Raw genomic sequence first — 45,693 nt, 5'->3', positions numbered from 1 at the left:
CTGGTCTCAGGTCAGGAACAGCCGTTGGAGAGCGTCAGCTCAGGGCCTGACTTCCTGGGCTGGTTCGACCCCACCGCGACAGGTAAGACCCCGGCAGCGGTGTAGAGCATGTCTGTGGAGACGTTTGTGCGGTCGGCTGGGGGGGTGATGGGTGGTGTGCGCGATGGGTTCGGCGCATCCGGTGGTTCTGCGTTACTGCCGCTTCCGGCCAGCCCGCCGCCGGCACCGCCGGCCCAAGCGCCAGGCAGCGGTCAGGGTGCGGAGGGGCAGGAGAACAGTGGGTGGCAGATCAGCAATAAGGTTGCCGCCCTTGCTGACCAGGACAACACCGCGCAGTCCGAGTTGCGGTCCACCCTGGGATGCTCCGATGAGCATCAGGGGGAGATGACCGCGATCATCGATCAGGCTGTTGCTGATGTGCAGTCGATGGGTTTGGCGACCAACACTCCCGAAGGGAAGCGGGCGTTGATCACTGCGATCATGCAACGACTGGAGGAGACCCGCGGCACCGCTGATGCCGGCACTGCGCACGCGAGTACTCATGCGGCCTCGACGGCGGCGAATGTGGCTGGCTACAACGATATCGGTGGTGTTCCTCGCGGCCCGTCACCGCTGGCGGGGTTCGGCGGCGCTATGCCGGGTATGGGTGGCGGAATGCCCGGCGGTGGCGGTATGGGTGGCGGGATGCCGGGCATGGGTGGACTGTCTGCGCTGGGGCAACCCTTGAGCGCCTTGGGCGGACTGGCTTCCCCGGCTACACAGACCATCTCTAAAGCATCGGCATCAGGCCGTGATTCCGGTGGCGGATCTGGGCGAAATGTGTCGTCGGCCGGGCGCATTCCTGTCAAGGATGTCCGGTTTGACCGTGAGAAGTTCGCCGTCGGCCGGGAGGCCTACAAACGTTATGTGGCCGAGGCGCTCGACGTCATGGGTATCACCGATCCTCAGGCGCGCCAACGGTGGGCTCAGGGCCTGATGACGGCGGCGGCGCGGGAGTCAAGCTTCAATCCGCTGGCCATCAATCTGACTGATTCCAATGCCCACGGCGCTGCTGCGGCCGATGGCTATTTTGGGAACTCGTCACGGGGCGGGTTGCAAACGATTCCGACAACGTTCGCTGCATACCATCAGCCAGGCACCTCGACCAACATTTATGACCCGGTGGCCAACATCAGCGCCGCCATGAACTACGTGATGGGCCGATACAACGTTTCCCGTGACGGCAGCGACCTGGCGAAGGTAGCTCAGTTCAATCCGGGCTCTTCTGGAGGTGGTTACTGATGTCTGTGGAGACGTTTGTGCGGTCGGCTGGGGGGGTGATGGGTGGTGTGCGCGATGGGTTCGGCGCATCCGGTGGTTCTGCGTTACTGCCGCTTCCGGCCAGCCCGCCGCCGGCACCGCCGGCCCAAGCGCCAGGCAGCGGTCAGGGTGCGGAGGGGCAGGAGAACAGTGGGTGGCAGATCAGCAATAAGGTTGCCGCCCTTGCTGATCAGGACAACACCGCGCAGTCCGAGTTGCGGTCCACCCTGGGATGCTCCGATGAGCATCAGGGGGAGATGACCGCGATCATCGATCAGGCGGTGGTCGATGTGCAGTCGATGGGTTTGGCGACCAACACTCCCGAAGGTAAGCGGGCGTTGATCACTGCGATCATGCAACGACTGGAGGAGACCCGCGGCACCGCCGAGGCTGGGACCGCCGATGCCGGCACCCATGCCGCCTCGACGGCGGCGAATGTGGCTGGCTACAACGATATCGGTGGTGTTCCTCGCGGTCCATCACCGCTGGCGGGGTTCGGCGGCGCTATGCCGGGTATGGGCGGTGGAATGCCCGGCGGTGGCGGTATGGGTGGCGGGATGCCGGGCATGGGTGGACTGTCTGCGCTGGGGCAACCCTTGAGCGCCTTGGGCGGACTGGCTTCCCCGGCTACACAGACCATCTCTAAAGCCGCGTCCACCAAGCCTAGTGGCGGTGCTGATCGGGGGCTGGATACGAGCGGGCCCGGCCGCGCCAATGAGCGTGGGCTGCAGAAATACACGAAGCTGATGAACCGGGCTATCAGTGCGGCGTTCCCTGAGATCAAGGAGATCGGTGGGGTTCGCCAAGATTCGCTGCACTGGCATCCCGACGGGCTGGCGCTGGACGTCATGATTCCGAACTGGGATACCCCAGAAGGGCGGCAGTTGGGAAATGAGGTCGTCAACTTTCTGGTTCGTAATCGGACCGAGCTGGGGTTGGATCACATGATCTGGCGGCAGCAGATGATTCAGCCCGATGGGAGCGCCTCGATGATGGGCGGTCGCGGTAGTGCGACGCAGAACCATATGGATCACGTGCACGTGGTGTCGATCGGCGGGGGAAGGTAGCGCAGGTGGCGGGCTCGAACGAATCTGAGAAGCCGCGTCGGCGTGGCACCGGGCTTACCTATGCCTCGCTGGAGCAGGTCGCCGCATGGCGGTTTCTGTGGCACCGCATGGCGGTCGCGGTGGCTCGGCACTCGGTGCGCCTGGTGCACGACCCGTCGAAGAACTACGGGGCCTCGACCCTGGTGGGTGTGGTGATTGCGGTACTGGCGCTCGGGGTGTGCTTTGTGTTGGCGTGGCTGCGGCCCGCAGGCCAGATCGGGGACTCCAAGCTGGTGGCCGATCGGGCCAGTGGGGCACTGTATGTGAATATCGACGCAACGATGCACCCGGTACTGAATCTGGCGTCGGCACGTCTGATCCTGGGTCAGGATGTGTCTCCCAAGCTGGTCCCGATGGCTCAGATCGAGGATCGTCCGATGGGCCCGATGGTCGGCATCGTCGGCGCCCCCAATGATTTGGCGCCGCGTACTCCGCAGACGACCGGTTGGGGGCTGTGCGACAGGCTTGGCTCTGGTGGGCCGCAGAGCAAGCCCTCGGTGACGGTGCTCGGCGGCGACTTGGAGTTGGGCGATTGGTCACACGAGATGCATTCCCCTCAGGCAGTGTTGATGAATTATGGCGGTTCGGTGTATCTGGTGACCGATGGCCACCGCTCGCTCATCGACCTCGCTGATCGGCCGGTGACCCTGGCGCTGGGCATTCAGGCCGGAAGCGTGCGGCCGGCACCGATGTCCAAAGCGCTCTTTGAAGCGCTGATTCCGACTGCACCCCTACGGGTTCCGGCGGTGCCGAACGCTGGGGGGCCTGTCGGCTACGCCGAGGCGCAGCTGCCGGTCGTGTCGGGGTCGGTAGTTCGGTCCGTGTCCGCCGACGGGCAGCAGCAGTTCTTTGTGGCCTTGCCTGCTGGCATGCAATTGATACCCGAGACGGTGGCGTTGATGTTGAGCAACGCGGACCCATCCGGGCAGGGACGTGTGCTTGACGCCGCACCGCACGTTGTGGCTGATGCCCCGCAGGCGGTGGGCTTCGACGTCTCGAAGTACCCCAGGGGTCCTCTGACATTGCTGGACAAGGCTGTAGAGCCTGTCACCTGCGTGGTGTGGAGCAAGGACGCCAACGAAGCGCAGGCCAGCGTGAGAACAGTGTCGGGGCGTCGCATACCGATCCCAGTCAGTGAGGAGCCCAAGGTGATGCGCATGGTCTCCGGGCAGGCCAACGACGCAGCCGATGAAGTCTATCTCGGCGCGGGTAGCGCGAATTTTGTGCAGGTTACCGGTGTAGAACCGGACTCGCCGCGGCGGGAGTCCTTGTGGTGGATCGGCGACACCGGGGTGCGGTTCGGAATTGATGTGGCAGGCCAGGGCAGTACAACTCAGCAAGCCCTGGGGTTGAAAGACACGACACCGACGCGGGCTCCGTGGACGGTTATCCGATGGCTGCCGGCGGGACCGCTTCTCTCGGAACAGGCGGCCCGCGTGGAACGGGACACGGTGATCAACATTCCGGGGCAGCGGCTACAGAGCGGGGGGAACTGATCGCGATGACCAAGCAGGGATTCGACAAGGAAAAGGCGCGTGCGCCCGAGCTTGGCGAGCGCAGTCTGACATTGCCCGAGCTGGCTGAATTGGTGCGCCCGCCACAATCTCGGCCGCCCATGTGGGTGTGGATCTTGGTTTTCGTCAGCGCCGTGGTGGTTCTGCTGGTGATCATGATCCGTAGCGGTGCTCGCACCATGGGCATGGGTGGTCTGTTCATTCTGCCGATCATGCTGATGTCGGTGTTCATGATGATGCGCAACCGCGGCGGTGGGCAGAATGAGAAGGCGCGGCCGGCGGCATTGGCGGCCAGCCGGGTTGATTATGCGCGCACTCTCGATGAGCTGCGTGAAGATGTCCACGACGGTGCCCGGGCGCAGGCCCGCGAAATCGCTTACCACCATCCCAACCCCTCTGAGGGGGCGCTGTTAACGCTGGTCGGCACAGCCCGGATGTGGGAGCGATCCCCGAACGACCGGAACTTTGGGCATGTGCGCATCGGCGTCGGGGTGACGCGTCTCAGGACGAAAATCCTTCCTCCCCAGAAGGTTCCGCCACCGGAGTTTCGTGAGACGGCGACGGCGATCGCGGCTCGTGACTTTCTGCTGACGCAGAATGTGGTCCACGATGTTGCCCGGCCGTTGCATTTGTTCGACCAGATGGGGTGGGCGTTGTTTACTGCCGACGATGATCAACGCCCGATCGTTCAGGGGTTGCTTCGGGCGATGGTCTGCCAGTTATGCGCCTTTCACGGCCCTGATGTGGTCCGGATGGCGATCATCACCGATGATGAGGCGGCGTGGCAGGGCGCTAAATGGCTTCCGCACGTTGGCGATCCGGTTCTGGTTGATGCCTCTGGGCCGGTTCGGATGATCTATTCCGATGTTGGTGAGTTTATGGATCGGCACGGAACGGCGCTGCAATCCAAGGGTCCGTGGTCGGCTCGTATGGAGGGGATGCCGCCACCGGATGATCACATGGTCGTGGTGGTGGACTTGCCGGGTGCGAATTGCGCTCCGCTGCTCGGGGTGCTCAAGAGCGGTGACCTCGGCGAGCCGGTGGATGCGATGGGGTTCGCCGGGCTGTGTGTGCTGGAGGCGACCGGAGACACGTTCTCGGCATTGGCGACGTCGGCAACGGCTTTCGTGCTCGATGACCAGGGCCACTTGCTGCGCGCTGAGGAGGTGCTGTGATGACCGAGGTATCGAGTCGGTACGCCAAAGGGCTGAAATTCGCCGCAAAACCGGACGTGATGTCGCAGGTGGAGTTCGAGGTTTTTGCTCGAGCGATGTCGCGGTTCGAGCGTGAAGATGCCGCGACCCGCCTGCTTGCTGAGCGGGCCGCTGATGCTCGCGCGGGTCAGGATTTCTTGGACTTCTTCGACATTGCGGATGCCCGGCAGTGGGATCCGCACACGTTATGGTCGAAAATGACCGTGCAGAGCCGGTTGCGGGCTGCATTAGGCAAGAACCCGACCTCGGGTAAGCCGGTGTGGCTGGACTTGAAGGAGTCCGACGAGAGCGGTATGGGGCCGCACGGGATGCTGACCGGACAGATCGGTTCCGGTAAGTCCGAGACGTTGGTGGCGTTCATCCTGGCGTTGGCTATGACGCATAACCCCGAGGTGTTACAGCTGATCCTGGGCGACTTCAAGGGTGAGACCGCGATGATGGCGCTGGCTGACCTGCCTCAGGTTCAGGGTGTCATTTCAAACCTCGAAGAGTCAGCCTCGCGGCTGGATCGCTTAGAGGACATGCTCAACGGCGAGGTGGTGCGTCGAGAGACCATCTTGAAAGCCGCTGGGTATAAGGATGTCCGCAATTACGAACGGGCGCGGGCGACGACACGTCCCGAGCTGGAGCCGCTGGGCGCTCTCGTGATCGTGCTGGACGAGTTCTCCGAGCTGCTCAAGATCCGGCCTTCACTCACCGGAACGTTCGACACGGTGGCCCGTAAAGGCCGCGGTTTGTGGATGCATATTCTCAATGCTTCGCAGCGGGTTGAGTCAGGCCGGATGGCCGGGATGATCAGCCAGCAGACCTACTCGATCGGGTTGAAACTCAAGGACGCCGGGCAGTCGCGCCAGGCGATTGGGTCGCCGAAGGCGTATACCGATCTGATCGGCGCCCCGGTGGGCACCGGGTTTCTGGTGCACGACGACGAACACCAGTTGTTCCGGTCGTTTTACGTGTCAGCGCCGTTCATTGCGCCGGTGGTAGGCAAGGCGCAGCGGCGTCGTCAGGAGGGGCAGTTCATCGACGCGCACCGCTTCGAAACGGGTGTGCATTCCTTGCCGATCGACATTGAGTTGCTCGATGACGAGGATGATCGCGCTGCGCAGGAGCAGGCCGAGGAGCAGGCACTCGCTCAGACAGACGTCGATTCCCCGACGGTGGTCTCGACGCTGGTCGGACGGCTCGCCGGCGCGGGGCGTACGTGCAGGCCGATGCACCGGATGTATCTGCCTCCGCTGGAAGATATTGCAACGATTCCGTTGGACGAGATGGCCCAGGAGTTCTGGGGGCGAGACTGGCTGGATGTGACCGAGGACGCGGGTCTTCGGGTGCCCTACGGCCGCGCGGATGACCCGTTTGGCCATACCCAGAACTTGGTTGTTGCAGACCTGTCCAGGGCTCAGGGCAACGTGATGGCGGTCGGAGCCCCGCAGAGCGGAAAGTCGACGGCGCTGCAGACCATCGTCACGTCGTTGGCGATATCGCATAGTCCTCAACGGGTGCAGTTCTACGGTATCGACTTCGGCGGCGGCCGACTCGATGCGTTAGCAGGATTGCCGCATGTGGCCGGGATCGCGGGCCAAGGTAACGCGGAAAAGGTGGCCCGCGTGGTCAGCGAGGTCGAACGGATTCTCAAGGATCGGGTGCGTAGCTGGGAGATCGCGGGTTGCGACCTGGAGGAGTTTCGTGCGCGCAAGTTCGCCGGCAAGCCCGGCAAGATCCCAGAGGATGGGCATGGCGATGTGTTCCTGCTCGTGGACAACCTTCCTGGGCTCAAACAGGAGGACATGGATCTGCACGGCCGGATCGTGGCGCTGGGCACGGGCTCGGCACTGAACTACGGCGTTCATTTGCTGGTGACCAATGACCAGTGGGCCACCGCGAACCTCACTCTCAAGGAAAAGTGCGGCACGCGTGTCGAGATGCGTGTGCAGGAGCCCACCCAGAGCGAGGCCGGCGATCGTGAGATGGCCGGCAAGGTTCCTGATCAGCCAGGCCGGGGTCTGATCAAGGACAAGGGCAAGGTGTTGCATTTCCTGGCGGGGGTGCCAGTGGCCTCAGCCGTGCTCCCTGCGGTGGAGTCTGCTGATTACGGCCAGGATGCCGTTCAGCAGACGTGCGCGCTGATCGCGCAGCGGTGGAGTGCTCTGGGTATTGCCCCTGCGCCGACGTTGCCGACGTTGCCCGCTGAGGTGAGTTACGCCGAGCTCGACGATGTGCCGCGGGGGATGTTGAAGCTCGGGATCGGGGACGTCGCGCTGGCCACGGTGGGGGTGAACTTGGCTGAGTGCCCGCACTTTTACGCCGTGGGAAGTGCTAAATCGGGTCGCACCACGGTGCTCAGAACGCTCATCGCGTCGATCCAGCAGAGTTTCACCCCCGAGGCCGCGAAGATTATTGCCTTTGACGTCGGTCTGGAGCTGGGGGCGTTCATCGATCCTGCCTACTTGACGTTCTATAGCTCGGACTCGCAGCAGATCGGTGAGGCGTCTAAGAAGCTGGCGGCCAAGTTCGCCGAGCGCACCGCGCCGGCAGATGCCAGTCCCGAGGAGAGAGCTCGGTGGCGTTTTAGTGGACCGCGCTATTTCATTGTGATTGACGACTTCACGCTGCTCAATGTTCCGGGGTACAGCTCGATGTCGCTGGTGGCTCCTTTGGAGTCTGCTGTGTCGCGGGGTAGACAGATTGGGGTCCACTTCCTGGTCGCCTCGGCGGTCAAGAATTGGATGTCCACTACGGGTGGCAACAAGATCATCTCTGGGATGAGCGCGGCTGGGTCGGGTGTGCTCATCCTTGATGGTTCCCGCGATGATGGACCGATTGTTACCGGCATCCGGGCTACTCCCCGGGCGCCGGGGCGCGGAGAGTTGATCTACCCGAAGGGGGGACGCCAGGTGATTCAGGTGGCTACCCCACCGTTGCCCGAAGGCTACAGCCCGATCTCTGGTGGCGATGAATGGTGAGCGGTGGAAACTCGCGCATGACAACGTCGTCAATTCGTGGTGGTATCAAAGAGAGGCAGGCTAGTCGCGTGTATGGCTGGCAAACAAGTGGGCGGCCACGAAGGCTGTTCACTTTATGTGTACGGGGTGACTATTCCTGTGTTATCGTGCAGGAGTCCTGATTAGTTAGGGGGCGTCCATGACGTCAGTAGTTGTCAATCCGGTGGGTCTTGCCGCTGCTGCGGCGGCGACCGCAGGGCTTTCGGCTCAAGCTGCGGGGCACACGGCGCAGGCGGCCGCGGCCGCGGCTGTGGTGCCGCCGGGGTTGGAAGAAATTTCGGCGACCAACGCGGCGAAGATCGCCGCGTACAGCGCGGAAGTGTCTGCGGTGCTGTCCGGGGCATCTGCAATGCAGGCGCTGTACGGCGTGGCGAACTCGGTGGCCGGCACGGTGACGTCGCTCGAAGATGCCGCCAATGCGGTGCTGATGAACGCGGTCCTGTAGGACCCAGGCAGGGGAGACGGGGAGCACCGCTATGCCACCGGGGGCCTATCAAGCCGAACCGCCGGAAACCACGTCGGCGGGCTTTTGGCTGGGACCGTCAGCTGCCTCGTTTTTCGCCTCAGCCGCGCAGCTCGAAGCGCTAGCCGGTGCGATCATCGGCATGCTGGGCGGCCATGCGGCTGTGGAGGCTGCTATGTCGATCAGCTGGCCGTCGGTCACGGGCGAGGTGGCTAGGCTGGCCCATGTCCCGCACCTGGTGTGGCTGGGGACCGTGGCGACCATGCTCAACCACGCTTCGGCCAGCATTATGGCCACCGGGGACGCATTCGAAACGCTGCGGGCTGCAACCCCTAATCCTGGTGAAGTTGTCGGCAATCAGAGCGAACACATGGCGCTGGTCGGGGCGAACTTTCTGGGGATGCTGACTCCGCTCATCGTCGCCAATCGTGGTCAGTACACCGAGATGTGGATGCGGGGAGCGGCCAACAAGTCGGCCTATGAAGCGGCTTCCATGGCTGGTGTGCAGGCGATACCGCCAATCCCTCCACCTCCGCCTAGCACTGTCGGCGCGGCGGGTGGTGGATCCCAGCCCAGCGCCCAGTCTGCCGATCCCAGTCAGATGATGGAGACCGCGACTGGGCTGTTCCCGCAACTCCTCAGCATGCCGACGCAGGCGCTGTCAGCGTTCAGCGGTGGCGGTCCATTCAAGAGCATCTCGGAGCTACCGCAGCAAGCGTTTGGTCAGCTCAGCTCACTGGCGTCGTCGCTGAATGTGTCACCGGACGATCTGGGGGCCGATTTTTCCGCGGGTGATGCTGACTGGGTGACCCAAACACCGCAGGCAGGGGGAGCAGTCGCGGCCTCACTCGGTGGAGCTGGTGGGGGCGGGGGCATGGGTGGAGCGATGTCGGCGGCCTCAGCGCTGCGCAGTCCTGGCTCCTGGGCGTCGTCGGTGAGCGCGGCGACGCCGGTCAGCGCCGACACGGGGTCGCGCATCGAGCAGGCGCGGGCCGGTACGACGATGCCGGCCAGCATGGGCGGCGGCGGAATGATGGGGCCGATGGCCCACGGCGCTGCGGCGGCCGGTGGCGCTAATCAACAGGATTCCGAAAAAAAGCAGGTCGACGGCGCCACTGTGATGGCGGCCGCGTCCAGTCTCTACAACGGCACCGACACGATGCCGGTGATTACCGGAGGCGGTGGTTTGGTGACTGCCAACACCGGGGGCAAGGGGGTGCCCTGAGCAAGATACGGGCACAACACATTCTCGACAGACACGCAGGCGCCGCACACGAAGAGTGCTGTAGCCGTTAATGAAAGGATTTACAGGACATGACGATTTCCGGCGATATGGAGCTCATGGAGACCACCCAGCAGGGTCTCTTTGAGAAGCAGGACCGGTTGCAGTCGATGGTGCAGCAGCTCGGATCGGCACTCGAAGGGGTCGCACCAGGCTTCAAGGGTGCTGGCCAGGCCGCGCTGATGCGGGTCGGTGAAGATCTGCAGACCCTGGGCAATCAGCAGGCGCTCATGCAAGAAGAGCACGGTCAGAAGATGGGCGTGTCGAAGACGAGCCTGCAGGAAGGCGACGAGGACGCCGCCGCGGGCCTCAGCGCCATCGACGCCATGAGCGTCTGACCAGACCACTACATCCCGCATCCAGAAACAGCCGTAGAGGAGCAACATCATGAGTTTGATCGAATACAACGTCCCGATGATTCAGGACTGCGCTCACCAGATCGAGGCCTGCGAAACGCTGACCGCCGAAGTCGCCGTCGAGGCAAACAAGTTGAAGTCCATGACCGAGGGATCTTTCCAGGGCGGCGGCGGCGATGCCTTCCGCGAGAACTACACCCGCGCTATCACCTTGGTCGATGCCTTGAGCGGCAAGCTCAAGGAGGCTAAGGCTGCTCTGCTGACCGGCGCGGACGGAATGGTCACCAAGGACGCGTCGATCAAGGCGCAGTACGTGTAGGTGGCCATCCACCTTCGGTGACGGGTATTCGGCCCGGTCTGGCGATTCTGTCGGCAGGCCGGGCCGAGTGCTTGAGAGCAGCATTGCAAGAAGGTCGTTCACGACGGGGAGAACAGAAGAACCATGGGCGGGACAGCATTTGTGGGTCGTCCGGGTCCGCGCGCAGCGGGGCCGCAGCCAGCGACGAGCTTGGAGATCACCGCCGAGGGGCTCTGGCTGGTGCAGGCATTGTGCGCAGTGGAGACCTTGCCCGCGGTGCTCGTGTGTCGACCATTTGTCAGTGAGTGCGGACTGCCTGAGAGTCACCCGGGCTATGCGGTGCTCCAGGAGGCCGGTGTCCTGCTCGGCGGCGATGTCGTGCACCCACAGGTGAAGCTGTGGGTGCAGACACTGGGCAATCCGGATGTGGTGCTGTCGTGTCTGATCCACCGCGGCGGCGAGCATCTACGGGTAGCTATTGCCCGCCGCGGTGATGTGACGGTCGCCGCCGCGCGACATGGGGAGAACGTCACGGTGGAGAGCCTGGGCCCGGGCATGACGCTCGCGGGCTTGGTCCAACGCGTGCTCCCGCTGTGCGGCCCGGCCATGGTGCCGGCTTCCTTCGACGCAGTTACCGTCCCTACGGCGGACTTGCTGAGCAGCTTGGCGCAGGTTCTGCGCGGCGAGCACAGTCCGATGGTGGCGTTGGGGCGTCTGGGCATGGATGCCGACCAACATCGGATCGTCACGCTGGCGGCGGATCATCCGGTCATGGAGTTGTCGATGGTTGTTGTGACGCACGGCAGCAACCATCAGATGCAGGTCAGCAAGACAGCCGCCACGGTCACCGATACCAGTGCTGGCAGGGTCGTCAGCGGCCCTGTTCGCAGTGAGAGTGGTTCATGGTGGACGCTGATTGCGCCAGGGTCCGATGCGGCGATCTTGTCTGCGCTGAAATCGGTCATGTCCACAGTAGGTCTGGCTGAGTGGTCGACTACCCCCCGACCCGGCCGTTAAGTCCCTTACGTCCGAGCCTGTCCGCACGGTGAACACGACCAGATAAATCAGTCAAAATAGCTGTTTACGTGGTGCCCAAAAGTGATTAATCATGTACTGTAGTGAATCAGTCCGAGGAGGTAGGCCACTTGTGGCGCAGGAGAATCGAGAGCCCGTGAGCGATCAGGACTTTTTCAGCCAGTATCTGCAACCGACGGGTACGCCCGCCGCCGGGGCGGATGACCCGGTGACCGCGCTGCCGTCCGATGACGATGCTGAGGCCGGCGCCGATGCGCCTGTGGGCGCGGGAATGACTGGCCCTCAAGCTGTTCCAATCGGAGTAGAGCCCTCACCGCACGCTGCGGGCCCGGCCGTGCCCGACGATGGTTTCGACGGTGTCCCCCCGGCGGGCGCGTACCCCGCGCCGCCGGCGGACAGCACCCCGCCGTGGAGAGCTGATCCCGGATACAACAGCGAACACCTACCACCAGACCACTACACAGCGCCGCCCCCGGCGACGGCAGGATTCGACGGTGGCCACCCCCCGGCGGGCGCGTACCCCGCACCGCCGGCGGACAGCACCCCGCCGTGGAGAGCTGATCCCGGATACAACAGCGAACACCTACCACCAGACCACTACACAGCGCCGCCCCCGGCGACGGCAGGATTCGACGGTGGCCACCACCCGGCGGGCGCGTACACCGCACCGCCGGCGGACAGCACCCCGCCGTGGAGAGCTGATCCCGGATACAACAGCGAACACCTACCACCAGACCACTACACAGCGCCGCCCCCGCCCCCGGTTGGGTATCCGGCACCGCGGCCGCCCGGCGGTGAGTCGATAGCTCGGCACGCTCAGCGCCCAGGACCCAGCTATCGGCACGACGGTAATGCGGACGACTACAGCGTCTCCCAGCGCGGATATACGGCCCCGCCTGCGCGGCACACGCCCGCCCCGCCACCGGCGCCGGGACAGTACGATCCGCGCAGCGCTTCGCCGCGTCCAGAGCCGACCGATCGGCAGGACTGGCAGGCTGGACCTCCCGCCGCCGGTTACCCGGGCGGCCCACCTCCACAGTCCCCGCCGCCGCCCCCGTTCGCGGCCCGCCCCGGACCGCTCGGTGTGCCCCCGCAGCGCCATGAGTCGGTGGGGGCGATGCAGTCGCAGGTCCGAGAGGCCGACTTTGTCACCCCGTACAAACAAGTTCCTGAGCGCGGGTGGCGGCGCAGGGTGTATCAGACGATGCGGATCAACTTGGGGCTCAGTCCCGCTGAGCGTGAGTGGAATGATCTGCGGCGCCGTCTAACGGTCAACCTGCGCGGCACTTACACGATCGCGGTGTTGCAGCAGAAGGGGGGAGTGTCTAAGACCACTACCACCGTCGGGATCGGTGCTGCGCTAGCGCGTTACCGCGACGACAAGGTGGTCGCCATTGACGCCAATCCAGCCAGCGGTAACCTCGCGAAACGAATCAATGAGCCCAGCACGGGAACGTGGCGCGGGCTGTTGATGGATCAGAATTTGCACTCGTACAGTGATTTTCGGCATTACCTGGGCAAGGATAGTTCCTCGGGTTTGGAGGTGCTTGCGGGTGACCCGGGGGACGAGGTGATCACCGGCACCGCGTTGGTGATGACATGGCAGCGTTTGTCTCGGCAGTACCCGATCGCGTTGCTCGACTGCGGAAATCAGATGCGCGACGACGTGATTGCCGCTGTGCTGTCGATGGCCGACGTTGTGGTGGTTCCCACGACGACGCGCTACGACGGAGCCGAGGCTGCCCGTGAGACGTTGGATTGGCTTATGCAGCATGGCTATCCGCACCTGGTGCGTTCGGCGGTGATGGTAGTCAGCAACGTCAACAAGGTCACTCCCACCAAAGCGGTACGCAATCTCCATGAGGGATTTGAGCGTGCTGTGCGGGCGGTCCATGACATTCCCTACGATCCGCATCTCAGCGATGCCACAGCAATCAACTTCGATCGGCTGGCGCCGCAGACCCAGCGGGCATTCATTGAAACAGCGGCCTCGATTGTGGACGGGTTCGCAGGTGCGGCGGACAAAGACCCGGGGTATCGGCCGCAGTGGCCGGCGTCGGGCGATGAGCGCGGGCAGGAGCGGCGATGACATCAACAGACGTTGCGGTGACCGAGAACTACCCCGTCGGTACGGTCGCTGCCGAGCGAGTGCGCTTGGCCGAGCAGGTTCGGGTGGCAGTCCTTTTTGAGGGTCGACAACACGATGTCACTCTGCCGGCGAGTTCGCCCGTGGCGGCCGTTGCTGATTCGTTGGTGCGTGTCTTGCTAACCCGCGAGGGCAGCGACGACGGCATGCGCAAGCCCGACGATGATCGCATGATCAGCCCGGGCGTGGTGCGGATGACGTTGATCAATGGGCAACCGCTGGATCGTACCCAGAGTCTCACGCAGCAGGGTGTGCGTGATGGCGAACTGTTGGTGCTCGACATCATCGATGCCGAAGTGGAGTTCACCCCGATCTTCGAGTCGCCCTCGTCAGCGGTGGCGGTGCTCAATCAGCAGCAGTATTCGGTGGTGACCGCAGAAACCGCACGCCGAGTGGCCGGGGTGGTCGTTGGTGCGGCGGTCGCGGCGGTGACCGCACTGTTGGGGTTGGCATGGTGGCGCAACCTGAACAGCGGCCAAGACTGGAATCTGATCCCCGGGGTCGCGGCAGCGGGTCTTGCAGTGGTGCTGTTGGTTGTCGGGTCATTGGTGTGGTGGCGGGCCAAAGACCTGGTGACCGCGACGGCGATGTGGCTCTCCGGTGTGCTGATCGCGTGCCCGGCAGCAGCAGTCATGGTGACTCCGGGCTATCCGGGGTCGTGGCACCTGATGTTGGCAGCGGCAGTCACAGCGGCGGTCGCGGCGGCGTTGTGGCGGTTGAGTCCGGCCCCACCGATCGTGGTGTCGGCCACGGTAATGGTCACCGCGACGGCAGCAATACTGGCGCTGATCTACGCGCTGACTGGGGCCTCCTTGCAGAACCTGTCGGTTGCGGTGTTGGCAGTCAACCTCTTTGTACTAACCGGTGCGCCTAAGCTGGCCGCACGGATGGCTGGTATCCCGATACCGCCGTTTCCGACCGTGACAGGCAAGGACACCTTTGCCGATGCCGATGCTATTGCCGCAGAGGCGTTGGTCGCTGCCGAACACCAAGGCACGCCGACCGTGGAGCAGCTTCGGCGCTCAGCAGAGGCCGCGAACGTCTATTTGACCGCACTGCTGGTAACGGTTGGTGTGTTCTTCATCGGGGGCTCGATCTGGGCGGTGATACCCGGGCAGGGGCGCTGGTGGCTGGCCACGGTGTATATCGGTGTGCTGGCTGCGATCCTGGTCATGCGGGGTCGCGCGTTCGCTAGCCGGGAGCAGTCCATCATCGTGGTGGCCACCGGGTTGCTGATGGTGCTCATCACGGCCGCCAACTATGCACTCACCGGCGAGGGCACGTTCGCTGCGTATATCGCGGCCGCGGTGGTGCTCAGCCTCGGCGCGGCCGGATTGATCGCCGCGGCGGTCGTGCCGGCCAAGGTGTTCTCACCGGTCTTCCGCAAGGTCATCGAATGGATCGAGTACCTGCTGATTGTGGCGATCCCGCCGCTGGCGATCTGGCTTCTGAACCTCATCTACCTGGCGAGGAACATGTGATGAGCGGCCAACGTGCGTCGGCCGTAGCTGCGGTGGTGATGTTGGCGGCAGCCTGGCCACTGGTCGGCGCCCCGTCGGCAACAGCCATCACACCGCCGGTTGTTGATCCGCTGGCGGTCCCGGACGGCACCCCGCGACCCGACGAGCCCATGCAGCACAAGTACGACTGCATCCCCACGGGGTTGATTGCGGGCACCGACCCGGCAGCGGTCCCCGGATCCCAAGCCTTCATGAATCTGCCCCGTCTCTGGGAATCGGCCGGGCGGGGAGCAGGAGTATCAGTGGCGCTCATCGACACGGGCGTCTGGCCCAACCCTCGGTTGCCCCGACTACGCGGCGGCGGCGACTTCATCATGGACGGGGGCGACGGTCTGCAGGACTGCGACGCTCACGGTACGACGGTCGCAGCGATCATCGCTTCAAGTCCTGCCGAAGGTGACGGATTAGTCGGCGTAGCACCGGAAGTCGAGCTCATATCGATCCGGCAGTCCTCGCAGATGTTCACGCCGGTAGCGCCGTCTGCGACCTCGGAGGAGGACCGTCGAGCAGGCACCGTCAGCAGCTTGGCGCGGGCCGTAGTCGCCGCGGCCAACACTGGAGCCCGCGTGATCAACATGTCGATCGTGGCGTGCATCCCGGTGCTCAAGCCCGTCGACCAGACGACCCTTGGTGCCGCGCTACGCTACGCCGCCGTAGAAAAGGATGCTGTGATAGTCGCCGCAGCAGGCAACACATCCACTCCGGGATGCGCACAGAACCCCAACATCGACGCCACCAGTGTCGAAGACCCACGCAACTGGAACTCAGTGGTGACGATCAGCACCCCGGCCTGGTTCTCCGACTACGTTCTGTCGGTGAGCGCCACCAACAACGAAGGCCAGCCCGCCGTAGATGACCAGGGCACCGACATCAGCGTGGGCGGACCCTGGGTCGGTGTCGGCGCACCAGGGCTGTTCGTGGAGGGCGTCAACCAAGAAGGAAACCTCATCAACGGGACCCACGACACGAAGACCAATTCCCTCAAACCCATGAGTGGCACCAGCTTTTCGGCGGCCTACGTCTCCGGACTGGCGGCCCTGATCCGAGCAAAGTACCCCGATCTGCCGGCCCATCAGGTGATCAACCGAATCAAGCAGACCGCGCATTCGCCGGCTGCTGTCGTGGACAACCGCCTGGGTTACGGTGCGATCGACCCGGTAGCTGCGCTGAACTATGACGTGCCGCCGATCCCTGCGCCCCGGGAAAACCTGTCGCGCCCTCTTGGTCCGCCACAGCCTGAACCCGAGCCGGACCGCCGCCCGATGGTGATGGCCTTGGTGGGTACCGCGACACTGACGGTGCTGCTGGGCGCAGCGCTGGCAGTCGGCGCCATGTCGAAATCGCGACGAGGCTGAAAGGGCCGATCCGATGGTGATGTTAGACGAGCATATTCCCGGCCCGAAAGCCGGCTTGAGCGAGCAGATCCGGCGGTGGCGCTTGGACTTTCGGCTCGCCCTGGTCGTTACTGCCGAGATAATCGCGCTGGCTGTTCTGGCCGCTATCACCCCAGTGCTGTGGTGGGTGGCGGTACTGATTGCGGTAGCAGCGCTGCTCGTGGTCACCCTCAGCTATAACGGTGCCACCGCGTGGGAATGGCTTGTCCGCGCGCTGCGCTACGCCTATTTTCGGCGCAACACCAGGGCTCACTTACGGCGAGCAGGGATTTCGCCCGCGTTCACCGTCGACATGCCGGGGGCCGGGGCGGTCGGCATGCGCTGGGACGGACAGTATGCGATCACCATGATTGCGTTGCACGGCAAGCCTTTTGCACCGACGGTGCTGGTGCCCGCGGGCGCTGAGACCACCAGCTTGGTTCCCGTTCAAGCCGTCATCGACCAGCTCCATCAGTTCGCCGGCCTGGAGCTGCATTCTGCCGACATCGTTTCAGCAGGTGCCCGGGTGGCTCTTGATGGGCGTTACACCCCAAAGTATGAGGAAATCATTGCCGACCGAGCAGCTGTCGGGGAACGGCGCACGTGGCTGGTGCTGCGACTGTGCCCACAAGCATGCCTGGCGGCAATGATGTATCGAGGTGATGCGGCGGCCGCAGCAGCGGCGGCCACCGAGCGGGTCCGCCAGTCGGTGTTGCGAGCGGGCTGCCGGGCAATCACCTGCACTGCCGATCAGGTGGACCAGTCCACTAAGGCGCTCCTGGCTGGCGCAGAGCTGGAGCGGATTCGCGAGGGCTGGGGCTATCTGGATACGGTGTCGCAGTACGTCACGACATATCGGATCGCGGGCAACGACCTCACTACGCGTGTGCTCAACGATGTGTGGACCGTGCGTTCCGATGCCACGGTCACCTCGATCCGCCTGACCGCCGATCGGGCCGGCGTCGTCGCTGCCGGGGCGGTGGTCCGTTTCCATACAGCTGCGCCGTTACCGCATCCGCCCCTGCTGACACTGCGGCCCATTATCGGGCAGTGCTTTGACTCTCTTCTCGCGAGTCTGCCGCTCGGTGATCGGGCATTGCGCCTGGAGATGTCGCCGCGGCGTCTGACCAATCCGGCCGAGCTGAAAGTGCCGGTGGGGCCCAGCGGTCCGATGCTCGGCATGACGGTCACAGGTGTTCCGTTCCTGATGCCACTGACTGACCCGTTGCGAGCCAGCACGATATCGGTCAGCGCGTCCTTGGACGCCGTGATTCCGTTGCTGTTGAGGGCCAGCGCCGCTGGATCGGTCATCCTGATTCACACCGAGCGCCCCCAGGTATGGCAGCCACTGCTCGACAACGCCCATCGCATCAGCCTCGCCAGTGATCGCGAGCCTGTGCGCCCTCCGAACGTCATCGTCGCTGACGGCATCGGGCACGGCCTCACAGCCGGCGAGCGTGGACACACCCTGATCACGCTCACCGACGTCGCCGAACCGAGTGCAGACGTGACGTTGGTGCAGCAGTCCGGCGATGAACTCGTACTCGGCACCCCGAGTGTGCAGGGAGTCCGACTCAGCATCATGCGTCCGCGCAATGAGGCACAGTTTCTGTCTCACTTGGTCGTGCGCACATGATCAGTCAGCGCTCTCTGGATGCCCTGCGCGCAGCGATGAAGGTCATGGGTTCGGCTCCTGAGCGAGCAGCGCAAGTCTTCGTTCTTGCTACCCAAGACGATCCCGAACTGGCGGATGGATGGTTGGGCCGTTACGCCACCGGAGAGCGCACATTGGCGGTGCTGTCCAAGCTTTCTGCGAATGCCGATCGGCTGGGTGAGGGGTTAAGCAGGCTCCAGCTGGGCCCGGCCAATATGGGCGCATTCTTCGAAATCGAGTACGCGCGCTTTCCGATCGCTGATCAGATCACCGCCCAGTTGGCCTACGCGGCCGCACTGATCGCCTCGAATGAGTTCCAACAGGCTAGCGCCATACTCGACCGGTTGCCGGCCGATAGTCCCGAAACCGGGTACGTGCGCGCATGTTTGGCGACCAAGACCCAGCGCTGGCCCGACGTGCTGACGGCAGTCGGTGTGTGCACCCAAAATCCTCGGGACACGTATCTGGCGCGGGCGGCGAGTCTGCTGGAGGCGTGGGCGGCGGCCAGCCTGGGGCTGATGCAACCTGCGCTGCAGGCTGCGCAACGCGTGATAGACGGCAAGCCAACTTCTACCGACGGGCTGGGCGCGCGAGGAGTGGGCATCAAGGATGTGCTCACGCGAGACGCACTGTTTTGTCGCGCCTTGGTGCTTCGCTATCAGGGCGAGGATGAGGAATCCGAGTCTGTGTTGACCGGAATACGCGTGCAATGGCCGGATTTCGAGCGCGCTCAAGTCGCTCTCAACGATCGCACGTTCGGCTTAGAGGTCACCGACCCGGAGACGATCGCCTCCCGTACCGACAAGTGGGACGCGGCGACTGGCACCAGCCGTGCTGCGCGCGACCAAGCCGACCGTGATGCCACGCGACAGGAAGTGCTCGCCCGCGCGGAGGAGCGGCTGGCGGCGTTCATCGGCCTGGAGGGGCCGAAGGAACAGATCGCCGTGTGGCGCACGGAGATAGAGATTGATCTTCTTCTTGCAGAGCAAGGGCAGGAGGTCGGCACCGCCAATGAGAACCACATGGTCTTTGAAGGTCCACCGGGCACAGCGAAAACAAGCTATGCGCGGATTGTCGCCGAAATCCTGTTCGGGCTGGGGAAAATCGATCGTCCTAAGCCACTGGAAGTGACCGAGGAAGACATCGTGGTCGGCTATGTCTCGCAGACCGCTGAGAAGATGCGCGACATTTGCGAAGAAGCGCTCGGCGGGGTTCTGTTCATCGATGAGGCCTACCGGCTCGCGCCTGAAACGGAGGGGCATTCTTTCGGCAAGGACGCCATCAACACGTTGCTCAAGTACATGGAGGACTACCGCGACCAGCTCGTGGTCATCGTGGCGGGGTACCCGGTCGAGATGCGCCGGTTCATGGCAACCAATCCCGGTCTCGCGGGCAGGTTCCACTTCACGTTGACGTTCGACAGCTACAACGCTGACGAGATCGTCGCTATTGGCCGGTCAATCGCGGATCAGGAAAAGATCACCGTTGCCGAGAGTGCGTGGGAGATACTGCGGCAAGAAACGGATCGTCTTCGCGCCATTCCCGCCAAGGAGGGCACAGCTCTCGACGCCGCGGGCAACGGTCGCTACGCCCGCAAGGTGGTCTTGGCATGCAAGCGGGAACGCGCCCGCAGGCTGCGCACGCTGGGCTCTGCGGGCTTGAGGGAGCTTGCCGCTGCGGACCTGTCCGCGTTCGATGTCACCGACGACGATATGGCCCGCGCGCTGGTGTCGGCGCTGTCGACCGCCGCCACGACGTGAGAGTGGACCGCACCGAGGACGGCTTGCGCGCGTAGTCCTGAACGCGTTGTTGCACACGATGATTGCCCAGTCCGCCGCGACACCGCAGCGGTCGTCGTGACCATGCTGGTGCGGACGTAGCGCCGCGTCTTGGCCGCACCTCCGTCGTCGGTGAGCGCACTCACCCACACGACCGTTTACGTGGTGCGTTCGCATTGACTACTTATGACTGAATATGTCACTGTGTAGTCATGTCGTGGGGTGAAGCGGTCGCGTCTCTGTCCAGCATGGATTCAGCACTTGACCTTGCGCACGGTCTGCTCAAACTCGGCAAAGACGGCTTAGGTAAGCAGTCGGGGGCAACCATTTGGGAGGTACGCGCGGTCCTCCCGCTGGCTGTGATTCTGTTCGCTGCGGGCCCGGTGGGCTGCGGCGAAGGTGAGCACTGGGTACGCGCTGCGGTGGACAACGCCGACCCGGAGGACACCGCGCAGCCTGGGTGGGCACGCGCCGCACTGCTGTGTGCCACCAGCGACCCGGTGATGGCACGTTCGATGGCTGGGCTGACTGCACTGGATCAGCGCCAGCGTGACTGCGTGGTGATGGCGCTACGCGCAGCGTTGGACGAGTCCCCCGACAGCCGGGCTAACACTGCCCGCGTCTAGGCGAAAGGACGAAACACTATGTACGTCAAACCATCAACGCCATATTGCGGCTTCGGACGCCGCGCAGGCGGCACAGAGATGTTCGTACCGAGCAGTGCCGCACACGTGTTGGTCTCCGCACCGACGGAAACCGGCAAAAGCCGGCGCCTGCTCGCGCCGGCGGCAACGCTGTGGGGTGGTCCGGCCGTGGTCGTCTCCTCCAAGGACGACCTCATGCAGTACGTCATGGAGCGCCGATGGGGACCCAAGGCACTATTGGACCTGCGCCCTCTCAGTTCGCCCGTCTATCCAGAAGGCGTAGTTCCCACGGTCTACGACCCGACAGTCAGCATCGACAGCCCCTACGAAGCCTTGACGGTGGCCGAAACGATCATGCAGATGTCGACGGTCGGGTTGGGGTCGGGGGCCGACCAGGTATCCGACGGCGGCGTGTGGGAGTCCCAGGCCGCTGGTCCGTTGGCGGCATTTCTGTTCGCGGCGTCCCCCGCAGGAAACTCCAAGGGCATGGCCTGGGTGCTCACCGCCGTCGACAACATCGACCCGGAGAACAGCACCCAGCCGGGATGGGTACAGGCCGCCGCACTCTGCCACGAGTACCCGACGCTGGCTATGGGCATGGCCCGGATCATGGAAATGGACCCGCGCCAACGTGACTCGGTCGCCATCACGATGCGCAAGGCGATCACGCCGTGGCTGCGAACCTCGCTACTCGATCGCGAAGGGTTTGAGCCGTTCACCCCGGACTTTCTCGATGATCCCCTGGCAACCTTGTTCATTCTGGCGCCGGCCGACGGCACTGTGGCCGGTTCGGCGGTAACCCTGCTGGATTCGTTGGTGCGACGATGGCGCGAGAAGACCTCCGCTAGGGAGACCATGCATCGGCTGCTGATGGTCATTGACGAACTTCCCAATACCGCTCCGATTCCCAACCTACGTCGCATCGTCGGCGAGGGCCGTGGACTGGGCATCAACCTGATGGTTGCCGTCCAGGCCTCCTCGCAGCTCGACACCGTGTACGGAGCGGTGTACGCCAATGAGTTGCGCGACATCTTTCCATGTTCGGTCATCATGTTTGGTGCCCGAGAGGAAGAACTCCTCACTGCCGCGGAGCACTGGTCTGGGCTGACCAACCGGCGACCGCAGGGATTCGGGCAAAACGATGGCAGTAAGAACCTCAACAACGACCTCGGTGCCACGTTGCGCTGGCAAGAACTCCTTCCGCCGACACGGGAGCACGCCCGGCTGCTGATTCGTGGTGGTGTAGGCACGTGCGTGGAAATACCGGACTGGTCGGTCTTCCTGCACCTCTACGATCAGACCACTCAAGCGATTCTGGCCAGAGCCCAGGGCGGCGGGACTGATCCTGGGACCGTCGAGCCGGGCAGGCTTCGCCGTATGGTGCGGCGCGCGTGGTTGGATCGCGACAATGCCGCGTGACCCTGAGTTGGCGCGTCGGATCAACCTGCTGTTCGACGTCATGCACAGGCGAGGAGAGACGCCGCTGAGCACAGCGGCTGCCGCGGCCGCCATGACCGCGCACGCTGGCGCCGGGGTCACCATGGCGGCATTGGAGGAATTGCGACTCGGCAATAGTGCTGCCGCTAGCTGTGTTCTCACGGGACGTTGTACGCACAGTCGCACGTCTCGACCGCCGACAGCCTCGACACCGGAGGCACACCACCGAGCGCGGCATGGCCTCGGTGGTGGTTGTAGTAATGGATGAAACCAGTGAGCGCGTCCCTGCGCTCAGCTTCGCTGCTGTAGGCCCGCACGTAAGCCCATTCGCGGGCCAGGGTGCCGTTGAACCGCTCCACCTTCCCGTTGGTGCGCGGCGTGTAGGGCCGGGTGCGCTTGTGCGTCGTGGCACTGACGGTCAGAGCCGCCGCCCACGTCCGGGACCGATAGCAGGAGCCATTGTCCGTCAAGGCCCGTTCTATGTGGGCGATTCCGTACGCCCCGAAGAACTCCACGCTGCGCAACCAGAACGCCGCCGCCGTCTCGCCCTTCTCGTCTTCGAGAGCTTCGGTGTAGGCCAGACGGGTGTGGTCGTCCACCGCACTGTGCAGGTAGGTGTAGCCGATCCGTCCGGTGCCGGGGCCTCTGCGCTTGGACGCTCTACCTTCCGCAGACTCGCGACCATGGACCCGCCATCCGCCGCCGAGAGGAATCTTGCCGAGCTTCTTCACGTCGACGTGGACCATGTCACCCGGCGCGGCATGTTCGTACCGATTAACTTGCCGCATAACGGTTCCCGACACCGGGTCCATGTCCGACAACCGGGCCATCTGGTGTCGTCCCAGCACGCGATGCACTGTCGCGGCCGAGATCATGATGCCTTCGCTGCGAAGGTGGGCTGAGATGCGATCCGGCCCCCATTTGGTATCCCGCCGCAACTGCAGGATGCGTTCCACCACGGCTTCCGGCGTGCTCCCGGGAGAGACGCGCGGTCGGGATGACCGATCAAGCAGCCCGACGTCGCCGTCGACCAGCCATCGCTGGTACCACTTGGCGGCTACAGCGCGAGAGACGCCCATTTCGGCGGCCACGTGCGCGATTGGTCGACCTGAATCGATCCGTTCGCACAACCGTTTCCGGCCCTCAGGTGTCAGAGGTGAGTTCTTGTGCCCCATGAACGCGAGCAGAAGTGTGCCCGCGCTTGATTTGGCCTACATATCAACGACAATAGAAGTAGCTGCAACCGATTTTCCGGAGGGAGGGCACGCCAGTGAGCGGAATGACCGCCGCGGACTACTACAGGTCCCTGCCCGAGGAGCCCGCCGAGACGGTGATGGTGCGCCGGAGCTACCTCGACCCACACGTCTGGTACTGCGTCGGCGCGAACATCAGCGCCGACATTTCCAGCCTGATGTGCCCCGGCCGCCTTCGGGCGGTCAAGCATTACGCGGAACAGAGGTTCGGCGACGAGGAAGAGTTCCGCTGGGTTCGCCAGGACCGCGACACCTGGGTGATGGAGTTCGTCTAACCCTGGCTGCGTGTCGACAACCTCATGAGGGACTACAGCTAGCCGTGCGGAACTGGACGTGATTGCCGAGTTCTTCGGGGTGCCAGTCTGTTACCTCACCAACACGAGGGTTCGGACCGGAATCGACGCTCAGCTTCACCTCGTGAAGGTCATGCGTGATGCTGGGGACTTAAGACCCGTGCATGGGTCGACCCTCCCCGCTTTGGCTGACACCGAGGGCGACCGCCCCGCGTACATCGGTGAGCTACTGGACCGCAGTTCCGGATCACTTGCACATGAGTAGGTCGAATCACTCTCCCTGGCAATCGAGTCAAAGCGACGCTTGCGCAACATGTGGCGAGGTCATCCCCGAAGGGGAAGCCGAGTTCGGCAGCCGTATCGGTGTTCCCCACCACGCCACCTGCTTGTCGATGCCTGAGACGTTGAAAGCGAAGATCTCCCGGTGTCCCGTCTGCGGTCACATGGAGGGGCGTCACCTTGAGGTGACGGATTTCGATGAATCGAGCGGAAAGCTACGTGCGAGGCCATCCCGATGCACCTGCGGATGTGACTACTACCTGAAGCCGCGCGGGGTCGGCTGAGATGAATCTAGGTGGTGTAGAAAAATGGTGATAGGCGATATGCCTGCAGAGCCGCGCACCGGCCATATGGGGTGTTCTGATCCGCAACCCTTTGAGCCGACGCCAACCAGCGTCGGTTCAGAGGGTTGTTCCCTAAGGGCATCCGGGGCCGCCGCGGTAAGCCGTTACAGATAACGGATCAGTAGCTCGATCCGATAGTGCTGCTGGGTGTGAATGCCTGTTCCGCAACAGTTCCGATTCCTACCCCTACGGCTGCGAGGGTCCAGAGGATTCCTGCTGCGTTGAGGATGAGGCCGATAGCGATGAGTTTGGCCGAACGCGGCATCGGGCGCACCGCGCCCGCACCTAGCGGTGTGAGGTCGATGGGGTCGGCTGGTTCGATGGTGCGGAACGGCGAGGGTGCGGTCATGTCGTCGGGCAGCAGTGGCAGGGAGAGGGTCACAGTCGGTGCCGTGGGGGACAGTGGCCACCAGTCGGTTGATCCGTCGATTGCCAGCCAGCCGTTGAGGATTCCGTAGATTCCTGCGGTCAGGGATGCTGCTGGAAGTTGCGCGAGCAGCCATGGCGCGAGGACGGTGCTTGTCAGCGTGTCCGTGGGCCGGTACAGCAGAAGCAACAGCGCCCCCAATGCAGCTGCCGCCCAGAGGAATGCAGGGATGGGGAAGGAGCGTAGCCGGTCGGGGATCAGTGCTTCGCTGCGGTGATAGATCAGCTTGCCCAGCGGCCATCCAATGGGGGCCAGCACGGCCGCCGCGACGACGATGCCGACCTCCAGTACACCTTCGATCGTCTTGACGCCTCGGGTGAGCAGTGGGTGACTGGGATGGTCGTTGTAGGGGCTGGGCCTGGCGCCGGCGACGTCGCGGGCACGTCGGCGAATTCCTCGATTGAGCAGCTCAGCGCGGCGTATCTGCATGGAGAAGATGCCCGCGTGCTCAGCGATCCACTCGCGGCGTAGTTCGTCGTATCGGTCAACACTCGATGTGAATACCATGTGTTTACGTGTTGCCTTCTATTGCGTAATCTGTCAGCATGATGGGCATGACGGACAGCGTAGCGATGGGCGGTGCGATGGTCTACCCCATCGCGGCGTTTCTGGTCGCAATCGTTGCGATTGGCGTCCTGGCCTCGCTTTTTGTGGTGTTGGTGGTGGTTTTGGTGCGCCGGGTTTGGCGCCGCAGCAACCGGGCCGGTGCGACGCCATGGACTGACTCATCGGTAAACACCGTCGCTGGTGGTTACTCACCGGTGGGGGGATCTGCCTTGTGGCCAGCGGCCCTGGTCTACCAGATTCCAGAGCCCGAACCGGCCCGCCGACCCGGGAAGCGATTCAGCCGTGGAGGCCAGCGCCGTCAGATCAGTTCGCGCAGCGCATCGACCTTGCAACATGGCACCGGACGGAGACGGTAGTGACGCTCACCAATGACCAGTGGTCCAACGATCTGGCCGCTGAGGACGACGATGGGTTCGGTTTCCCCGAGGCTCCGGCGTTCGAGCTTCCCGCAGAGGCTGAGGTCGGTGGCACCGACGTGGATGAGCCCGAACTCGACTGCGATGCGGTCGGCGAGCGGGGATTTGGTGATTGCCGCGACCCAGAGGATGAGCACGGCGGCCCCGAAGACGACGTGGCCGATGACGACTACGACGACTATCCGGTCGACGGGCAAGCCCTTACCGGACCTGTTGGTGATGGTCAGCCCGGGCCGGCGCAACCGCGGCGGGCCCGCAGGTTTGATGGCAAGGTCGCTATGGGGTTCGGTGCTGTCGGACTGGTGGCCGTGTTGGTGGCGATCGTCGGGGCAGTCGTTGTGTACGGCTCGGATGAGCCCAAGCCCACAGGTGCCCCGAACGGAGCCGACGCCGTGGCGCTACCGCCGTCGCGTTCGGCCGCGCCTGCCCCGGCGCATGCTCCCGTCCTGGACCGTCCGATCTCTTTCACCGCCGATGCCCTGGGCTCGTGCGCGGAGGGCTCGACCTCGGCGCAAACCATGGCCGGCACCGATCCTCACGCGGCGTTCCTGTGTGTGCGTGGCGGCGGCGACGGACAGGTCATCGACATCGAATTGCCGGGCACTCACCTGATCACTGCGATCGTGGGCGAGTTTGGCTGGGTGGGAACTGATGCCAGCGGGTCGAAGCCGTGGTCGCAGTACCGGGTGGTCACGACCGTGCAGTACACGTTCAACGACACCGAGGCGACTCTGGTGACCCAGGACACCAAGAATGTCCACGGTGAGGCGACGCAGCCGATCAAGCGGGTGCTGGCATCCAAGATCCGCATGCTGATCCGGGAGACGTCCCGGCCGCCGGCCCAGCCCGAAGGCGGTGCCAGCGCAGCACCGACGAAACCGAACGGTCCGCTGGGACTGGAGCTTCCGCAACTGCCGGGAGTGCTGGGCGGTGGGCAACAGAACAGCGATCCGGTTGACGCGGCTTTCGCTATCAAAAGTTTGAAGATCATCGGCCATAAGCCGGTATAGCGGCGAGGAACATGACCCATGGCAATGAGCCGCATTTGGCAGCAACGGATCAGCCGCACCCAGGGTGCGCTGACGAAATTTGGAAAGCCCGCAGTCCTGCTTCTAGCCGCCCTTGCGGGCGTGAACGTGTTGTGGCAGTTCTTATTTGCCACAGACCCCGACCTCACTGAGCCGTCACGGGCGGTGGTCAATCGGTCCGCGGTGGTCGGTGCGTTCGCCCAGGATTTCGTCGCGGTCTGGCTTGAGGCAAACACTCAGGACGCCGCTAGCCTGAGCCAGTTCATCAGCGTCGATCCAGCTTCCCTGACGCTGCCCTCAACCCCGGCCGTGGTCATCAACACTCCCACGATCGTGGCCGTGTCGCTGGAGGGCGTTGCAGGCCAGGAAGCCGACGCCGAAGTCTATTCCGTGGTTGTTGGTGTGACCCAGCGGCCATACGAATCAGCCGCCCCGCACCGCGCGCTGTACCGGGTTCCGGTGCTGTGGTCGCGGTTCGGCCCGCGTGCTGCAAGTTTCCCGGCCCGCATCGGTGGCCCGGGCGCGGGCGCAGACCTGCCGCTGAGCTACCCGAGCACGTTGAGCGAGGCCGATCCCGCCTACGGCACCGCCACGGGTTTCCTGAAGGCGTACCTGACGCCTGCCGGGGGCGTGGAGCAGTACGTGACCACTGATTCGATGATCGCCGGATTGGGCAACGCGTACGAAAGCCTTGTCATACAAGGGGTAACTGCACTCGGAGCTCCCTCGTCCGTGCCCGCGGATGGCGAGTTGGCCCGTGTTTTGGTCCGCGTGACCGCAGTGAATTCGCAATTCGCTCCCTCGCCGTTGGTCTACCCCTTGACGCTTCGCGGAGTGGGTGGGCGCTGGCTCGTGGCAGCGATCGATAAAGCACCAGCGGTATCCACCGACGACAGCCTCGTCCCGGCGGCGGTGTCCACCGACTGGAGTTCTGCAACACCGAACTGACCGGCACGCCCAACCGGCGGCCGTGCCACAAGGAAAGGGAACCACAATGACTGAAACGACCTTGGCCGCAGGGGATCTACTTACCGCCATCCCGTCACTATGGGAATCGGCACAGATACCACTGGCGATTATCGCCATCTTCGTTGGCGGCGTCGCCGGCGCATTCGCGCTGGTGCGCGGGTTCGGCGCCGCCATGGGCAAGGTGCTCGGCGGGGTCGCCGTCGCGGCCATCATCCTCGGCGCGGTCGGGTTGGCGGTCTCACTGAAAACCACCGTGGACAAGCACGGTGGGGGCATCACCACCGGACAGTTCGGTTAGACCGCCTGCCAGGCGTCGAGAGCGTCTGGTGCAGCAGATGGTGTTGACGAGACGTAGTTGGAGGTTATGTAGTGGGTGAGAACACCTTTCGTGGTCAGACGGCCCGGGTATACGCCGATGTGCGTGACTTTCCCATCTATGTCTCCCACATCGATGACAACACCCGGTTGTGGTTCGCGCCGTGGCGAATCTGGGACGGCGCAACCTTCCTGATCGGTATCACGACGACAGTCTGGGCAACCCGCAAGTGGCTTGACTCCGGGCATGCCATCGCCATCGCACTGTTCGGCATCGCACTGACAGCGGCACTGACGGTCGCCGCTCGCCAAATCCCAGTTTCTCGACCCAGCCCGCTCTACCGGATCGGCTGGCTGCTCGGCGGACTGTTGCACACCCAGCGCAAGGCCGGGGTCAACGGTGAGGGCGAGTCCGCTCTGTCGCCACCCAAAGAGGTGATCGGGAATCTGAGCTTCACCTCCGGTGGTGTCTACGCAGAGTTCATCGTGGACGGTCAACCCGGCGGAATGATGCCCTACGCACTCAAGGACGCGATTGCGATGCGTCACCGACCCTTGGTGCGCCAACTCCCCTCTGGGTTGCTGTTGTGGGGCTGCTGCGTGCGCCTTGACCACCGGCGGCTGCTGCGGTGGATGCTCTCGGGCTACGCGAACGAGCCCGCGTGGGTGCAGGAAGTCCGCGACTGGGAAGACTTCTTGACCATCGAGCCGTTCTACGAGCAGGTATTCGGCATACGCGTGCCGGTGGACTCCGGTCAGGCCGGCCGGACCGGAGTGGGTGGATTGGCCAAGGCGGCCACCGTGGTCGCCGGCCGCGACCCCGACGACCCGAGATCCCTTGCCGGGTACCAGGAAATGTCGGCCTCGATACTGTCGAAGATCCCCGCGGAGTTCAACGCGCGACCGGCCACCCCGCGCCAGATCCACTGGTGGTATCGGCGGCGGCTGGCCATCGGTGCCGTCAACGACCCCTTTCCGCACGGCGAAGGCGGTCCTGACCGGCTCACCGAAGCCGACTTTGCGGCCGTGGTGCCTGCGGACTTCGACTGTGGTGATCAGCAGGCCCGCAAGAAGGATCGCCGCTGGTGGCGCCGTGTTGTGCCATCGCTGGCAGCAGTGCTGGTGATCCGCGGTGCCCGGCGCCCGGACAGCTTTCAAAGCATGCTGGCCGTAGCGCAGATTCCGCGCGGCGGGTTGGCCTATCCACGTGCGGAATACCTGCTAGCGGTCTATGACGTGGACACACCTGCCGACATCGACTGGATTCAGCACATTTCTACCCGCCCGGCCGAGCAGGCGCTCACACGGATCGATCGCGCTCAGCGCAACCTCGATGATCAGGCGTTCCAGCGGGCCGGCAGACGGTCCAGCGACAGTGATCTCATCGAGCGCTACTCATCGGCCGAGGAGTACAACGCCAAGCTGCGGGCCTCGAAGTTGGAGCGGGAAGTGGAGTCCACGACGGTGGTCGCCGTCGGAGCCCGCTCACGGGCCGAACTCGACGCGGCCTGCCAGCTGCTGCAAACCCACTTCGCAGAAGACCTCGACATGACGTTGAGTCGACGTCGCGGGAGCGCCCAAATAGGGCTGTGGCAAACCGGGCTGGCAGGCAGTGAAGAACGCAGCCCGCGCAGCCAGTTCAGCCAGCCGGGGACCACTACGGACTGGGCCCGTTTCTCTCCGCTGGTGTCCAGCAAGCTCGGTCACGACACCGGGATTCTGTTCGCCCGCAATCTGTCCACCCGCCGACCAACCCCTGTCCTGATCGAGCCCGAAGGCGCGAGCAGGCGGCGTCAGGTGCCTGGGATGCTGTTCTACGGTCCACCGGGAGGGGGCAAGTCTCAAGGCGCTAAGCGAGTGACGCTCGGTTTGCTTGCCCGGGGCAATCAGTGCAGCATCCTTGACCCTGGTTCCAATCCTGAGTGGGTGCGTGCGCTGGCGCATCTGGGGGATCGGGTGGCGGTGCTTGATCCCACACGCGGTCAAGTCTCGGTCGACGGGTTGCGCATCTTTCGCCGTGAAGTCGCCGTCGAACGCACTCTTGATCACCTGCTGCCCATGATGGGTGTCGAGCCCGATGCCGAGATCGCCCGACAGCTCCGCTTTCTGTTGCGCCCCGATCAGCGGGTCGCCGAAAGCATGGGCGCCCTGGTTCGCTACCTCAACAGTTTGCAGGCAAGCGCCTACAAGGAGTATGCGGAATTGGCGGCGCGCCTGGATATGTGGGCCAATATCGACTATCTGCGGGCGATGTTCGATGAGTCGCTGCCGATACCGCCGATCGCTGAGAAGGACGCGGTGATCTGGCTGACCGGTGACCTGGAGTTGCCGACGACCTCCCAGACCGAGGATCTCCACCTCTACAAGCGCCAAACAGCGCGTGCGCGAGCCGGGTTGGCCATCTACGGGATGATCGCAGCGGTCACGCGGGAAAGCTACACCGGGCCCAATCGTCGGCCTGGCAAGTTCGGTTGGTTCGTTGCCGAGGAAGCCCGGGCGTACTTCGCCTCTCCCGTTGGCCGCGAAGATGCCACCGAGTTGATTACCCAAGGCCGCAAGCAGCGATACGGGCTGATCGGCATCGCACAGCATGTCGAGTATTTCGACGGGATTCCCACCAAGGATTTGCCGACGCGAGTCATTACACCGTTTAAGGCCTCCGCGCGAGAAGAAGCGACCGAAGAGTTCAAGCGCATCGGGATTGACCCCGATGAGTATCCTGAGGTGCTCAACCTGCGCACCGCCGAGGGGCACGGCTACGCGTACATGATTGACGACACGGGCAGCACCGGCCTGATCGACATTCTGCAACCAGTACAGCCCGAGCTGCAGCAAGCCTTTGATACCCGCGGCCTTGAGGACGAGGCGCTGGAGCTGACGCGGTGATGGCCGCCTACAGCGCCTGGCTATATGAGCACCCACGTATCCGGCGGGCGTGGCTGATCGCTCAACTCCTGTGGGCGGGTTGGATGATGGCCCTGCTGACCGCCCCACACGCGGTGGCGGCCGGGTTCGCCGGGGCACTCAACTGGCCCAGCCCGATCGTGGACACCTACGACCAACCGGTGGGCACCTACTTCATCAGCACGGTGTCGATGCTCGACGCCATCCGCACCCAGGGCAGCGACGTCAGCATTATCGATCCGGGTTCCTGGATTCCCGCGTTGACCGACCGCTTCGAAATCGCCATGACCTACAGCCAATTGGCCGTCATCCTCGGATGGTTCTGCGGGTTCTTGGTGATGGTGGGTGCGGTCGGAATCTGGTTCATCAAGATTGCGCTGGGCTCGGCCTGGTTGGGCTGGCTGGCCGCACTGGCCGCGCCCGTGCTGGTCGCGATCAACAATCTGCTCGGTGAGTTTCAGATCATTCCACTGGCACTGATCATCTGTGTCTTCATCGGCGGAATCATCGCATTGACCAAAGGCTTTGGGCGCGGCGCCGGCGTGATGTGCAGCGGGTTCCTGGTGATCTTGCTGATCGGGTTCTTCCTCAACGACCCGGTGAAGGAACTCGGAGGCGACGGCCTGCTCGCTGCCGGCCGGGCCATCGGATTCGAGCTGTCGTTGGGAATCGCCAACAACGGCAGCTTCGACCCATCCGGTAACGCCGACGGTCAGATCGAAGTGCTCTCGCAGTGGATGGCCACCACCCTGATCCGCCACCCCATTCAGATCGCCAACTTCGGCAGCGTGATCGACAACATCGACGGATGCGCACAAGCCTGGAACGCCGCGCTCAACGCCTCTACGGTCCTGACACCCGCAACCCAGGCGCTCGCACCGGCAGGAAGCCACGACGGGCCGGTAGAAGCGATGCGGGCCTGCGGCGCGGGCGATGCCTATGCCCACGCTCACTTTCTCAGCGGCGAGACGATCGGGCTGATGTTCTTCATCAACTGCGTCGTGCTGGTCGTGCTGATGCTGCTGTGCTACATCGGCTGTGAAGTCATTCGCATCGGGTTCAAAGCGTTCTGGAACGTGCTGGTGCTGGTGCCGGCCGCCGCGGTAGCCGTCGCGCCAGGACCTCAGCGTGAGTTCGCCAAACGCACCGCCATCAAGTTGATCGTTCACGCCCTGGAAATGCTGTTCGCTACAGCGGCTTTCGGCATTGTCCTGGTGCTGATGTCCCGAGTATCGACCGGGCAACTTGACGGTTTCGAGGTTCAGCACCCGATTGCGATCCTGCTGCTCATGCTGCTGTTCTCCGGTGGAGCGGTGTTCGGGTTCAGGGCGCTGATGCGAGGCTTCGGTGATCGAGGCCTGCCGGGGCCGATGTCGGTGCTGCGCAAGACCGCTGCCATCGGAGCCGGTCCAATGAGCTTCTACCCGGCGATGCGCGACATGGGCCGCTCAATGCGCCGCGACATCAACGCCGACGGTGTGGGTATGCCAAGTTCAGGCAAACCCGGCGATGAGGGCACCCGAGCCCCCGCAGCCAAGGGCCGCAAGGCACATCCCAATCCCGGTGGCATCCCCTCCGATAGCGGGTCATCTCCGAGCGCAACGCCGCCGTCTACAACCACACCCGCTACTGGCGCACACGCGGGCGGGTCTGCCGCTGCCGGGACCGCGGCGCGCGGGGCAGCCGCCCGTGGTGCAGCGGGCGGGGCGGCGGCCAGCGGAGGCGCAGCAGGCGGGGCCGCTGCGGGCGGCGGTGGCGCGGCGGCCGCCGCTGCGGCCGGGCCGGCCGCCCCTGTGGTCGCTGGAGCCGTGGTCGCGTCAAAGGTGATCGAACGGCAGCAAGCCAACAAGCGCCGCGACACCGGGCCCGCTGCGAGCAGCACCACGAAGGCAAGCACGGATGCACCCGCCGCGCCGGGGCGCACCAGTGCCGCCCCGAGCACCCGGCCCCAAACACCGCCCAGTGGGCGCACCGATGAGCAACCGACACAGCAGCGTCCATCGGCTCAACAATCTCCGGCGTCGAGCACGAGCACCCCGAACGAGTCTCCCGGGCGCAAGCCACAGCCCCCGCAGGACGGCAGGACATCATGACCGCTACCGGCATATATCTGGACGCAGAACTGAACACCACCGGACGCGCTTATTGGGCCATGTCACGGATGGTCAATCACGGGTGGTCGGTCCTGAGCTTCGGACTCGACTGCGGCGGGTGGCTGCGGCTTCGCACCCCGGCGGGGGTGGAGTTGCCCGTAGCCGCCGATCCGATTGACCACACACCGTCATCCCAGCAGCGGATACAGGGCCAGCCCAGTGTGCCGCTGCTGCCGCTGCACGCCTGCCGACTGCTCCACCAATGCGCCCACGAGCGAGCAGTCGCGCACCGTGGCGACGACGCCGCCCGCACGATCGCAGCGATGCTGCGCCTGGGAATGCCGGCCGGGCGGGCGCATTCCGACGATGCGCGGTGCCCGTGGTATCTGCCTCATCACGGTGCCGCGCAACCGCCGGAATCGGTGCGCCGGGCTTACTGGGCGGCGACCACACTCACCGATGACTACGGATGGCGTATCACGGGTGTCGACGCGCGAGGGTTCACCGCGGTCGGTCCCTACGACGAGGAGGAAGTTCGGTACCGGAGTGCGACGGCGGCTGACTGCACCACCTCAGGTCGGCTCACGCGGCTGCTCGCTGCGGTCGCCACAGACGGCTGCACCGCCGACCTGGAACGTTTGATTCTTGAGCACCAGCACGTCCGCCGCAACATGGCGGTGGCCCGATCATGACCAGCCGCACTCTTCCCAGCGACCTTGCCCGCCTCCGCGGCAACGGTCTGGCTCGAGGGCACGCACGTGTCGCAGACTTCCGTGCTGGCGGTCCAGACATGTGCGGTGCTCCACACCGGCTCGGTGCTGATGGTGTGCCTCCAGTGCCATGCGCCAGTGCCTCCGAGGCTCATCGCCTGGCCGCACTAGTCGAGTATGCGGTACGTCTAGCGGGCAGCCTCGATGAACTCGCGCGGGCCCGTCAGGCTCTCGCCGCCGTGGACTGTGCTTGCGCACCTGAGGATTTCGGATGCGTGCGGCGGGTGCTCCACGACGTTTTGCACACGCCGGACCCGAGCGCAGAGACCGGGTTGGCGATGGGGTTGACTGTGCGACGGCCGTGGGCATCGATGCTGCTGGTGTCGAGTCAGATCGGCGGGAAGAACGTCGAGAACCGGACAGATTCCACCGACTATCGCGGTCCTGTACTGATCTACGGTGGTACCCGTATCGACCAGGCCGGTATCGAGCTCGGTGCACAGCTGGGCATGCGAGAGATGAACTTTCATTGCGACCAGCAGGGCTGGCTCGGCGCAACCGTACTTGTGGACGTGCATCGGGCCCAAGGGTGCTGCGCCCCGTGGGGTACGACTCCGTTTAACCCTGGCCAGCCCAAGTATCACTGGGTGTTCGAGGCACCCGCGCGGCTGGCTGCCCGTCCATGGCACGACAACGCCAAAGGCTTTGACGGCCTGCGGCCAGTGTCGTGGTCGGCGCTGGTCAGCCGTAAGGCGGCACGCTACGCCCGGCAAGGAGTGACCGGTGCATCCAGGTGAGGGTGATGATCAGGGCTGCTGGCAGCAGTGGCGCACCGACCGCGACCGCGAGGAACAACGTCGGATAGCCCAGCAACGGCGTGACCGCAAGGTCCGCAACAAGCTCAGTCGTGTTGTGGCGGTCCTTGACGAACTGCTCAGTCCGGGTCAGCAGCAGCCACGTTGCCTCGGTGACGTCGCGGACTTCTATCAGGTGAGCCAGTACCGGCTTTCGACTGTGCTCGAAAAGCACCGCGAAGAGTTCAGTCAGGATGGTTGGCGACCACACAACCGCGACCACGACGGGCAGGACCTGTGGACTGATCGCGCCGTGGTCCGGGCCGGGTTGTTGCTGGAGAAGTCCGCTGTGGCAGCCCATCTGCGCCATTTGCTCGGGGTGGGCGACATTCCGCTGGTGTACTCCCAGGGCGAGGCTCGCTTGGCTGAATGCCGGCAGCTCTACAACAAGGCTCTGACGGTCGTGGCCGACATCCATGGCGAGTCCAGCCCAGATGAGCTATGGCGGGCCATGCAGGGTGCCGATAGGTACGACCTGATGGCGATGGCGATGACCTTGGCTGCGCTCACTCCCTACGACCGTCCCAGCTTGGGACAGTGGCTACGCGAAATCAGCGGGCTCACCACGAAAGACGGGAGTATCGCACGGGGGCTAGCGCTGCTGATTCCTCAGCGCCAGGCGGTCGATGTACGAAAGCTCAAGGAGCCTGGCTCTGCACGCTCGAACAGATTGCGCGCAGACGGTGAAGGGGCGGTGTGCCAATGAGTTCCGCTGCGCATCTTCGCTCACCGTTGGTAGAACGACGTCCTCGCTCGGAACAGACCGGTCGGCAGATTGCCAGCCTGTTGCCCCCGCACACGCACTATGTACAACCGCTGTCGGGGACGCTGGAGGTTCTGCTTCACAAACCGTGCAGTGCGCTGGAGACGGTCAACGATGTGGATCGCGAGCTGGTCACGTTCTGGAAGGTCTTGCGTGATCGGCCGGCTGAGCTGGCCCGGGCGTGTGCGTTGACTCCACACTCGCGGGTGGACTTCTCATCCGCCATTAGCGGTTCCCGCATCCCCGGTGAGGCCAACGAAGTGGAGATTGCCCGGCGAGTATGGCTGCGCCTCAATCACAGTCAGTCCGGTCCAGCACGGATGCGTCCTCAGTGGCAGAACGCTGCAACCCACCGCAAGATGGCGTCAGCGCTGGATATTGCCATCGATCAGATGACCGAGACCGCCGCCCGGATCAAGCGGGTGAGTCTGGAATCGGCCGCTCCTGTGAAGTTGATCGCCGCGGTGGCACGCCAGCTTGGGGTGTGTATCTATCTCGATCTACGACCGGATGTGTTCGGTGCCCAGGGCGCCAGTCTGGTCCATGGTGCTCGCGTGGAGCCGGTGCAGGTTCTGCGGGCAGTGTCCACGGCTAAAGCTGCCGTGGTGATCCGTGCGGAGCGCAGCGCGATCACAGACAGTCCAGTACGGAGCTGGACGTGCACGTCGGTGGGGGAGCAGCGCGACGGTTCAGCGGTGCACCTGTGGTCGAACCGCGTGCTCTCGATGCAGGAGCACCTGTTCGACCTTGGTGACTATGGTCTGGGGGCGACGTGACCACGGCGGATACTCTCGCGGTCCGCGAGCAACTGGTCGCGGTTCTGCGAGCCGCCGACAGGCCAATGACGAGCGCTGAGCTGGCTGGCGTCCTGCCGTGGCAAACCCACCGGTTAGATGTGGGCTGCGAACTGGTGTGTCACGCACCTCGCCGGCCGGCGGCCATGCGTGTGGTCGAGTGCCATCGAAGCTGGCATCTGGTGAGTCGTCCACGGTCCTCGCAGGACTCACGGACGGGGATCTATCGGCATCTAAGGAGCCTGGCCCGCGAAGGGATCATCCGCTCAATTCCGTTGGGGCCACGCAAGGTTCAATGGGAATTCGTAGGAGAATAGGAGAGCGACAATGCCCACCATCACCGTGTACACCAAGCCCAACTGCGTGCAGTGCAACGCGACGTTCAAGGCGCTCGACAAAGCAGGCATCACCTACGTGAAGGTCGACATCAGCGCCGATGACCAGGCCCGCGACTACGTGATGGCCCTGGGCTACCTACAAGCCCCCGTCGTGATGGCCGGCGACGACCACTGGAGCGGCTTCCGGCCCGACCGCATCACCGAAGTCACGGGTCCGGCACACACGCAGCTGTCCATGTAGTGCAAACAGGGAAAGAAGACCTAACGATGGCAAGCAAGCACGCAGGGTCCCTATATGTCTCCGCGCCGTCCGCCAGGGGACCGGCGCGGGTCTTGGCAATGAAACATTGCGTAGCTCACGCGGCCAGGTCCATTCCCGTTCCGCCCCCGACAGGGTGTCGCTGTGAAGGCTGCTCGTGCGACAGATGCCCGTCCACACTTTGGCTCCCTCCTCCGGTCGCACACACGTTGGGCGTTCACACATCGTCTGGCAAGCGGACATGCCCATGACGATCGCGACCCCGTTTCAGGTCGGGGGACACGTGGTAGACGATGTGAACAGCCCAGAGGGACAACAGATCCTCATTGACGCGAAGGCAGCAAGGTCACGACCGCTGTGCCTATGCCAGCCCTCAGGGGTCCAGATGTATATCGCTGCTGCTGGGCAAGGACTCATCGTCAAAAGGATGCCCGGCACGGCAGCCGCACATGACCATCGATGCCGATCCTGGCTGCCCCCCAGTGAGCTATCAGGTTATGGCGCCGTTGCCGAACGGTCGATCGTTGACAACCCCACCACCGGAACTACCACGCTGCGACTCGGGTTTTCGCTGTCAAAGTCCGGGAATCGCGCTGCTCCCGAGCCGTCGGTATCGCCGGCGACCGCGGTGCAGTCCGACGGCAACAAGTTGTCGCTACGTGCTGTCCTGCACTATCTCTGGGACGAGGCAGAACTGACGACGTGGCACCCCGGCTTCGCCGGGCGACGCCCATGGGGCGTCGTGTATCGCAGGCTGCGCGATGCCGCGGACGGCAAGCTTGTTCGGAAAAGCCCGTTCGCCGCGTCATTGTTTATCCCTGAGCCCTTCTCGGCCGAACGCAAGGCCGAGATCGAGCAGCGCCGGATCAAGGCATGGGCTCCAGCTCGCCGACAGCCGGGAAGACCCACCAAGTTCCTCATCGGTGTGGGCGAGATCAAGGCACTTGAGCCAGCCGCCCACGGATTCAGAATGCAGGTACGGCATCAGCCGGGGCACCCCTGGTTTCTGGATGAAGACCTGTACCGCAAAATGACTAAGCGCTTCGCCACGGAACTTGAACTGTGGCAGATGGCAGATCCGGGTGATGTGCGGTTAGTGGCAATCGCTACCTTCTCAGTGTCTCGGGCTGGCTATGCCAACGTCGAACAGCTATCGCTGATGGCGACCGACCACAACTGGCTACCCTTCACCAGCGATGCCGATCGCACCCTGATGACTACCGCCATCACCGATGAACGTTGTTTCCGTAAAGTGTTGCCCTACAACGGTAGCTCTACTGCCCTGGCATCTTTGATCTTCACCGACACAACGCCGGCAATAGCCGCGTTCATCGACCGCTCTGGCGGCGAAGACGACGACGACAACTCGATCGCTGGGCTGCCGGTGTGGAACTGGCGCACCGACGAAGATATGCCGGATCTACCGGCGGCTCTCCCTGACACCGAATGACACTACTTGGGGCACCCTATGCGCCACACCCGCAGCGTAAAACAAGCCGGTCGATTTCAGCGGCCAGCGAAACCACCGCTGTCACAGGTCTGGGGGACAATCCACCCATGACTGACTACCCGGACTCCACCGCTCGGACGATGGCTCAAATCCGCAAGGAGGGCTCTTACTTCGCACGCAGAGCAGCTGAGTCCGAAGCTAAACGTGAAAGGATCGTTGCCGAGGTCGCCCGCACTGCCGGCCCGGACGATGACATCGACTACCTGACCAAGCGTGCGCTGTATGACGTCGGCCTCATCAGCGCGTCCGAACTGCATGCCACAGGCTCGTCTCAACTCCTGCCACGGGGCTGGTACCAGCACTATGTCGAAGCGATAGACGAGTACTGCCCCACTCGCGTCTTCTCGCTCGGTGAAGCCGGCCTCGATGCCGCCAAACTCTACGACCGCGGCTACCGATGGGTGGTCGTATTCAGCGAGCAGACCGGGCCGAGGGGCGATCGCACGTTCATTGACGTCCGCAGCTTCGCGGCCGCCGCAATGACCGAGCACAGTCCCCTCACAGAGCAGCACGCGCTCTCAGAACTCCTCCATATGGGCTACCGCATCGTGGATCTACCCAACGACATCTTCCTGTCGCCACCTCCGACCATCCCGCAGCACCGCAGCCCGCCTCCACTCCCCGGACCGGGCTGGTACCCCGATCCCACCGCCCGATTCCAGCATCGGTGGTGGGACGGGCAACGCTGGACCAGTGCGGTTGCTCTTCACGGGCAGACCCACACCGACCCGATCTGAACTCCCCGCGCCCCGATCCCCGGCGGGACTAGGTGTGGTGTTCCATCACGTTGGCTACACGATTGGGCAGCTCGTCAGTGTCGCCGACATACCACCGCACGAACGCGGTGAGCTCAGCCGCCATTGATGTCCCGGCCTGCGTCGTCGCTGCCTTGAACCGTTCCTTGAGGTCTGGGTCCGGTCGGAAGTTGACGCCTCGGTTCTTATGCCGTCCGGTCATCATCTGAGTATCACTCGGTGGGTGGCCACTTGTCGACTTTCCGATTAGACTCAACTTTGGGTGGCCACCCACCCAAACCTCTTTAGATTGAGCCCCAGGGGGTACGTTGGCAACGCCAGCTTTGCGTCCGCCGTTCGCATACTTCGGCGGCAAGCAGAAGATCGCTGCGACCATCGCCGCCATGCTTCCCGAGCACACCCACTACGTCGAACCGTATGCCGGCGGATTGTCAGTGTTGTTGGCTAAGAAGCCGAGTCGGCTCGAAACGGTTAATGACCTGGACGGCGACATAGTGCACTTCTGGAGGATGTTGCGCGAGCGTCCCGAAGAGTTGGCACGGTACTGCGCGCTGACCCCTCACTCACGCGCCGAGCGCAAGTCGGCCATGGACCGGCCTGCAGATTTGGATGACCTCGAACGTGCCCGCCGGGTCTGGATTTGCCTGGCGCAGGGGCGCACTGGAACCTTGCGCCCAACTGGCTGGCGTTTCGACTCCGCAGACTTCGCGCACACGTCGATGCCGCGACGCCTTGACGGATATGTGCGGCGAATGGAGTCCGTTGCCGAACGGATTCGTTCGGTGTCGCTGGAATGCCGCGCAGGTCTTGACATGATCGCCGCCTATGGCAAGGGTCGGCGCACGTTGATGTACGTGGACCCTCCCTATGTCGGTGATGTCCGAGAACGCAACTACCGCAACGAGATGCTGTCACCGGCCGAGCATCGGGAGCTGGCCGAGTCCCTGCACTCGTGCGCGGCAACCGTCGTCCTCTCCGGATACGCGTCCACGCTATACGACAACGAGCTGTATGCCGACTGGTACCGAGTTGAACTGACGACCGCGACCAGCCAAGGTGGGGTCTACAAAGGGCGCACCGAAGTGCTCTGGTCCAACCGCCCACTGGCAACCGTCGCCACCCCTGACGTCGACATATTCAGCCTCTCCGAAGACACCTGTAACGAAATGGAGCCCAGCGAGCCTGCATGTAACGAAACGCGGTGCCCGGTGTGTGAAGGGGTCATTCGACAGGCGCGATCGGGACGCCGCCGCGTTTACTGCTCGCCGGCGTGCCGGGTGCGCGCGCACCGCCGAGCGTCCCTCGCTGGCTGACAGCTGGTCAGGTTGTCGGCCCGGGCCGCAATACTTCGGCCAATCGGCCGGGTAAGGAGACCCAGCTGACCTGATCGTTCGGGGGCGGAATGCTATGTCGCACGCCAATGCCCCCTTGACTCCGACTGGTCGCGACGCCGGCTGTGCGAGCGCGTGGACTCGGGTCGCCCGATCGCGCACGTCGCCGCTGAGGCGGGGAGATCTCGCGGCGGCGCTTGGCCAAGTGGTACGCCCGCTGGGTTAAGTCCGGTCCTGCTGGACTTCTTGAATCACTCGTCGACCCCGAACTCGTCGCCGGGACAGACCGATCCGGAGGTTGAGCACCTGGTCGAAATGCTGCGTCGCCAGACCAAGTACGGCGCCGGACGCTTCACAGCCCGCTGTGTCCTGCTGGCGCGGCGGTCTCCGGCATGGCTCTATGTCCTGTCACCATGTCCTGTCACCGGGCCTGCTATGTGGCGATCCCGCTAAATATCGCGGTTGAGTCCACCGTCGCGTTGTGCGGCGTTCCACATGCGGGTGTGTAGTTCGTGGGCGGTGGTGTTGCGCTGCTGGGCTTTTCGGTGGCGTTGCAGGGCGTTGGTGATGGCGGGGGTGTGGTGGTCGGGGTGTAGGCCGGCGGCTTGGGTGAGGGCGGCGTCGGTGTCTGGGCTGGCCTGGTAGTGGTTGATGCGGCCGGTGGACGCGGTGAGCACTGGCGACCAACGGAGTTCGGTGTGCAGCAGTTTGAGCAGCGGGGCTGCCGGTGGTGGTGGCCAGGTGGCGGTGTTGGTGTCGAGCAGGATGATCCGGGCGTGGGCGGTAGCGGCGTTTTCGGTGAGATCCGCGATGGTCTCGGGGGTGAGGTGTTCGGCGCGGTCGATGATGACGATGGTGCCGGGCGCGCTGTCGGTGAGGTCGATGGTGGCGGCGTCGATGACGGTGGGGTTGATCGGGGACAGGTCGGGGTTGTCACAGATGGTGGGGGGTGCGGCCCAGATCAGCGGGCGCTGCGCGGCGTGGGCGGCGCGGGCGAGATGGTTCATCATCGGTAGCAGTGCGGCGCGGTCGGTGGCGTGGGCGGCGGTGAGCACGAACGGAATGTCGGTGAGTCGGTGTAGGCGGTGGGTGTCGATGTCGGGGTGCTCGGGGATGGGCAGCCGGTCTTGGAAGGCGTGTTGGCCGGCGGCGTCGAGCACCCGCAGTTCGGTGTCGATGCGAGGCAGTAGGTCGGTGATGTGGTCGGCGGTGCTGCGCTGAGCGTGGGCGAATGCCTGCGCGGCGGCGAGTTCGGTGCGGTGCAACTGTTCGCGTAGCGCCGCGCGGTCGGCGCGGTGGCGGGCGAGCAGTGTGTCGTCGTCGGCGCGGCACCGGCGCAGCAGGGCGTCGGCGTCGGCGTGGGTGACGATGTGTTCGCTGCCTCCGGCTGCGGCGGCGCGGGCAGCGGTGGCTTCTTGGAATGCCGGGTGGAACTGCTCGGCGGGGCTGCGGGTGGGTAGCTGGTAGCTGGTGAGGAAGTTCAGGTTCTGGGTGGCCGAGGCGATATCGAGCGGGTCGGCAGCCGGGTCGGCGCGCAATATATCGAGTTCGGTGCGGGCGTGGTTGATGAGTTCGAGGGCTTCGGTGTAGGTGGTCTCGGCCTCGTGCCACTGCGCAAGAACGGTTTCGACGCGGGCCAGGAAGGGTCGATCGGCGTCGGCGGCGTCGCGCATGCGCCGCAGTTCATCGGTGGCGGCGAGCACGTGCGGTCCAGCGCCGGCGGACACTTGTGCAGCGAGTTCACGTAGCTCGGCGTCGGCGGCGGCGTAGCGGGCACGCAACGCGTGCACGTCGGCGCGGTGGGCGGCCAGCGCGGCAGCCGGGGTGGGCCGGCGGGTGCTCAGGCTGTCGAAATCCAGGTGCGATTCGGCGTCAAGGACGTCGTGGGCGTACTCGGGTGGGGGCAGTTGTTCGTCGGGTTCGGTGGGCTCGGTGAGGTCGTATTCATCTAGTCCGAGCGCGGCGGCGAGGTTGTTGGGGTCAGCCAACACATCCTCGTGAGAGTGCTGGCGCCAGGCTGGTGCGTTGTCGATGTCGGGGTGCAGGTGGGCGAGTTCTTCGTGTTCTTCCGGGGTCAGCGGTGCGTGCTCGGGAAGGGGGATGTCGTGGTCGTAGGGGTCGTCGGTGGTGAACACCTCGATCGAGTAGGTGAGCAGGCGGGCGTACTCGTCGGCGCGTAGGTGATGGGTCAGGTGGGCGTCGGCGTCATAGAGGTGTTCGGCGGCCACGTGCAGCAGATCCAACGGTGTCCACTGGTCGGGATCGGCGTTGCTGATCGCGGAGACCAACGCGGGGAATGCGGGGTCGGCGGCGATCGTTTCGGCCAGTTCGGTGCCAAACACGGTGTGCAGATCGGGCAGCCAGTCCGGGCGCAACCCACCGTTGGCAGTTTCCAGTGCGGCCGGGGACAGGGTGCCGCACAGCCGCCACCACAGGGCGGCGGCGGGTAGTTCGTCGGGCAGCGGTCGGTCGGCCGCGGACTTGCGTACGAGCTGGGTGATGTTGACTCCGGTGCGCGCGGCCGCCGACAGGTGATGCGCCAGCTGTGGCCAGTAGGGGTCGCGGCGGATGTGCGGGTTGATGGAGTCGATCAGGTCGTCGTAGCGGTTGGTGGTGGCGTCGGTGCCGATCAGTTCGGCTGCGCGTTGTTCGAGTCCGCGTTGGGCGGCGCGGGTGCGGGCGGGGTATTGCTCGGGCCCGGCGATGCGGGTGTCGTTGTCATCGACGGCGGTCGCGGCGCGATACACGGCCAGCTCGGCGGCCAGCTCTGCGTTGGTGTCGATCAGGGGGCGTGCCCATCGCGGCGCGGTCGCCGGGCTCCATCCGCGTGCGGTGTCGGCTACCTCGGCGGCCAGTTCGGTGACCCGCTGCGCCCGGGCCGCCAGATAGGTGCTCCACTGAGGGTCAGCGGCGAGGCGTTCGGGGATGGCGGGCAGCCAGGACAGCGGACCGGCACCACCGGAGTGCGCTCCGGTGGGGTCCAGGCGCCAATCGATGACCGCGGCCGGGTCGGCGGCGTTGTCGAATCCGCCGGCAGCGACCACTTTGTCGAGCCGTTTGAGCGGGTGGATTCCGGCGGCGGCGATCAGCGCGAGGTGCTGGCGCAGCACCGGCCAGGCCGTGGCCGAGGTGAGTCCGGGCACCAGCTTTTCGGCGTGGGAATCCAACTCGGCGTGCTGGGCTGGGCTCAGGCGTGACTCGGCCGCGGCACCGACCGCATGGGCGTACATGGCTGTCGCAGCGGCCAGGCGGGCGGCTGGATCGGTGGCGGCGCGGGCTGCGCTGGTGGCCGACACTTGCGCGGCGTCGCGGCCCAGCGCGCGGGTCAAGACGTCCACGGCGGTGTCGGGGTGGGTCGCCTTCGGGGACAGCACGCGGTGTGGGTCGTGTTCGGCGGTGGAGAAGTAGATGTGGTTGCCGTACACCCCTCGGGTGAGTGCGGTGTACACCTGCTGGCGGGTCAACTGGTCAGAGCCCACGGTGTGACACCGGTACCGGGCGGTGGCTCCCTGGGTGGCGTCAATGGTGCGGGCGTAGCCCAGGGTGACGTGGGCACGGACGTACTCGGCCGGCAGGCGCAGGTGCGCCCCAGACTCCAGATGCTTGACGGTGATCGAGCCTTCCGGGTCGACCTCGGTGACTTCCCACCGGTAGCCGTTGCGCACGAAATCAGTCGCGCCGAGAGCCAAGGTGCGGTCATTCTCCTTGGTGAACACGAGGTCTCCGACGCTGGCGCGCGCACCGGCCATCAACACCGCTTCGATGCCGGGGGCGCGGGCTCCGAGTTCGGTGAGCCGGTGCAGTCGCGCGCGGTCGTTGAGTTCGGACACCAGATCGTGGGTGGGCGCCAACAGCAGCGAGTGCTCGCCGGCGGCGATATCGGATTGCCATGCCTGGAACGCCATATCGGATGCGGCGGCTTGAGTGCCGACGTGCACGCGCTGCTCATCGAGATAGAACGCGATCCCCGACGGGTCACCGTCGCGCAACGCCAGACCGGCTTGGGCTTCGGCGGCTGAGGCGAACCGCATCACTTGGGACAACGTGATCGCACCGTGGCGGTGGGCCAGGTCGCGCAGCACACCGCCGGCGCTGATCGAGGACAGCTGCTTGTCGTCACCGACGAGGCGCACGCTGGCGCCGCGGGCCAACGCGACCGCGATCATCGAGGCCAACGCCAACGTGCCGGCCTTACCGGCCTCGTCCACGATGATCAACGTGTTTTCATCGATCGCGTCGTACCACTGCCGCGCCGGATCACCGGGGGCAATGTCGGGATTGTCGGTGAGCCAGTTGAACTTATCGAGAGTGTCACCGACTTCGACTTCGATTTCCTCGCGCAGCAGCTGCGCCGCACTCGCACTCGGGGACAACCCGATGACGGTGCCCCCGGCACCTTCCCAGGACCGCGCGAGCGCGGCCATGGCGGTGGTTTTTCCCGACCCGGCCGGGGCGAGCGCGAGCATGACCCGCTGCCCGCGACAGGCCATCTCGCGGACCAGTTGGGCTTGGCCGGCGTTGAGTTCACGCCGATGCGCGGCCTGGGCCAGTAGTTCAATCTCGACGTCGGCGGCGGGCACGGTGCGCCCATCGCGCAGCTCGGCGGCGGCCAGGATGGAGCGTTCGGCGGCCAGGATCTCGTGGCTGGTGTAGGTCTGCGATCCGACTTGGCGGTACACGCTGGAGCCGTCGCGGCGACGCAACATCGCGGGCTCACCGAGGTCGGTATCAGGACTGCACGCGTGGCGGATGCTCAACGGTTCGGCCAAGGCGGCGTCGGTGATGAGTTCGGCGATGCCGTCGATTCCGGCGTGCCCGGTGACCCGCACCACCCGCAACGCTTCGGCCAACACATGGGTGCGGTTCCAGGTGGCCCGCGCCGCGGAGACGGTGGCGATCACTTGAGCGGCGCGCGCTTTGATCCAACTGTCGGTGACCTCGGCCGGTGTCGTGGTGCGCCCGGCCAAGGACCGGGCGATCATCGCGTTGACCGCCTCGTCGCTGCCCAACAGACCGACCGCTTGAGCACGCCACTCTTGGCGTTGTTCGGCCAGTGAGCGTGGTTCGTGCTTGGCGTCGCGGGTGGCCAAGGTGGCCTGCTGGAACATCGCGATCGACTCCGGGGTGGTCGGCTCGCGGCCGTGAGCAGCCTGAAACTTCTTGGCCAACACCGCATACTCAGCGTCGATCGCCGCCCGGCGCGAGGACCACAGTTCGTTGAGCTCGCGGCTCACCCCGACCACTTCGCGGACCTCGCGTTTGCCTTCGCGGGCATCACCGCGAGCGGCGAACCGCATCCCCAACACCTGACCCAGGTAGGCCTCCAGCCGCGAGTTGTACAACTCCGAGGCCGCGACGGTGGAGGCA

General features: G+C 64.6%; 36 protein-coding genes (1 of these 36 cut by a window edge). 32 read left to right on the top strand and 4 right to left on the bottom strand.

The window, feature by feature from the left end; all coding sequences use genetic code 11:
* Nucleotides 1-384: 384 nt before the first annotated feature.
* From BST47_RS26430 to BST47_RS26350, 17 genes are all read left to right on the top strand, one after another.
* Nucleotides 385-1,281, top strand: a complete 897-nt coding sequence (locus tag BST47_RS26430) for a transglycosylase SLT domain-containing protein (RefSeq protein ID WP_234809878.1) — start codon at nt 385-387, stop codon at nt 1,279-1,281.
* The gene (locus BST47_RS26425; RefSeq protein WP_133056247.1) at nt 1,281-2,366 is read left to right on the top strand and encodes a VldE C-terminal domain-containing protein; all 1,086 of its coding nucleotides are present in this window, start codon (nt 1,281-1,283) and stop codon (nt 2,364-2,366) included. The genes BST47_RS26430 and BST47_RS26425 overlap by 1 nt, the downstream gene beginning before the upstream one ends.
* Before the next feature lie 5 nt (nt 2,367-2,371).
* Nucleotides 2,372-3,901 (top strand): type VII secretion protein EccB, encoded by a 1,530-nt coding sequence (eccB, locus tag BST47_RS26420; RefSeq protein ID WP_083128826.1) that lies wholly within the window; start codon nt 2,372-2,374, stop codon nt 3,899-3,901.
* 5 nt (nt 3,902-3,906) lie between these two features.
* The gene (locus tag BST47_RS26415; RefSeq protein WP_068920395.1) at nt 3,907-5,094 is read left to right on the top strand and encodes a cell division protein FtsK; all 1,188 of its coding nucleotides are present in this window, start codon (nt 3,907-3,909) and stop codon (nt 5,092-5,094) included.
* Nucleotides 5,094-8,099, top strand: coding sequence for a type VII secretion protein EccCb (gene eccCb / locus BST47_RS26410; RefSeq protein WP_068920410.1), 3,006 nt, complete (start codon nt 5,094-5,096; stop codon nt 8,097-8,099). Before BST47_RS26415 ends, eccCb begins: the two co-directional genes overlap by 1 nt.
* Nucleotides 8,100-8,277: 178 nt before the next feature.
* Nucleotides 8,278-8,583, top strand: a complete 306-nt coding sequence (locus BST47_RS26405) for a PE domain-containing protein (RefSeq protein ID WP_046364543.1) — start codon at nt 8,278-8,280, stop codon at nt 8,581-8,583.
* A 31-nt stretch (nt 8,584-8,614) separates the two neighbouring features.
* Nucleotides 8,615-9,826, top strand: coding sequence for a PPE domain-containing protein (locus BST47_RS26400; protein WP_083128823.1), 1,212 nt, complete (start codon nt 8,615-8,617; stop codon nt 9,824-9,826).
* 89 nt (nt 9,827-9,915) lie between these two features.
* Nucleotides 9,916-10,221: a hypothetical protein gene (locus BST47_RS26395; RefSeq protein ID WP_068920397.1), complete on the top strand. Its 306-nt coding sequence runs from the start codon at nt 9,916-9,918 to the stop codon at nt 10,219-10,221.
* A gap of 49 nt (nt 10,222-10,270) precedes the next feature.
* Nucleotides 10,271-10,558, top strand: coding sequence for a hypothetical protein (locus BST47_RS26390; protein WP_068920398.1), 288 nt, complete (start codon nt 10,271-10,273; stop codon nt 10,556-10,558).
* Between the two features lie 189 nt (nt 10,559-10,747).
* The gene (locus tag BST47_RS26385) at nt 10,748-11,554 is read left to right on the top strand and encodes an ESX secretion-associated protein EspG (RefSeq protein ID WP_234809877.1); all 807 of its coding nucleotides are present in this window, start codon (nt 10,748-10,750) and stop codon (nt 11,552-11,554) included.
* 154 nt (nt 11,555-11,708) lie between these two features.
* Nucleotides 11,709-13,661, top strand: a complete 1,953-nt coding sequence (locus BST47_RS31330) for a nucleotide-binding protein (RefSeq protein WP_234809876.1) — start codon at nt 11,709-11,711, stop codon at nt 13,659-13,661.
* Nucleotides 13,658-15,199, top strand: a complete 1,542-nt coding sequence (gene eccD / locus BST47_RS26375; protein WP_083128813.1) for a type VII secretion integral membrane protein EccD — start codon at nt 13,658-13,660, stop codon at nt 15,197-15,199. The genes BST47_RS31330 and eccD overlap by 4 nt, the downstream gene beginning before the upstream one ends.
* Nucleotides 15,199-16,593: a type VII secretion-associated serine protease mycosin gene (gene mycP, locus BST47_RS26370; RefSeq protein ID WP_083128812.1), complete on the top strand. Its 1,395-nt coding sequence runs from the start codon at nt 15,199-15,201 to the stop codon at nt 16,591-16,593. Before eccD ends, mycP begins: the two co-directional genes overlap by 1 nt.
* Nucleotides 16,594-16,612: 19 nt before the next feature.
* Nucleotides 16,613-18,247, top strand: a complete 1,635-nt coding sequence (eccE, locus tag BST47_RS26365) for a type VII secretion protein EccE (RefSeq protein ID WP_234809875.1) — start codon at nt 16,613-16,615, stop codon at nt 18,245-18,247.
* Nucleotides 18,244-20,025, top strand: a complete 1,782-nt coding sequence (locus tag BST47_RS26360; RefSeq protein ID WP_083128810.1) for an AAA family ATPase — start codon at nt 18,244-18,246, stop codon at nt 20,023-20,025. Before eccE ends, BST47_RS26360 begins: the two co-directional genes overlap by 4 nt.
* A gap of 230 nt (nt 20,026-20,255) precedes the next feature.
* The gene (locus BST47_RS26355) at nt 20,256-20,669 is read left to right on the top strand and encodes a hypothetical protein (protein WP_068920308.1); all 414 of its coding nucleotides are present in this window, start codon (nt 20,256-20,258) and stop codon (nt 20,667-20,669) included.
* Between the two features lie 18 nt (nt 20,670-20,687).
* Nucleotides 20,688-22,106: a type IV secretory system conjugative DNA transfer family protein gene (locus BST47_RS26350; RefSeq protein WP_068920309.1), complete on the top strand. Its 1,419-nt coding sequence runs from the start codon at nt 20,688-20,690 to the stop codon at nt 22,104-22,106.
* A gap of 176 nt (nt 22,107-22,282) precedes the next feature.
* Here the strand turns inward: BST47_RS26350 and BST47_RS26345 are convergent, their stop codons facing one another.
* A complete protein-coding gene (locus BST47_RS26345; RefSeq protein ID WP_083128809.1) occupies nt 22,283-23,299 on the bottom strand; it encodes an IS481 family transposase in 1,017 nt (338 codons plus the stop codon).
* A gap of 95 nt (nt 23,300-23,394) precedes the next feature.
* Here BST47_RS26345 and BST47_RS26340 point away from each other — a divergent pair, with 95 nt between their 5' ends.
* Complete coding sequence (locus BST47_RS26340) at nt 23,395-23,652, top strand: hypothetical protein (RefSeq protein ID WP_133056246.1); 258 nt, start codon at nt 23,395-23,397, stop codon at nt 23,650-23,652.
* Between the two features lie 759 nt (nt 23,653-24,411).
* Here BST47_RS26340 and BST47_RS26330 read toward each other — a convergent pair.
* Nucleotides 24,412-25,227 carry a hypothetical protein gene (locus BST47_RS26330; RefSeq protein WP_068920311.1) on the bottom strand — a complete coding sequence of 272 codons (816 nt, stop codon included), beginning with the start codon at nt 25,225-25,227 and terminating at the stop codon, nt 24,412-24,414.
* Nucleotides 25,228-25,265: 38 nt separating this feature from the next.
* Between BST47_RS26330 and BST47_RS26325 the strand changes: the two genes are divergently transcribed.
* The 13 genes from BST47_RS26325 (at nt 25,266) to BST47_RS31325 (ending at nt 38,977) form a co-directional block, all read left to right on the top strand.
* Entirely contained in the window at nt 25,266-25,643 is a 378-nt protein-coding gene (locus BST47_RS26325; RefSeq protein ID WP_083128796.1) for a hypothetical protein, read from the top strand.
* A complete protein-coding gene (locus BST47_RS26320; protein WP_083128794.1) occupies nt 25,643-26,713 on the top strand; it encodes a hypothetical protein in 1,071 nt (356 codons plus the stop codon). The genes BST47_RS26325 and BST47_RS26320 overlap by 1 nt, the downstream gene beginning before the upstream one ends.
* A gap of 24 nt (nt 26,714-26,737) precedes the next feature.
* The gene (locus BST47_RS26315; RefSeq protein ID WP_234809874.1) at nt 26,738-27,679 is read left to right on the top strand and encodes a conjugal transfer protein; all 942 of its coding nucleotides are present in this window, start codon (nt 26,738-26,740) and stop codon (nt 27,677-27,679) included.
* Nucleotides 27,680-27,725: 46 nt separating this feature from the next.
* Nucleotides 27,726-27,998: a hypothetical protein gene (locus tag BST47_RS26310; protein ID WP_046364557.1), complete on the top strand. Its 273-nt coding sequence runs from the start codon at nt 27,726-27,728 to the stop codon at nt 27,996-27,998.
* A 71-nt stretch (nt 27,999-28,069) separates the two neighbouring features.
* A complete protein-coding gene (locus BST47_RS26305; RefSeq protein WP_083128790.1) occupies nt 28,070-30,901 on the top strand; it encodes an ATP-binding protein in 2,832 nt (943 codons plus the stop codon).
* Nucleotides 30,901-33,012, top strand: a complete 2,112-nt coding sequence (locus tag BST47_RS30805; protein WP_159229581.1) for a hypothetical protein — start codon at nt 30,901-30,903, stop codon at nt 33,010-33,012. The genes BST47_RS26305 and BST47_RS30805 overlap by 1 nt, the downstream gene beginning before the upstream one ends.
* A complete protein-coding gene (locus tag BST47_RS26295; RefSeq protein WP_083128785.1) occupies nt 33,009-33,704 on the top strand; it encodes a hypothetical protein in 696 nt (231 codons plus the stop codon). Before BST47_RS30805 ends, BST47_RS26295 begins: the two co-directional genes overlap by 4 nt.
* A 293-nt stretch (nt 33,705-33,997) precedes the next feature.
* Complete coding sequence (locus BST47_RS26290; protein WP_083128783.1) at nt 33,998-34,519, top strand: ASCH domain-containing protein; 522 nt, start codon at nt 33,998-34,000, stop codon at nt 34,517-34,519.
* Nucleotides 34,506-35,282 carry a hypothetical protein gene (locus tag BST47_RS30525; RefSeq protein ID WP_083128781.1) on the top strand — a complete coding sequence of 259 codons (777 nt, stop codon included), beginning with the start codon at nt 34,506-34,508 and terminating at the stop codon, nt 35,280-35,282. Before BST47_RS26290 ends, BST47_RS30525 begins: the two co-directional genes overlap by 14 nt.
* A gap of 173 nt (nt 35,283-35,455) precedes the next feature.
* Complete coding sequence (locus BST47_RS26280) at nt 35,456-36,115, top strand: DNA adenine methylase (protein ID WP_133056245.1); 660 nt, start codon at nt 35,456-35,458, stop codon at nt 36,113-36,115.
* Nucleotides 36,116-36,460: 345 nt separating this feature from the next.
* Nucleotides 36,461-36,712, top strand: a complete 252-nt coding sequence (gene nrdH, locus BST47_RS26270; RefSeq protein ID WP_083128773.1) for a glutaredoxin-like protein NrdH — start codon at nt 36,461-36,463, stop codon at nt 36,710-36,712.
* A 265-nt stretch (nt 36,713-36,977) separates the two neighbouring features.
* The gene (locus BST47_RS26265; RefSeq protein ID WP_234809873.1) at nt 36,978-38,180 is read left to right on the top strand and encodes a DUF1173 family protein; all 1,203 of its coding nucleotides are present in this window, start codon (nt 36,978-36,980) and stop codon (nt 38,178-38,180) included.
* A gap of 107 nt (nt 38,181-38,287) precedes the next feature.
* The gene (locus BST47_RS31325) at nt 38,288-38,977 is read left to right on the top strand and encodes a DUF2510 domain-containing protein (protein WP_234809872.1); all 690 of its coding nucleotides are present in this window, start codon (nt 38,288-38,290) and stop codon (nt 38,975-38,977) included.
* 28 nt (nt 38,978-39,005) lie between these two features.
* Here BST47_RS31325 and BST47_RS26255 read toward each other — a convergent pair whose 3' ends face one another.
* Nucleotides 39,006-39,197 (bottom strand): hypothetical protein, encoded by a 192-nt coding sequence (locus BST47_RS26255; RefSeq protein WP_133056244.1) that lies wholly within the window; start codon nt 39,195-39,197, stop codon nt 39,006-39,008.
* Between the two features lie 106 nt (nt 39,198-39,303).
* On the opposite strand from BST47_RS26255, the gene BST47_RS26250 reads away from it, so the two are divergent.
* Nucleotides 39,304-40,308 carry a DNA adenine methylase gene (locus BST47_RS26250; RefSeq protein WP_234809871.1) on the top strand — a complete coding sequence of 335 codons (1,005 nt, stop codon included), beginning with the start codon at nt 39,304-39,306 and terminating at the stop codon, nt 40,306-40,308.
* 467 nt (nt 40,309-40,775) lie between these two features.
* Here BST47_RS26250 and mobF read toward each other — a convergent pair whose 3' ends face one another.
* On the bottom strand, nt 40,776-45,693 hold the 3' portion of the coding sequence (mobF, locus tag BST47_RS26245) for a MobF family relaxase (RefSeq protein WP_083128763.1). It continues 941 nt past the right edge of the window; only the last 4,918 of its 5,859 coding nucleotides appear in the window; the start codon falls outside the window, past its right edge; the stop codon is at nt 40,776-40,778.

It is taken from the genome of Mycolicibacterium tusciae (assembly GCF_002086795.1).
Lineage (GTDB): Bacteria > Actinomycetota > Actinomycetes > Mycobacteriales > Mycobacteriaceae > Mycobacterium > Mycobacterium tusciae.
Note: the sequence above shows the minus strand (reverse complement) of the source record. Positions and strands in the feature narration are given on the sequence as shown.

Excerpts from the sequence above, each read along its gene's own strand:
- BST47_RS26430 (WP_234809878.1), top strand. The coding sequence starts at position 385 with ATGACCGCGATCATCGATCAGGCTGTTGCTGATGTGCAGTCGATGGGT.
- BST47_RS26425 (WP_133056247.1), top strand. The coding sequence starts at position 1,281 with ATGTCTGTGGAGACGTTTGTGCGGTCGGCTGGGGGGGTGATGGGTGGT.
- BST47_RS26415 (WP_068920395.1), top strand. The coding sequence starts at position 3,907 with ATGACCAAGCAGGGATTCGACAAGGAAAAGGCGCGTGCGCCCGAGCTT.
- eccCb (WP_068920410.1), top strand. The coding sequence starts at position 5,094 with ATGACCGAGGTATCGAGTCGGTACGCCAAAGGGCTGAAATTCGCCGCA.
- BST47_RS26405 (WP_046364543.1), top strand. The coding sequence starts at position 8,278 with ATGACGTCAGTAGTTGTCAATCCGGTGGGTCTTGCCGCTGCTGCGGCG.
- BST47_RS26400 (WP_083128823.1), top strand. The coding sequence starts at position 8,615 with ATGCCACCGGGGGCCTATCAAGCCGAACCGCCGGAAACCACGTCGGCG.
- BST47_RS26395 (WP_068920397.1), top strand. The coding sequence starts at position 9,916 with ATGACGATTTCCGGCGATATGGAGCTCATGGAGACCACCCAGCAGGGT.
- BST47_RS26390 (WP_068920398.1), top strand. The coding sequence starts at position 10,271 with ATGAGTTTGATCGAATACAACGTCCCGATGATTCAGGACTGCGCTCAC.
- eccD (WP_083128813.1), top strand. The coding sequence starts at position 13,658 with ATGACATCAACAGACGTTGCGGTGACCGAGAACTACCCCGTCGGTACG.
- mycP (WP_083128812.1), top strand. The coding sequence starts at position 15,199 with ATGAGCGGCCAACGTGCGTCGGCCGTAGCTGCGGTGGTGATGTTGGCG.
- eccE (WP_234809875.1), top strand. The coding sequence starts at position 16,613 with ATGTTAGACGAGCATATTCCCGGCCCGAAAGCCGGCTTGAGCGAGCAG.
- BST47_RS26360 (WP_083128810.1), top strand. The coding sequence starts at position 18,244 with ATGATCAGTCAGCGCTCTCTGGATGCCCTGCGCGCAGCGATGAAGGTC.
- BST47_RS26355 (WP_068920308.1), top strand. The coding sequence starts at position 20,256 with ATGTCGTGGGGTGAAGCGGTCGCGTCTCTGTCCAGCATGGATTCAGCA.
- BST47_RS26350 (WP_068920309.1), top strand. The coding sequence starts at position 20,688 with ATGTACGTCAAACCATCAACGCCATATTGCGGCTTCGGACGCCGCGCA.
- BST47_RS26345 (WP_083128809.1), bottom strand. The coding sequence starts at position 23,299 with ATGGGGCACAAGAACTCACCTCTGACACCTGAGGGCCGGAAACGGTTG.
- BST47_RS26330 (WP_068920311.1), bottom strand. The coding sequence starts at position 25,227 with ATGGTATTCACATCGAGTGTTGACCGATACGACGAACTACGCCGCGAG.
- BST47_RS26325 (WP_083128796.1), top strand. The coding sequence starts at position 25,266 with ATGATGGGCATGACGGACAGCGTAGCGATGGGCGGTGCGATGGTCTAC.
- BST47_RS26315 (WP_234809874.1), top strand. The coding sequence starts at position 26,738 with ATGAGCCGCATTTGGCAGCAACGGATCAGCCGCACCCAGGGTGCGCTG.
- BST47_RS26310 (WP_046364557.1), top strand. The coding sequence starts at position 27,726 with ATGACTGAAACGACCTTGGCCGCAGGGGATCTACTTACCGCCATCCCG.
- BST47_RS30805 (WP_159229581.1), top strand. The coding sequence starts at position 30,901 with ATGGCCGCCTACAGCGCCTGGCTATATGAGCACCCACGTATCCGGCGG.
- BST47_RS26295 (WP_083128785.1), top strand. The coding sequence starts at position 33,009 with ATGACCGCTACCGGCATATATCTGGACGCAGAACTGAACACCACCGGA.
- nrdH (WP_083128773.1), top strand. The coding sequence starts at position 36,461 with ATGCCCACCATCACCGTGTACACCAAGCCCAACTGCGTGCAGTGCAAC.
- BST47_RS26265 (WP_234809873.1), top strand. The coding sequence starts at position 36,978 with ATGACGATCGCGACCCCGTTTCAGGTCGGGGGACACGTGGTAGACGAT.
- BST47_RS31325 (WP_234809872.1), top strand. The coding sequence starts at position 38,288 with ATGACTGACTACCCGGACTCCACCGCTCGGACGATGGCTCAAATCCGC.
- BST47_RS26255 (WP_133056244.1), bottom strand. The coding sequence starts at position 39,197 with ATGACCGGACGGCATAAGAACCGAGGCGTCAACTTCCGACCGGACCCA.